Genomic DNA, 57671 nt, shown 5'->3' with positions numbered 1-57671 from the left:
AGCCCAAGTGCATGATCTTCTGGTCCAGGTGCAAGTACGGGTAGTTGCCATCCAGCGGCAGCGATGGCGCCAGCTTCACCACACCTACCAGCATCAGCGGCGCCACTTCACCGGCGGCGCGGGCCACGGCGAGGATCATGCCGGTCATCATCGCCGGGCTGGCCATCGGCAGCACGATCTTCCACAGCGTTTCCGCCTTGGTCGCGCCGAGTGCCAGGGAACCTTCGCGCACGGTGCGAGGAATCCGCGCCAGGCCTTCTTCGGTCGCCACAATCACCACTGGCACCGCCAGCAGCGCCAGGGTCAGCGAGGCCCACAGCAGGCCCGGCGTGCCGAACGTCGGTGCCGGCAGGGCTTCGGCGAAGAACAGGCGGTCAACCGAACCACCCAGTACATACACGAAGAAGCCCAGGCCGAACACGCCGTAGACAATGGCCGGTACGCCCGCCAGGTTGTTCACCGCGATGCGGATGATGCGCGTCAGGGCGTTCTGCTTGGCGTATTCACGCAGGTACACCGCCGCCAGCACGCCAAACGGCGTCACGATCATCGCCATGATCAGGGTCATCATCACGGTGCCGAAGATCGCCGGGAAAATCCCGCCTTCAGTGTTGGCTTCACGCGGGTCGTCGCTGAGGAATTCCCAGACCTTGCTGAAGTAGAAGCCGATCTTGGTCATCGTGCCCATGGCGTTCGGCTGGTAGGCGTGCACCACTTTGCCGATACCGATTTCGATTTCCTTGCCGTTGGCGTCGCGAGCGGTCAGGGCGTCTCGGTTGAACTGGGCGTGCAAGTCGGCCAGGCGCGCTTCGATGTCCTGGTAACGAGCATTCAGTTCGGCGCGGCCGCTGTCCATATCAGCTTGAGCAGTGGCGTCGAGCTTGCCTTCCAGCTCCAGCTTGCGACCGTGCAGGCGGATACGCTCAAGGCCGGCGTTGATCGCGCCGATATCGGTTTTTTCCAGGCTCTTGAGCTGGGCAGCCAGTTTGTTCACGCGGTCGACGCGGGCTTGCAGCTCCGGCCACGCGGCTTCGCCTTCGGCGATGACCTTGCCGTCCTGTTTGACGTTGACCAGAGTGCCGTAGAAATTGCCCCACTCACGCCGCTCGATGGCCATCAGGTTCGCAGGCTTGGTCTGGTCCTTGAGCCACTCGCCGACGATCCAGGTGAAGTCGTTGCCGTTCAGGTCGCGGTTGCCGACCTTGATCAGCTCCCGTGTCATGAATTCCGGGCCCTGGTCGGGCACCGGCAAGCCGGCGCTTTTCAGGCGCTCGCGCGGTACTTCTTCCTTCTGCACCACTTCGCCGACGACGATATGGTTTTCCTGGCCCGGCACGTTGTAGTTGGCCTGGATCAGGTCAGCCGGCCAGAAGTGGCCCAGACCACGCACGGCAATCACGGCCAGCAAACCAATGGTCATGATGACCGCGATGGACACCGCGCCACCGCTGATCCAGACGCCGGGGGCGCCGCTCTTGAACCATCCATTCAGGGAGTTCTGTTTCACAGACTTCTACCTTTCTTAAAGCGACGAGTATTTCTTGCGCAGACGCTGACGAATCAGCTCGGCGAGGGTGTTCATGATGAAGGTGAACAGCAGCAGCACCAGCGCCGAGAGGAACAGCACGCGGTAGTGGCTACCGCCGACTTCCGACTCGGGCATTTCCACCGCGACGTTGGCTGCCAGGGTGCGCAGGCCTTCGAACAGGTTCATCTCCATCACCGGGGTGTTACCGGTGGCCATCAACACGATCATGGTTTCGCCGACCGCGCGGCCCATGCCGATCATCAGCGCCGAGAAAATCCCCGGGCTGGCGGTCAGGATCACCACGCGGGTCATGGTCTGCCACGGTGTGGCGCCCAGGGCCAGCGAGCCCAGGGTCAGGCCGCGCGGCACGCTGAACACGGCGTCTTCGGCGATGGAGTAGATGTTCGGGATCACCGCGAAACCCATGGCCAGGCCGACTACCAGAGCGTTGCGCTGGTCATAGGTGATGCCCAGGTCGTGGGAGATCCACATGCGCATGTCGCCGCCGAAGAACCAGGTTTCCAGGTACGGGCTCATGTACAGCGAGAGCCAGCCCACAAACAGGATCACCGGGATCAGGATCGCGCTTTCCCAGCCATCGGGAACGCGCAGGCGGATCGACTCAGGCAAGCGGCTGAACACGAAGCCGGCGACCAGAATGCCAATCGGCAGCAGCATCAGCAGGCTGAAAATCCCCGGCAAATGCCCTTCTACATACGGCGCCAGGAACAGGCCGGCGAAGAAACCGAGGATCACCGTCGGCATCGCTTCCATCAACTCGATCACCGGCTTGACCTTGCGGCGCAGGCTCGGGGCCATGAAGTAAGCAGTGTAGATCGCGGCGGCAACTGCCAGCGGTGCGGCCAGCAGCATGGCGTAGAACGCAGCCTTCAATGTACCGAAGGTCAGCGGCGCCAGGCTCATCTTGGGTTCGAAGTCGGTGTTGGCGGCGGTCGATTGCCAGACGTATTTAGGCTCGTCGTAGTTTTCGTACCAGACCTTGCTCCACAACGCGCTCCACGAAACTTCCGGGTGCGGGTTGTCGAGCAACAGCGGTTGCAGCTTGCCACCGGCTTCGACGATCACGCGGTTGGCGCGTGGCGACATGCCGAAAATGCCAGTGCCATCAACTACCGGGTCCACCAGCAGCGTGCGGTGCGCGGTGCTGTGGAACACACCGAATTTGCCGGAAGCGTCGAGCGCGGTAAAGCCTTTGCGACGCTCTTCAGCAGTGATTTCCACGATAGGCGCAGTGCCCATCTGGAAGGTACGGATCTGTTTCAGACGCTGCTCGCCGTCCGGGTCGCGGGCCATGAACCATTGGGCCAGGCCGCCCTTGGAGTTACCGACGATCAGCGAGATACCGCCCACCAGTTGGGTGCTGGCAGTGATTTCGGCGTTGCCGTCTTCGAGCAGTTTGTAGCGACCGTTAAGGCTGTTGTCGCGCAGGCTGAACACATCCGCCAGGGCACGGCCGTTGATCACGTACAGCCATTGCTGGCGTGGGTCGATAAAGATCGCCTTCACCGGCTCGGTCATTTGCGGCAGCTCAATACGCTTCTGCTCGCTGGTGACCTCGCCGGTCATCATGTTTTCTTCTCGGCTCAGGGCCAGCACGTTCAAGTGCGAACCGGCCGAGCCTGCCACTACCAGCGACGAGTCGGTGGCATTGAGGGCGACGTGCTCCAACGGGCGACCGGCCTCATCCAGCACGATCGGCGTTTCACCGTAAGGGAATTCAACCGCTGGCGTAATGGTTTTCTTGCCGTCCGGGTAAGACACCTTATAGGTGTGGCGGAACACCAGGGACTGGCCGTTGGACAAGCCGAGAATCACCAGCGGGCTGCCCGGCTGGTCTTCACCGATGGACGCAACACTGGTACCGGCCGGCAGCGGCAGGTCGACACGCTTGAGCTCGGCACCGGTGTCCACATTGAAGAACAGCGCCTGGCCCTTGTCGGAAACCCGCATGGCAACCTGGTTCTGTTCTTCGAGGGAGATCATCAACGGCTTGCCGGCGTCCTGCATCCAGGCGGGCGTCAGCGCATCTTCCTTGGTCAGCGAGGCGCCCTGGAACAGTGGCGCGACGACGTAGGCAAGAAAGAAGAAAATCAGGGTGATGGCGCCGAGGACGGCGAGGCCGCCGACCAGCACGTACCAACGGGTCAGGCGATCTTTGAGCGCGCGGATGCGGCGCTTGCGTTGCAGCTCAGGCGTATTGAAATCAATGCGCTTGGGGGGAGAAGTCGTCGTCATGGTGGAATTGGCCAGATCATTCATGCGCACACCCTAGCGATCCTGTATGACAGAAAGATGACAATGCAGTGACGCAAGAAATCCGCCGCGGAGCAGGGCTGGCAGCGGATTAAAAAATTAGGGGTGTAGAGGGTTAGTGTGGGAGCGGGCTTGCCCGCGATGGCATCAATACGGTTTCAACTCTAAACCGTGTCGCCAGCATCGCGGGCAAGCCCGCTCCCACAGAAAAGCATGCATCTACACCCGGTATTACAGGCTTAGTTGCCTTCTTTCAGACCCAGGTCAGCCAGGGCCTTGGCGGCGACTTTGGCTGGCAGTGGGATGTAGCCGTCTTTGACGACCACTTCCTGGCCCTGCTTGGACAGGACCAGCTTCACGAACTCAGCTTCCAGCGGGGCCAGAGGCTTGTTCGGGGCCTTGTTGACGTACACGTAGAGGAAGCGCGACAGCGGGTATTTGCCGTTCAGGGCGTTTTCTTCGCTGTCTTCGATGAAGTCAGTGCTGCCTTTCTTGGCCAGGGCCACGGTCTTCACGCTAGCGGTTTTGTAGCCGATGCCCGAGTAACCGATGCCGTTCAGCGAAGAGCTGATCGACTGCACGACCGAAGCCGAGCCAGGTTGTTCGTTCACGTTTGGTTTGTAGTCGCCTTTGCACAGGGCTTCTTCTTTGAAGTAGCCGTAGGTGCCGGATACCGAGTTACGACCGAACAGTTGCACCGGCTTGTTGGCCAGGTCGCCGGTCACACCCAGGTCGCCCCAGGTTTTAACGTCGGCTTTAGCACCGCACAGGCGAGTCGAGGAGAAGATCGCGTCGACTTGTTCCATGGTCAGGTGCTGGATCGGGTTGTCCTTGTGCACAAACACCGCCAGGGCATCCACGGCAACCGGGATTGCGGTTGGCTTGTAGCCGTACTTCTGCTCGAAGGCCGCCAGTTCGGTGTCCTTCATTTTGCGGCTCATCGGGCCCAGGTTGGAGGTGCCTTCAGTCAGCGCAGGCGGTGCAGTGGCGGAGCCGGCAGCCTGAATCTGGATGTTGACGTTCGGGTATTCCTTTTTATAGGACTCAGCCCACAGGGTCATCAGGTTAGCCAGGGTGTCGGAACCAACGCTGGACAGGTTGCCCGATACACCGGTGGTCTTGGCGTAAGCCGGAATTGCCGGGTCAACACCAGCGGCTACCGCGTTAGCGGTGGCAACGCCAGCAGCGACAAAAGTCATTGCCGCCATCAAACGTTTCAGTTTCATGCCTTGCTCCTAGCAGATAGGGATAGTTGGATCGGGGCCAAGTATCGGTAGGCCGTGTGAACACTCTATGTCTGGAATATGACAATTAGATGAAAGGCCAGTATTTGTGAAAAACCTGACAGGAAGGGGAAAGATCAATAAATACGGGGCTTGCGAGGAGGTTGAGGCGCTTGAAGCGGTGTTTCAGAAATACTCTGTAATCTATGACCATTCCTACATCATCGTGTAGGACTGAGTGCAGGGACGCGGAGCGTCCCTGGCGGCGTTCCCACGCAGAGCGTGGGAACGATCACTTAGCGACCGCGCTTCCACAGGTACCCACCCACCAACGTCCCCATTACGCACAGCACGGCGACGTAGTAAGCAGGGCCCATCGGGCTTTCCTTCATCAGCAGCGACACCGCCAGCGGCGTCAAACCACCAAACACGGCATAGGCGACGTTATACGAAAACGACAACCCGCTGAAACGCACCACCGGCGGGAACGCCTTCACCATTACGTACGGCACCACACCGATCACACCCACAAACAGACCAGTCAGGGTGTACAGCGGAAAGAGCCAGTTCGGGTGATCAAGCAGGCTGTGATACAGCGTCCACGACGTCGCCAACAGCAGCAAGCAACCGATGACCAACACGCGGCCTGCGCCAAAACGGTCGGCCAAGGCGCCGGAGGCGATGCAGCCCAGGCTCAGCGTGACAATCGCCAGGCTGTTCGCCTGCAGCGCCACGGTCGGGCTGAAGTGGTAGACGGTTTGCAGCACGGTCGGGGTCATCAGGATGACCACCACGACACCGGCCGACAGCAGCCAGGTCAGCAGCATCGACAGCACGATGGCGCCACGGTGGTCGCGCAATACCGCGCGCAATGGCAGCTCGGCGGCCAAGGTTTTGCGCTGCTGCATTTCGGCGAAGATCGGCGTTTCGTGCAGCCAGCGGCGCAGGTACACCGAGAGCAGACCGAACACGCCGCCCAGCAGGAACGGGATTCGCCAGGCGTAATCCGACACCTGCTCCGGGCTGTAAAGGGTGTTGATGGCGGTGGCCACCAGCGAGCCGAGCAGGATGCCGGCGGTAAGGCCGCTGGTCAGGGTGCCGCAGGCGTAGCCGATGTGACGCGGCGGCACGTGTTCGGAGACGAACACCCAAGCGCCGGGTACTTCGCCGCCAATCGCCGCGCCCTGAATTACGCGCATCAACAGCAGCAGGAGCGGCGCCCACAGGCCGATCTGCGCGTAAGTCGGCAGCAAGCCCATGATCAAGGTCGGCACGGCCATCATGAAGATGCTCAAGGTGAACATCTTCTTGCGGCCCAGCAGGTCACCGAAGTGCGCCATGATGATGCCGCCCAGCGGGCGTGCCAGGTAACCGGCGGCGAAGATGCCGAAGGTCTGCATCATGCGCAGCCATTCCGGCATGTCGACGGGGAAGAACAGTTTCCCGACCACGGTGGCGAAAAACACGAAGATGATGAAGTCGTAGAACTCCAGCGCCCCGCCCAAGGCAGACAGCGACAGGGTTTTGTAGTCGTTGCGGGTCAGCGGGCGCGATGGTTGCGCACTGCTTGCGGGCACGGAGGACATGGCAAGGCTTCTCTTATAGTAATGACGGCAAGCCCGGGACTTGCGGCGGGTCTGGCAAGATAGCAAATCGCTTGAAAAAGCACAGCGTCCACCGAATAACACTTTGCAGGCGCGCGTTATTCCGCATTTTTTCCCTTTATTAGCCATCAGAAGCACAGTTGCAGGAAAAAGCCGCATTACAGCCGTGATTTGCCGACCAAATGAGCGCCGGGAGGTCGTCGCGGCGCCAGCGTCTCGATATACTCGGCCCGTGCAAGCGCCAAACCCGCTGTCTTGAGGGGCTGCTGTGCCAAACCGTCGTTGGGTGCCATCCAGCCGATTTGGCAGAGTTTCCCTTTAGTTCGCCTTACGAGAAACGCATCGAGCGGTGTATGTTGGTGCTGAAACGTTTTTCCAGAAGACGGCTATCCACTTGAAATACCCATGAAGCGTCACGGGTCAGAGGCACCCTCGGCATGATCGAACTCGAACAAGAAGATCCTATCCCGCAAGGCGATCTCGCCCTGCAAATTACCGCACTCCCGCGCGAAACCAACGGTTTTGGCGATATTTTCGGCGGCTGGCTGGTCGCGCAGATGGACCTGGCCGGCACGGCCATGGCGAGCAAAGTCGCGGGTGGGCGTGTCGCCACCGTGGCCATCGATCGCATGGCGTTCCTGGTGCCGGTCGCGGTCGGCGCACAGCTGTCCTTCTATACCCAGGCCCTGGAAATCGGCCGCAGCTCGATTCAGATGATGGTCGAAGTGTGGAGCGACGACCCGCTGTCCAGCGAATGGCGCAAGGTAACCGAGGCAGTATTTGTGTTCGTGGCCATCGATGGCAGCGGCCGTACGCGCTCGGTTCCATCGCGCGCGCGTTAAACATCGCCGGGTTTTGACGGTCAATTGCCCCATTGCCTGCCATTTGAGAGCACTGCTATGCCTACGCCCCACGTTGAAAGCATGAAAATCGACGAGCTGGACTGCTGGCGCTTCCGCCACAACGGCGCGCAAGTGCTGGTGGCCCAACAGGGCGCGCACATTTTCAGTTACCAGCGCCAGGGCGAGCAGCCGGTGATCTGGCAGAACCCTGAGGCCTTATTCAAACAGGGCAAAGGCATTCGGACCGGCGTGCCGGTGTGCTGGCCGTGGTTTGGCGTGTTCGACCGCAACCCGCAGAGCGTCAAGGCTATGCGCCAGAGCGATCAGCCTGCCGGTGCCCATGGTTTTGTGCGCACCGCACTGTGGGAACTGGCCGGGACCGAACTTGAAGGCGATGTATTGCGCGTCGACCTGGTACTGCCAGTGCCAGCGGGCGGCTTTCCCGGCTGGCCGCATCAGGTCGACCTGAAGCTGAGCCTGCTGCTGGACGATCAACTGCATATCCGCCTGACCAGCCATAACCGTGGCGACCATACCGTTACCCTGAGCCAGGCGCTGCACACTTATTTCGCCGTGAGCGATGTGCGCAACGTGCAGGTCGAAGGCCTGGACGGGCTGGCGTATGTCGACACGGCCGATGGCTGGAACAGCAAACAGCAAGCCGGGCTGTTGCACTTCACTGCCGAGACCGACCGTATTTACCTGGATACGCCGTCGCAGCTAAGCATTGTCGACAAAGACTGGCAGCGCCGCCTTCAGCTCACCAGCCAAGGCTCGAACTCCACGGTGATCTGGAACCCCTGGACCGAACGCGCCAAGGCGCTCGACGACATGGCCGATGATGGCTGGCAGGGCATGCTGTGTATCGAGACGGCGAATGTGCTGGATGATGTGGTGAGCTTGGCGCCCGGTGAAAGCCACACCTTGGGCGTAAGCATCACCAGTCTCGCCTTGTAAACCCAATCAAAAATGTGGGAGCTGGCTTGCCTGCGATAGCATCACCGCAGTGTGTCAGTAATACCGAGGCGCCTGCATCGCAGGCAAGCCAGCTCCCACATTGATTAGTGTTATGTCTTACAGGTCGGATTCTTTTACAACCCGCACCTTCCCCGCATCCAGCGCGTACGCCGCATCCGCCAAATCGTTATTAACCTTCTCCACCTTTAACGTGCCCGTGACCCACAGCGGCGTGTAGATATCGTCCAACTTCAGCCCCTTGGGATACCGTACCAGCACCAACTGGTTCGGCGGCGGTGGCGGCACGTGGATGCAGGCGCCTGGGTACGGCACCAGGAAGAACAGCGTACTGCGGCCCTTGGCGTCGGTTTCCAGCGGCACCGGGTAGCCGCCGATGCGGATGTTCTTGCCGTTCATGGCGGCCACGGTCTTGGTCGAATACATCACCGCCGGCAAGCCTTTGCTTTGCTTCAGGCCACCTTTGTCGGTGAACGTGCCTTGGGCTTCGGGGGAGTTGTGGTCGATCTCGGGCATGGCTTCGAGAGCTTTCTGGTCCGACAGCGGCATCAGGTCGAGCCAGTCGGTTTCCGGCAGTTCGCCGGCGTGCGCCAGGCCAGGGCCCAGCAAGAGGAGAGTCAACAGAAGACGGCGCATGGTGAGGCTCGGCAAGTACAGGTGGCGAGCATTCTAGCCCTCTGCGCCTGCGCAGCGCAGAGGGCTTTGTCGCTTAATTACTTTTTACGCAGCAGGCCGTAGATCACCAACAGCACGATGGCGCCGATCAGCGCACCGATAAAGCCCGCGCCCTGACCCGCCTGGTAGATGCCCAGGGCCTGACCACCGTATGTGGCGACCAGGGAACCTGCGATACCCAGCAGGATGGTCATGATCCAGCCCATGCTGTCGTCGCCAGGCTTGAGGAAACGCGCCAGCAGGCCGACGATCAAGCCGATAAAAATGGTTCCGATGATACCCATGGCATTTCCCTCTGATTGAATGTGAGTCATGACAAAGCCTAGTCAGGCTTTGCCATCCTGCAATCAGAGAGACGGCGGCAACAGATGGTTCCCGCCGACTCCAGGGTTATTGCTCGGCGATCAGCGCTTCGACCTTGAGGATCTGCGCTTGCAGCGTCGCACGGTCTTTGCAGCGCAGGTTGGCATGGCCCACCTTGCGCCCGGCCTTGAAGGCCTTGCCGTAGTGATGCAGGTGGCAATCATCAATCGCGATCACACGCTCAACCGGCGGCACCACACCGATGAAGTTAAGCATGGCGCTCTCGCCGACCTTGGCCGTGGAGCCCAACGGCAAGCCCGCCACCGCCCGCAGGTGGTTTTCGAACTGGCTGCACTCGGCGCCTTCGGTGGTCCAGTGCCCGGAGTTGTGCACACGCGGCGCGATTTCGTTGGCCTTGAGGCCACCGTCGACTTCAAAGAACTCGAACGCCATCACGCCGACGTAATCCAACTGCTTGAGCACACGGCTGGAATAGTCTTCGGCCAGGGCCTGCAGCGGGTGGTCGGTGCTGGCCACGGACAGCTTGAGGATGCCGCTGTCGTGGGTGTTGTGCACCAACGGGTAGAAGCGGGTTTCGCCATCGCGGGCACGCACGGCGATCAACGACACTTCACCGGTGAATGGCACGAAGCCTTCCAGCAGGCAGGCGACGCTGCCCAGCTCGGCGAAGGTGCCGACTACGTCAGCAGCGGTGCGCAGGACTTTCTGGCCCTTGCCGTCGTAACCCAGGGTACGGGTTTTCAGCACAGCCGGCAGGCCGATGCTGGCGACAGCAGCGTCCAGGTCTGCCTGGGACTGGATGTCGGCGAAAGCCGGCGTCGGGATGCCCAGGTCTTTGAACATGCTCTTTTCGAACCAGCGGTCGCGGGCGATGCGCAAGGCTTCGGCGCTCGGGTACACCGGCACGAACTGCGACAGGAAGGCCACGGTTTCGGCCGGGACGCTTTCGAACTCGAAGGTCACCAAGTCGACTTCATCGGCCAGTTGGCGCAGATGATCCGGGTCGCTGTAGTCAGCGCGCAAATGTTCACCCAGGGCTGCCGCGCAAGCGTCCGGCGCCGGGTCCAGGAAAGCGAAGTTCATCCCCAGCGGGGTTCCCGCCAGGGCCAGCATGCGGCCCAGCTGGCCGCCACCGATTACACCGATTTTCATCACTCAACAACCTCAGGCGATACGTGGGTCTGGATTGTCCAGCACGCTGTCTGTCTGCTCAGCACGGAATTTTTTCAGCACCGCGTGAAACTGCGGGTGCTTGGCGCCCAGGATGCTGGCGGACAGCAAGGCAGCGTTGATCGCACCGGCCTTGCCAATCGCCAGGGTGGCCACCGGGATACCGGCCGGCATCTGCACGATGGACAACAGCGAATCCACGCCCGAGAGCATCGACGACTGCACCGGTACGCCTAGCACTGGCAGGTGAGTCTTGGCTGCACACATGCCTGGCAGGTGCGCCGCACCGCCGGCACCGGCGATGATCACCTCGATGCCACGGGATTCTGCTTCATCGGCATACTGGAACAGCAAATCCGGAGTGCGGTGGGCGGAGACCACTTTCACTTCGTAGGGAATGCCGAGTTTTTCCAGCATATCGGCGGTGTGGCTAAGGGTGGACCAATCGGACTTGGAGCCCATGATCACGCCAACCAATGCACTCATCGTCGTGCCTCTTCTCTCTGGGCGCCCGCAGGCGCGTCAAAAAACAACAAGCCACGCGGGAAATCCGGCGTGGCTTGTTGTACGAAATTTGGCCGGTTGGACCGGCCGAAGGCCGCGCAGTATACCGTAATAATTGAGATAAACAGCCCCTGGAATGACCATCTGTCCAGTGGCGCAAACCAGCGGTTTTATTGACTTTCAGGTCAGCGAAAACACCGCAAAACTAATGTGGGAGCGGGCTTGCTCGCGAAGACGGTGTATCAGCCACAGATGGGTTGCCTGACACGACGCTTTCGCGAGCAAGCCCGCTCCCACATTTGATCCGTGTTAGCTCAGGTATTCTGCGCCGCCCCACCTTCCAACTTGCGCCACAACAACCGTACGTTGGCTTTGCGCACCAGGGCGCAGCGGTACAGGCGAATCTCCAGCGGCACATGCCACTGCGGGCCGCCGCACACCACCAGCTCACCCCGTGCCAACTCCGCCCGCACGCTCAAATGCGGCACCCAGGCAATGCCCAGGCCTTCCAGGGCCATGCTCTTGAGGCTGTCGGCCATGGCTGTTTCATAAATGGTGGTGAAACGCAGGGCGCGCTGACGCAGCAGCAGGTTCACCGAGCGCCCGAGAAAGGCGCCGGCGCTGTAGGCCAGCAACGGCACGCTGCCCTCACCCTCCAGGCCAAACAGCGGCTTGCCTTCGGCATCGGCTGCGCACACCGGGAGCATTTCGGTATTGCCCAGGTGCAGCGACGGGAAGATCTCCGGGTCCATCTGCATCGCCGCGTCCGGGTCGTAGAACGCAAGCATCAGGTCGCAACCGCCTTCGCGCAAAGCGTGCACGGCGTCACCGACGTTGGTGGCGACCAGCCGCGTGGCGATGTTCAGGCCCTCATTGCGCAGTTGCGCGATCCAGCGAGGGAAGAAGCCCAATGCCAGCGAGTGCGCCGCCGCCACTTGCATGACTTCGCCCTGACCGCCTTCCAGGTGATGCAAATGGCGCAAGACTTCACCAAGCTGCTCGACCACCGTGCGCGCAGTCACCAGGAACAACTGCCCCGCCGCCGTCAACTCAACCGGCGTGCGCGAGCGATTGACCAGCGTCAGGCCGAGCGCGGCTTCCAGGCTGCGGATACGACGGCTGAATGCCGGCTGGGTGACAAAGCGTCGCTCCGCCGCCTGGGAAAAACTGCGAGTTGCCGCCAAGGCGCTGAAGTCTTCCAGCCATTTGCTCTCTAGGTTCATCACTTCCTCCCACGGGTACGCACCATTTTGGCACACACGCCCGCCATGATAACCGGGTCACACCTACATTATGCCGTTTGTGCATAGGCCAGTGTTTAACAGCATTGGCCCAAAAACTCCTACAAGCCTAGCATTCGCAGCGTTCCGGCCAGTTCCGGGTCCATATCGAGATGATTTCCGTCATGTCCTCCGCTGCATCATTCCGCACAGAAAAAGACCTGCTTGGCGTACTCGAAGTACCTGCTCAAGCGTATTACGGCATCCAGACCCTGCGAGCGGTGAATAACTTCCGCCTCTCGGGCGTTCCGATTTCGCATTACCCGAAATTGGTGGTCGGCCTGGCAATGGTCAAGCAAGCGGCCGCTGACGCCAACCGCGAGTTGGGCCAGCTCAGCGAAGCCAAGCACGCTGCCATCAGCGAAGCCTGTGCCCGTCTGATCCGCGGCGATTTCCACGAAGAGTTCGTGGTGGACATGATTCAAGGCGGCGCCGGCACTTCAACCAACATGAATGCCAACGAAGTCATCGCCAACATCGCGTTGGAGGCCATGGGCCACAACAAGGGCGAGTATCAGTACCTGCACCCTAACAACGACGTGAACATGGCGCAGTCGACCAACGACGCCTACCCAACCGCGATCCGCCTGGGTCTGCTGCTGGGCCATGACGCGCTGCTGGCCAGCCTCGACAGCCTGATTCAGGCATTCGCCGCCAAAGGCGTCGAATTCAGCCACGTGCTGAAAATGGGCCGCACCCAATTGCAAGACGCTGTGCCGATGACCCTCGGCCAGGAATTCCGCGCTTTCGCCACCACCCTCGGTGAAGACCTGGCCCGCCTGAAAACCCTGGCGCCAGAGCTGTTGACCGAAGTGAACCTGGGCGGCACCGCCATCGGCACCGGCATCAACGCCGACCCGCGCTACCAGGCCCTGGCCGTTCAGCGCCTGGCGCTGATCAGCGGCCAGCCGCTGGTGCCGGCCGCTGACCTGATCGAAGCGACTTCCGACATGGGCGCCTTCGTGCTGTTCTCCGGCATGCTCAAGCGTACCGCGGTGAAGCTGTCGAAGATCTGCAACGACCTGCGCCTGCTGTCCAGCGGCCCACGTACCGGCATCAACGAGATCAACCTGCCGGCACGCCAGCCAGGCAGCTCGATCATGCCCGGCAAGGTCAACCCGGTGATCCCGGAAGCCGTGAACCAGGTTGCATTCCAGGTTATCGGCAACGATTTGGCCCTGACCATGGCAGCCGAAGGCGGCCAACTGCAGCTGAACGTGATGGAACCGCTGATCGCGTTCAAGATCTTCGACTCGATCCGCCTGCTGCAACGCGCCATGGACATGCTGCGCGAGCACTGCATCGTCGGCATCACCGCCAACGAAGCCCGTTGCCGCGAACTGGTGGAGCATTCCATCGGCCTGGTGACCGCGCTGAACCCGTACATCGGTTATGAAAACGCCACCCGCATTGCGCGTATCGCCCTTGAAAGCGGCCGCGGCGTGCTGGAACTGGTGCGCGAAGAAGGCTTGCTCGACGACGCCATGCTCGACGACATCCTGCGCCCCGAAAACATGATTGCCCCACGTTTGGTCCCGTTGAAGGCCTAACGTTTGTTGCACCGCTCACCAGGTTGAGGGACTAGACACCTCTCACCTTTTGAGGGCCTGAAGGCTCGTTCTTCAGGCCCTTTTTTTTGCCTCAAGGTTGTGAAATGAAGCCCATAAAAACTCCAATATCGCCCCACAAACCCTCCTTGCCTGCAACAGCTTGGCTGAAACCTTTAATCGCCCCGTGCAGACGGATCACGCTCGCCTAGGTATAGTGCCGCCCCTCTTCGCGTCTGCGGCCGTCGGTAACGAGGCCCGGATACAACGCGAAAGCGCATGAATAACAACACCCGCAAAAGGATTGGGGTCGAAGCGTCGTGCACTGCCTGGTGCTAGACGATGCGTCGGACCGTCCTGCGTTTGCCATTAGAAAAATCAGCGAGGAACACTCCATGCTCGAAGTCATCAACGACTTCCTCTCAGGGAAAGTACTGATCGTGCTCATTGTCGGGCTCGGCGGTTATTTCACGATCCGCTCGCGTTTCGTTCAACTGCGTCACTTTTTCCACATGTTCTCGGTGTTCAAAGACAGCCTGAAGAGCAGCTCCGGCCAGCTCAGCTCGTTCCAGGCGCTGATGCTCAGCCTGGCCGGCCGCGTGGGTGCCGGTAACATCGCCGGTGTCGGCATTGCTGTGACCCTGGGTGGCCCCGGTGCCGTGTTCTGGATGTGGGTCACCGCATTGGTGGGCATGTCTTCGAGCTTTATCGAGTGCTCCCTCGGCCAGCTGTACAAGCGCACCGACGCTGAAGGCACCTACCGCGGCGGCCCGGCCTACTACATTCAGCACGGCCTGCAGAAGCGCTGGCTGGGTATGGTCATGGCGTTCCTGTTGCTGGTGACCTTCGGTTTCGCCTTCAACGGCCTGCAAGCCCACGCGGTGACCCACTCGCTGAACAACGCGTTCGGCCTGGACACCACCTACACCGGCCTGGCGCTGGCGGTATTGCTGGGCCTGGTATTTATCGGCGGGATCAAGCGTATCGCCTCGATCGCCGACCTGCTGGTACCGGTCAAGACGCTGGTCTACATCGCCGTGACCCTCTACGTGATCGTGCTGCAATTCGACCACGTGCCGGCCATGCTCGCGACCATCGTCAAGAGTGCCTTCGGCCTCGACCAAGCCTTCGGTGGCCTGGTGGGCAGCGCGATCATCATGGGTGTGAAGCGCGGCGTGTTCGCCAACGAAGCCGGTTTGGGCAGTGCGCCTAACGTGGCGGCAGTGGCCTCGGTAGAACACCCGATCGCCCAAGGCGTGGTTCAGGCGTTCAGCGTGTTCCTCGACACCTTCGTGATCTGCACCTGCACCGCGTTGCTGATCCTGCTCTCCGGTTTCTACACCCCGGGCTTTGAAGGCGACGGCATTGCCCTGACCCAGAACTCCCTGGCGGCGGTAGTCGGCGACTGGGGCCGGATGTTCATCTCGGTGGCCCTGGCGTTGTTCGTGTTCACCTCGATCATGTACAACTACTACCTCGGCGAGAGCAACCTGCGCTTCATCGTGGGCGACAATCGCAAGGTGCTGATGGGCTACCGCGCGCTGGTGCTGGTGCTGATTTTCTGGGGTTCCATCGAGAACCTCGGCACCGTGTTCGCCTTCGCCGACATCACCATGACCCTGCTCGCGTTCGTCAACCTGTTCGCCCTGGCGTTCCTGTTCAAGATCGCCATGCGCATCCTGAACGACTACGACAACCAGCGCGCGGCGGGCATCAAGACGCCGGTGTTCGACTCCAGCCAGTTCCCTGACCTGGACCTGGATCGCAAGGCTTGGCCTGCGAACCCCGTGAAGTCTGAGCCAACCGCTCAAGCCACGTCTGATCTGAACGCTCAAGCGCAACGCTAAGCGTAGGCAGCCTAGATAGATGACACGCCGCCCGGCCTTGGGCATGCTCTGGGCCCGGCGGCGTTTTTCGTTCAGGAGATTTTATGCAACCCGCTAATAACGTAATGGTGCTCTACACCGGCGGCACTATCGGCATGCAGGCCAGTGCCAATGGCCTGGCGCCCGCTTCGGGTTTCGAAGCGCGCATGCGCGAACAGCTTGCCAACCAGCCAGTCCCCGCTTGGCGATTCCGGGAAATGGCGCCGCTGATCGACAGCGCCAACATGACCCCGGCCTACTGGCAGCGCCTGCGCGTCGCCGTGATCGAGGCGGTGGATGAAGGCTGCGATGCCGTGCTGATCCTGCATGGCACCGACACCCTGGCCTACAGCGCGGCGGCGATGAGCTTCCAACTGCTGGGCCTGCAGGCGCCGGTGCTGTTTACCGGTTCGATGTTGCCTGCCGGCGTGCCCGACAGCGATGCCTGGGAAAACGTCAGCGGCGCTCTGGCGGCGTTGGGCGAAGGCCTGGCACCGGGCGTGCAGTTGTTCTTCCACGGCGCGCTGATGGCCCCGACCCGTTGCGCGAAAATTCGCAGCTCTGGCCGCCATCCGTTCGCCGCACTGCAACGCAACGCCGACATGGCCAAGGCCCAGACACTGCCTGCCGCTCTGGATTACCGCCAGCCCAAAGCACTGGCCAACGTCGGCGTATTGCCGCTGGTGCCGGGCATCGCAGCCGGGCAACTGGAGGCGTTGATCGACAGCGGCATCCAGGCGCTGATCCTCGAGTGTTTTGGCAGTGGCACGGGCCCCAGCGACAACCCGGCGTTTCTCGAAGGCTTGCAGCGCGCGCGCGATAACGGGGTGGTGGTGGTGGCGATCACCCAATGCCATGAAGGCGGCGTCGAACTGGATGTGTACGAAGCCGGCAGCCGTTTGCGCGGCGTGGGCGTGCTGTCCGGTGGCGGCATGACCCGCGAAGCGGCGTTCGGCAAACTCCACGCCTTGATCGGGGCAGGCCTTGCCACTGACGAAATCCGCCGTCTGGTGGAGCTGGACCTGGGTACGGAACCCCGTCCTAGATAAGTACCCCCCTTCCTGACTTGCCGGTTTCTAGCATGGGAACCCCGAGCGTATGACTCGGGTTGTTCCCATCCATCGGCAAGACAGGGATGCACCATGACCACTCAAAGCTCTACCCCGCAGGATGCAACATCCGAAGCGCTCACGCTTAAACTGATCACCCAACTGTGCGTCGGCCCGTCGATAAGCGAAGCGGCTTGCGAACTGCTGCGCGAAGCGTTAGACGAACAGTATCCAGACCTGCATATCGACCCTCATACCACAATGATGGGCAGGCCGACCTGGGAGCTCGTCGGCGACACGATCACATCCAACCCCGCACGCTATTGGACCCTCAGCACCCTCTTGGCCAGGCAGGCCATCCTGAACGTGCCGACCTTGTGCATAGAGGGTGAACACTTTCTCACCCAGCTCCCCTTGGCTGAGCCTGCGGTTCACCTGCCGGTGCGTATTGTGCAAATCGCCAACACCATCAATATCCTGGCGCCAGTGCTGTTACAGGCATTCAAGGAACAGGTGGTGGATTTCTGGAACAGCAGCAAAGGTGACGGCCCGCAATGGCACGAACTGGCCAATACCCTGCGCAACGCCTGGAACGTGCAAGAGGTGGACGGCTGGACCGAGGACGACTGTAAGTTGGCCCGCAGCCTGTATCACTCGCCCGACCCGGCAGATCGCCAGAGCGGCGACACACTCCAGCGCCAGGCGTGCCTGATCGACGTCGACCTGGTCAGCAACGGCAAGGTCAGCCACACCCCCCAGATATTTATCGCCGTGCTGCTCGGGCAGTCCAAAGGCAAAACCGTCATCCTCAGCCACTCGCTCACAGGCTATAAAAAGTTCACCACCCAGGAACAGTTGGGTGAGTACCTGACGACCTTGTTGTACCGACCACCGCCCTATGAACGCTTGCAATGGCGCCTATATGAACCGGCCGGGAATTTTTTCCAGAACCTGGCCTGTACCCTGGTCACGCTGCAAATCGACGCCCTCACCCGCCTCACCCCTGGCATGCCCACCGCGCCGAGCGATACGCCCTTGAGCACATTGGCGGAGCAGGCCGGACTGGTGACCCCCAAGGGTCCTGATCTTGTGTGGTATCAGCAAGCATTGCCGGACTGGCTCGACCAAGCGTCTACCGCGGACCGGGCGTTTTATGCACGGCACCTCAAGGACCTGGCCGCATTGAACAGCCGCAACGCGGGCAAAACCTACCAGGACGATATCCCCTCGATCCGGCAGTACGCCCAGGACAGGCTCAAGACGCAGATCATCAAGGACCATCCCGACGCCGCAGAGCTGGCGTTGGACACCCTGACCATCGAGGTAAAAAAACAGGTTGTCTGGGGCACGTTCCCGTTGCCGGGGCAGGTCGAAAGCAGCACCTTCAGCCTGGCCGACCTGGCCCTGCAAAACCTGATCGCGCTGCCTGTCGGCAACCAGACCCTGCAGTTGCAGGCGCGCAAGGCCCTGCCCGCGTGGCTGACCGTCGACTACGTGAAAACGCTCATCACGCATGTCGATATCGGCACCACTTACCCGGCGCTCATTCGCAGCAAGTTGATCGACGACCGGGACGAGTCGTTGCGGCGCAGAACCTTGTACACCCAACACCTGCGTATCCAGCTGCCGTTGCTGGCGTTGCAGTGCAAGATGCGCAAAGAGGCCGGGATCGACGAACGCGGCTACCGCTATGTGGCGGCCGTGATGCAAGCCGAAATCAGTGACCGTTTTGTCGACGGCCAAGCCATTGTCATGAGGCATCTGGCTTTCGTGCCCAAGCGCCGGCAGTCCAACGGCCAGGACGTGGTGAGCAATATGTACGTCATCGGCCCGCAAAATGCCGAAGCCGGCCCTTGCCTGTTGTATCGCCCGCTGTTCGACCCGGTGCTGCTTCAGTACCCGTCACAGGCGAACCTGTTATATGCCATCGCGCAGTCCCACGCATTGCGTGATTCGGTGGTCGCCTGGCTGCCCGACTCGGTGCGCGGCGACTACACCAACTACGTTTTTCCCAGTGACCTGCCCTCACCCTGGACCGTGGCCGACTTTCTGGTGGAACCTGACAAACTCTGGACCTACAGCGGCCCCATGAGCCTTGGCCAGCAAGCGCTCAACGGCAACCTGTTTTCCACGTTGTTTGAAGCCAACGCCAAGGCGCTGGTCGAGCTGGCAGACCGCCAATCGGTCTCCAACGCCGAAAACCGCTGGGCCACGCTCAAGCAAGCCGGCTGGCTGATCTTCAATGCCGCCCTGCCCTTTATGGGCCGTATCGCCGGCAACGGGGCCTGGATCTGGCAGATCGTCGATCAAGTACAAACATGGGTCGAGGCACATGAGCACGGCGAGCAACAGGCGCAATGGTCGGCGCTCACCGATGTGCTGCTCAACCTGGGCATGGCTATCACCCTGCATGTCGCCACGCGCGCTCACCCCGACACATCCCCTTCAAAGGTCGAGCCTGAAACCCCACGCCTTCCCGCGAAAACGGCGGTGACCGTAGAGCAATTGCCGACGCGCACCACAGACTACGCGCCCACCGGGCACGACTTGCCACTGAACACCAGCGGCGCGATCACGCGCACCTCCGGCAGCCTGGCGACCCTGCTGGACAGTTTCGCCATCGAAAAGCCCACTGACCTTCCCGCGGTCATCACCGAGGAAGGCGTCTACCAACACCTGTACAAGCGCGAGCAGAATTACTACGCCCAAGTGGGCGCACGCTGGTTTGAAGTGACGCTGGAAGGCGACGAGACGTTCGTCATTGTCGACGCCAAACAACCCGACCGTAAGGGCCCGCCCCTGCTTCACAACGCCAGGGGCAACTGGTTTATCGACACCCGGCTGCGCCTGCACGGCGGCGGCCGCAAGGGCAAACAGAAAAGCGCCCTGGAGCAGGCGACGCTGAAGTCATCCGAACTGCGCGAGAAATTGGCGGCCTTCGAAAACGCCAAGAAAAATGTACAAAGCGACCTGCGACAGGCCCACCAGGCCATGACCGCAACGCCCGGCACTTCGACCCAGGCCAAGTTCAAACGCCAGGCTTACATGAACAAACTCGACAGCCATAGCTCGGACTACGAAGAGGCTCGACAACAGCTGATTGCCTTAAACGTCTTCACCCCCGTCACGGACTTTCAGCAAAAAGCGCTGAGCTATTTGAAGGCGCAACTGGAACTCAATGAGGCCGGTATCAGGGAGCTGCAAACCACGTTCAACCCCGCACTCAAAACAGTGCTCGAACAGCTCGAATCTCCCGCGACCTCAACCCCGGCGACCCGTGCCACAGACGCGCAGTCAGTGACTGACATGAGCAACGCCATGATCATGCGCCTGGATTACGCACAATCGCGCTTCACCGAGTTACGCGACCTTGCCCGGGAGGGCTTGCGCATGATCCAGCTCAACCAGCCTCGGCTGCCCGGCTATACCAGCGACGACCTGCGGGCCTTGCAAGTGACGCTGGCGCGACATCTATGCCTGGCGCCGCAATCCTTCGCGAGCGAGCCTGGCGCCTGGACCCTGATCAGCGAGATTGTCGACCGTGCAGACATTGCCGTGCAGACCCTGCGCGACACCCTTCAGGAGCGCAGCGAATCACGCTTGGATGAATGCATTGAAACCTTGAGCAGCCTGGTCGAGCAGTTTCAGTTCATTGATGAACGCCTGCAGGATTTCCCTCAGGACTACACCGAACACTCGCTCACCCCACCCATTGAGCGCCTGCGTGCATTGCTCCGTAAGTTCGCCGATCGGGCCAGCGCTGAACTGGCGCCGTTGCACAATGAGCAAGAACGCCGCCGCATCCGGCCCACACCGCCGCCGTCTCCACCACGGCCGGTGAGGAAGTTCATCCACACGCGCTTCAACGGTGTACTGATTGGCGAGCCGCGCTTGACCCCTGTGGGCCTCGAAACCGAGTTTGTCGACATCAAGTCACCGCTGACCCACAAAATCATCGCCACCTTTCATCAAAAATCCTCAGGTGTCTGGGCCGAACACATAAAGCCTGCCAGTACGCCGCCCTCACCGGTTGCTCCCAGCGTCGCCAGCAGCATGCTCAACGGCCAAGCGTTATTGGACCAACTGCCTGCCTTCCAGACGCGCGCCGAGGAGCAAATCAACAAAGCCTCGCGTACCCCCGTCGGCATCGAGTACATGCTTCACCAACATGCCCAGCTGCTGGAGCAGGCCAATAGGGCCATCGAAGAAGCACTGACCCAAGACAACGCCACGGAAAGCCGGCAACCCTCTGCGGTAGCGCTCGGCAAACAACTCGACGACGCCGCGCAAGCGCTTTACCTGCAGTCCAACCTGCAGGTGCAGAAGATGATCAAGCAACAGCCACCAATCATTTCCGGTGTTGAATGGCTCAAGAATCACAAACTCATCACCTTCAAAAAAACCGTCAAGCGACGCCGTCTCAAAGGCGAGATCAAGGACTATCTGGACGAGTACACCCTCACCGACGTGGCCACGCAAACGACGCTCTGGTATGCCCACTTCCATTACTCAACCGCAGACGCACCGGCCGATAGATTTCTGTCCGCGCGCTTGAAAACCCCGCAGGAGCACGCGCGCGGCAAAGCAGCGGACAGTGTGCGCGGGCTCACTGCACAGCAACGGGTGGCGTTCTATCGCAGTACCATCAGCCTGACGCAGGCCAAGCGCTTGTTTTTCCGCCCAGAGCGCGATTGACGGGCGTGCCCGGCAGCGGCACATAACTTGCTCCAGCCTGACAAACCCAGGCTGGAGCGACCATGCTGCATTCACACCTGACCACCCTCAACGCGGTCTCTCTGGTGCTCAGTACCTTCAAGGCCGAGGGCTTGCCGTTTGAGGCGCTGCTGGCCGGCAGCGGTATCTGTGCGGCAGACCTGAACCGCGCCGACACGCGCATCACCACCAATCAGGAAATGCGCGTGTGCGCCAACGCGGTGGCACTGCGCCGGGATGTCGGCCTGGAACTGGGCCGCCAGATGCACGTCTCGGCCTACGGCATGCTCGGTTACGCCCTGCTCACCAGTGCCACCTTCGGTGACGCTTTGCGCCTGGCGCTGCGGTATCCGGCGCTATTGGGAACACTCTTCGAACTGAGCCTTGAGGCGGACGGCGAGCGCATCTGGTTCACCGCGGGCGACTACCGGGAAAATGCGAGCCTGGAAGTATTCAACGTCGAACTGTGCCTGGCATCGCTGAAAGTGATCTGCGATGACCTGCTCGGCCAGCCCCTGCCACTGCTCGCGGCGCGCTTTGAACATGACGCACCGGATTACCTCGCGCGCTACACGGAACGCTTCCCCTGCCCGTTGCAGTTTCAGGCCACCGCCAATGCCTTCGCCTTCGACAAGCGCTGGCTCGACCAGCCGTTGCCCCTGGCCGACGCCATTACGCACCAAGCCATGGCCGAACGCTGCCGCAAACAGAACCTGGAGTTCACCGGGCGCCAGGCCTGGCTGGGCCGGATTCGCCAACTGCTCACCACCCAACTCAATGCCGCGCCCGGCCTGGACGGCTTGGCCGAGCAGATGAATTGCTCGGCGCGCACCCTGCGCCGCCACCTGCATGACCTCGGCAGCAGCTATCAGGAACTGCTGGACGAGCTGCGCTTCGAGCGTGCCAAGCAACTGCTGACACAAGAGCAGTGGCCGATTTACCAGATAGCCGAGGCGCTGGGGTTCAGCGAAACCGCCAGTTTCAGGCACGCGTTTGTGCGCTGGAGTGGCGTGGCACCGAGCCAATTTCGCCCGTGACGCCCCATTGAGGGGCGAATTTCGGACAGACAATTTGGCCATATTTATCCCCTTTTGGCCGCTCCTGCCGTTCTCATAAACACGGCCCGCCGCAAGACTGCATCCACTGATACAGCTTGCGGAGAACAACAAATGCTGACGATCTACTCGGACGATCACCACCTGCATCACGGCCGTTGCGAATTGATGGACGGACAACTGATGCCCTGCTTCGAAATGCCGTCGCGCGCCGACCATGTGCTGCAACGCGTCAAGGACCGCGAACTGGGGCCGGTGCAGGCGCCGCAGGACTTTGGCCTGGCGCCGCTGCAACGCATCCACAGCCACGACTACCTCGACTTCTTCAAAGGTGCCTGGGAGCGCTGGACCGAATTCGACCAGGATGGCGACCTGCTGCCTTACACCTGGCCCGCCCGAACCCTGCGCCGGGTCATCCCCACCAGCCTGCACGGCCAGTTGGGTTACTACAGCTTTGACGGCGGCGCACCGATTACCGCCGGCACCTGGCAAGCAGCGTATAGCGCGGCGCAAGTGGCGCTCACCGCACAGCAGGCCATCGCGCAAGGTGCCAACGCCGCCTTTGCCCTGTGTCGCCCGCCGGGGCATCACGCCGCCAGCGATTTGATGGGCGGTTATTGCTACCTCAACAACGCCGCGATTGCCGCCCAGGCGTTTCTCGACCAAGGCTATAAAAAGGTCGCGATCCTCGATGTGGATTACCACCACGGCAACGGCACTCAGTCGATTTTTTATGCGCGCAGCGACGTGCTGTTCACCTCGATCCATGGCCACCCGGAGGCGGAGTTCCCGTTCTTCCTCGGCTACGCCGATGAGCTGGGAGAAGGCGCAGGAACAGGTTTTAACTTCAATTATCCACTGCCGGCCGGCTCCGGCTGGGAGCCTTGGAGCGCAGCCCTGGAGCAAGCCTGCCGAGAGATCGAGCGCTACGACGCCGAGGTCATTGTGGTGTCGTTGGGCGTGGACACGTTCAAGGACGACCCTATTTCACAGTTCAAACTCGACAGCCCCGACTACCTGGCGATGGGTGCGCGCATCGCCCGCCTGGGCAAGCCCACGTTGTTCGTGATGGAAGGCGGCTACGCCGTGGAAGAAATCGGCATCAACGCCGTCAACGTGCTCGAAGGTTTTGAGGAGTCCGCCCAATGAACATGCTCAAGTCACTCGTCCTCTGTGCAGCCGTTCTCGGCGGCGCGGCTCATGCCGAAGAGAAACCATTGAAGGTCTACAACTGGTTCGACTACATCACGCCCAAGGCGCTTGAAGACTTCAAGGCCCAGAACCCGAAGATCAAATTGGTGTACGACATCTTCGACACCAACGAGGCCCTGGAAGCCAAGCTGCTCACCGGCAACTCCGGCTATGACGTGGTGGTGCCGTCCAATGTGTTCCTGGCCAAGCAGATCGAAGCCGGGGTATTCCAACCGCTGGACCGCAGCCAGTTGCCCAACTGGAACCACCTCGACCCCAAGCTGATGAAGCTGATCGAAGCCAACGACCCCGGCAATAAATTCGCCGTGCCCTACATGTACGGCACCATTCTCATCGGTTTCAACCCGGCCAAGGTCAAGGCGGCGCTGGGCGATAACGCGCCGGTGGACAGTTGGGACCTGATCTTCAAGGAAGAGAACATCAGCAAGCTCAAGCAATGCGGCGTGGCCCTGCTGGATTCACCCTCGGAGATCCTGCCGCTGGCCTTGCAACACCTGGGCCTGGACCCCAACAGCAGCAACCCCAAGGATTATGAAAAAGCCGAAGCGTTGCTGATGAAGATCCGCCCGTACATCACCTACTTCCACTCGTCCAAATACATGGCCGATATCGCCAACGGTGACATCTGCGTGGCCGTGGGTTATTCCGGCAGTTTCTCCCAGGCCGCCAACCGCGCCAAAGAGGCAAAAAACGGTGTGACCGTGGACATGCGCCTGCCCAAAGAAGGCGCGCCGATCTGGTTCGACATGCTCGCCATTCCCAAAGGCGCGCAAAACCCGCAGGACGCCTACACCTTCATCAACTACCTGCTGCAACCCCAGGTGATTGCGCCGATCAGTGACTTTGTCGGCTACCCCAACCCGAACAAGGACGCCACCGAACAGGTCGACCCGGCGATTCGCAATAACCCTAACCTGTACCCGACCGAAGCCGCCATGAACACGCTCTACACCCTCAAGCCACTGGGACGTGATGCCGAGCGGGCGCGGACGCGAGCGTGGACCAAGATCAAGTCGGGGACTTAACCCGGCAGGCGCCTTCACGCATGGCCAGCGCCCCATGCCTGGCGTAGCCGCGCCAGCGCCTGGGCGATGGCCGCTTCCGGCACAGCGGCGAAGCCCAGTACCAGGCCGGCGCGTTGGTCGGCGGGGGTTGCACAGCCAGGCAGCCAATAGCTGCTCAAGCCGTTCACCTCGACGCCGGCCGCGTGCGCCTGCGCCAGCAACTGTTGCTCGCGGGCCAGGTTTTCCACGCGCACGGTCAGGTGCAACCCGGCCGCCACGCTGGGCAGGGCGCCAACGCCAGGCAAGTCGTCAGGCCAACCCGCCAGCAGGGCGTTACGTCGGCTCAAGGCGGCGCGGCGCATGCGTCGGATGTGGCGCTGGAAATGCCCGGCCGCCATAAACTCGGCCATCACCGCCTGGGTGCTGACTTCGGAGTGGCGCATGTCCACGGCGCGGCGCCGGGTAAAGGCGTCCACCAAGCCCGGCGGCAATACCAGGTAACCCAGGCGCAGCGCCGGGAACGCCACCTTGCCGAAGGTGCCGACGTACAGCACTCGCCCGCTGCGGTCCAGCGCCGCCAAGGGCGACAGGGGCGCGCCGCTGTAGCGGTACTCGCCGTCGTAGTCGTCCTCGATGATCCAGCCGCCTGTGCGCTCGGCCCAGGCCAGTAACTCCAGACGCCGCGCCAGGCTCATCACCACACCGAGCGGGTACTGGTGAGAAGGCGTGACGTACGCTACCCGGCAATCACCCAGGGTATTGAGTACCTGGCAATCAATGCCTTCGGCATCCACCGGCACGCCCTGCAAGCGCCCGCCGGCCAGGGCAAACGCATGGCCCGCCGCGCGATAGCCGGGATTCTCCACCGCCACTGCGTCGCCGGGCTCCACCAGCAACTGTGCACAAAGGCTGATTGCCTGTTGCGCACCACTGGTGATCACTATTTGTTCAGCCGTGCACTGCATGCCACGCGAGCTGCGCAGGTAAGCGGCAATCAAACCGCGCAGGCGAGCATCGCCTGCCGGGTCGCCGTAACACAGCTGTTCCAGGACCGGTTTACGCCAGAATGCCCCATTCAGCTTGGCCCACACCTCAAAGGGAAAGAGATCGAACGCCGGCACACCCACACGAAACGCCCGTGGCGGCCCTGAGGGCGGCAGAGACAGGTGGTTGTTTTTTACCCGCTCCACGCCCGCGCTGTGGATAACTTCACTGTCCAGATCTTCCGGCAGTTTCTGCCATTTTGTGGATAAGGTTGGGGATAAGCCTGTTGAAAACCCTGTGGATACTTTTGTGGATAGTTTTTTTGGTGTGGGCAATTGGGCTACATAAGTGCCATCGCCGACCCGACTCTCGATAAACCCCTCCGCATACAGCTGATCGTAGGCGCGCACCACACTGTTACGCGAGATCGACAACGCCGCCGCCAAGTCACGGGTGGCGGGCAATCGCGTGCCGCTGACCAGTCGCCCATCCAGTACCCGCTGGCGCAGGGCCTCGTACAGTTGGCGTGTCAGCCCCTGGCGGCGATCCAGCTCAATACCAGCAGGGTTAAATGACAGCGGCGGCGAAATCGGCGGCATATTGGACCTATGAAATTGGTGTCAGATGGCTCTTACAACGAACCATTAGCCTGCCTAGGATGCAGGCATTCGCCAAGGAATATTTCCATGTACACACCCCGCGCCTTTGCCCTCGACGATTTGCCCGAACTGCAGCAACTGATCCAGCACACTCGCCTGGCGCAGTTGGTGACCTTTGGTGAGCAAGGCCTGCAAGCCAGCCACTTGCCACTGTTGCTCAACCCCGACGAAGGCCCGAACGGCACGCTTTACGGGCACCTGGCCAAAGCCAATCCGCAGTGGCGCGACCTGCAAAATGGCAGCGACGCGATGGTGATTTTTGCCGGTGCCGAGGCCTACGTCAGCCCGGCGTTTTACCCGGCAAAAGCCGAGCACGGCAAAGTGGTGCCGACCTGGAACTACATCGCGGTGCATGCCTACGGCAACGCCGAGGTATTTACCGACGCCGAGCGCCTGCTTGCTGTGGTCACGGCACTCACCGACCGCCACGAAGGCAACCGTGCCCAGCCGTGGAAAGTCAGCGACGCCCCAGCCGACTACATTGACGGCATGCTCAAGGCCATCGTCGGCTTTGCCCTGCCCATTGATCGCCTGATCGGCAAACGCAAACTCAGCCAGAACCGCAGCCAAGCCGACATCGCCGGCGTACGCGAAGGCCTGGCCGCCAGCATCGATGTGCGCGACCAGACCCTCGCGCGCTTTATTCCCCAAGGAGCTTCAGAATGAGCCCGATCGACATCCGCCCCGTCACCGCAGCCGACCACGCCGCCTGGCTGCCGCTGTGGCAGGCGTACTTGGCGTTCTACAACACCGAGTTGCCGGATGCCGTGAGCCAGAGCACCTGGCAACGCCTGATCGACGCCAATGAGCCGACCCACTCGGCGCTGGCCTGGCAGGACGGCAAAGCCGTGGGCATGGTCAACTTCATCTACCACCGCTCTAACTGGAGCATCGAAAACTCCTGCTACTTGCAGGACCTGCTGGTGGACCCGGCCCAGCGCGGCACCGGCGTGGGCCGCAAGCTGATCGAATTCGTCTACACCACCGCCAAGGCCGACGGTTGCTGCAAGGTGCATTGGTTGACCCACGAGACCAACGCCACCGCGATTCAACTCTATGAACGTATCGCCGAACGCCCTGGTTTCATTCAATTTCGCAAAGGTCTTTAAGGAGCGCAGCATGCCTATCTCACTCGCCGACTGGAAAGGCGTTCCGGCGCCCACCGTTGAACGGCTCGAAGGGCGCTTTATCCGCCTGGAAAAACTCGACCCGGCGCGCCATGGCGACGGCCTGTGGCAAGCCCTCGAAGGCCCCGGCGCCGACCCGAAGCTCTGGGACTATTTGCCCTACGGCCCATTTGCCGAACGCGCCGCGTTTGATGCCTGGCTCAACAACCATGCCCAGCACAGCGACCCGTATTTCTTCAGCGTGATCGACCGCCAAAGCGGCGACGTGCAGGGCATCCTCAGCCTGATGTCCATCGTCCCAGCCCAGGGCCGCATCGAAATCGGCCACGTCACCTTCGGCGCACCGATGCAGCGCTCACCGAAAAGCACCGAGGCCGTGTACCTGCTGGCCAAGTACGCGTTTGAGCAGGGCTACCGTCGCCTGGAATGGAAGTGCAATAACGGCAACGCCCGCTCCAAGTACGCGGCGGAGCGTTTGGGCTTCAGCTTTGAAGGCGTGTTCCGCCAGCACATGGTGGTCAAGGGGCAGAACCGCGATACCGCGTGGTACTCAATCCTGGACTCGGAATGGCCTACGGTTGGGGCAGGGTTTGAAGCGTGGCTGTCGGAGTCGAACCAGAGTGGTTCCGGTCAGCTGAAAACACTGGCCGAGTGCCGAGGCTGACTTTGCAAAACACACTGGATTAATGTGGGAGCCGGGCTTGCCCGCGATGGCGGCCGGTCAGTACTGCAGATGCTGGCTGACACACCGCCATCGCGGGCAAGCCCGCTCCCACATTAGATTTTCGGCGATTCCAAGCTGTGTACTCAGCCGCCTTTACCCACCTTCCAGCCCAACGCCTTCAAGGCATCGCACCCATCCTGCAACAACAGATGCGCCGCCGAAGCGACATGTTGCAAGTCAGCGCCTTCGGCCAATTCGGTACTTAAACAGGTGACGCTATTGAGCAGATCGCGGGCAGCCTGAATGCGCTGAGTGGCGGTTTCGAACAACTCACAGGCTTCGACGTCGTCATTGATGAAGAAAACGGGGTTGCAGCTGATATTGCTGTCTAGCGGGGTGTAGGTAGGCATAACGAAACACTCGTGATTGAAGTTAGAGGTTTCATTTTTTTCGACCGGCTAAGATCGGCCGCCGACACATCGGCAACCAGCGCAATGTAAACCAGCAGCTAAAACCGGAAGCACCTAATAAGTGCTCTAACGCCCTGAAATTGCCTATTCCTACAAACTTCTGCGAACCTTCACCACGCCCATTTTCAACCCAAACGGCCTGAACACTGCATTCAGCGATTTCAGCGTTTGATTTCCCTCGCCATGTTCAATATGCACCAAGGTGCGCACAGAGATTTTGCACATCTTGGCAAACTGGCTTTGATGCAGGCCCGTGACTTCGGTGCGTAAGCGGCGTACTGCTTCGGCGATTTCCAGCGTGCCATCGGCCAAGGCATCCTGAATGCTTTCAATCAGCAGGGTTCGTTCTTCAACAGTCAGGCTCATTTCAACCCCCACTCTTTCAGGCGCTGCGGCAGATTTTTCAAGGCAATGCCTGGATGGTTCATCGTCACGGCAGGCAGACCGCTGGCACTGAGGATGTCTGGCAATGCAGATAACTGTTGCGCTGCAGCTCTCAGGCCGTCGAATAGTTGCTGGCTGTCGACAAAGTCACCCAGCAAGTCACACACACCCCGCCAGTCCACCTCGCCTGCCCGTTCCAGTTCCCTTGGCCATTTGGTGGTGCGCGTGATGCCTTCGTCGTCCATCACCATCGGCGCCAAATCGTAAATGGGGGCAAGGCGCAAGGCGTTCGCTTCGCGAATGATCGAGGTGTTACGACCATGGTTGTCTGAGTTACCGAGAATTTTGTTCAACAGATCGCGCTTCAGGTACTCAGCGACCAATGCTGGCACTTCTTTGGATTGACCCGCCTCTCGCCACAAGCCGACCAGCAGTTCCACCACCTCGCGATGCGCCATGGCACTGCCGGGCTTAGTGACACCTGCCAGCGAGTAAATCGACTCTACGGCATAGCGCTCGACCCCCTGCGCAGTGACGCATCGATCAAAACGCTGCATCCACACACTGGGCTTTCTCGCCTCCTCCAGGGACAGCCCTGACTCAGCCACCGTATCAATACCCAAGGCGTGCAAGGCTTTGTAGTAGTGGTATTCGCTTCGCAGAATGTCCTGATCCATCTGCGTGCCGTTATTGCGCGCAAACTTCACAAACCAATGCTGCTTGACCTGCTCGTCATCGAGCACCGCATCCGGGAACAACAACCCGTCCTGGTTTTCCGTCAGCAACAGCTTCGGCGCCTCCCCGCCGGCGCCCGTGGCCCCGCCGATAGCCGCGCCTTGTTCATAGGCATATTCGAGGAAACGGTTATCTCGCTGGATGACTTCATAACGCTCAAACCCGATGGCGGGCCGACTGTCCAAGGCCTCAATCGACTCTTTGATCCGCATATGGCCAATCGGGGCGGGCGTACTTCGCATCAGTAGAAAAAGGTCTGCACCGAGGTCATCCGGTTTTTCCCGGCCAATACGCGCCATCAAAAAACGTTTAGCGGCACCGGCCGGTGCGATGTCGAGCACAAAAGCGGGAGCATTCTGGGTTCTGCCGCCCTCCCATTGCAGAGGAAACCGGCTGCTCACGGAAGTGGCGAAGGGAGTTGCCAACTCATTTAGGTGATCCACCAGATAGCGCTGTTCATAACCAAAACTGCACCGGCTTTCGAATCCCAGTTGCGGCTTATCAAAAGTCAGGAGCATGGCGTCCTGCCACTTCCCTTGGGTGTAGATTTGCAGCGTCAGGCTGACCATGGCTTCTACCTGCAATTTAATGCGTCTATCCAGCTAAAAAGCATTAACCGATTGCAATATAGTGCAGATTCAGTCACCGCGCATCCATTAAAACTGCAATAAAATGCATATAATGAACAACTCAGGAACTGTTTACGCAATAAAATGCAGACACAGTACATGTCACACTCCCGACACATTCCTGCAATCCCCCTCCGCTATACAGGTCGACTCGTTTTCATAACAAGGTCGTCCGCCATGCCCCCGTCGCCCCAACGCCTCGCACTCGCCATTACATTATTGGCCAGCGGTCTCGCTGAAGCGGCGCCTGCGCCCACCAAAACCGTGCAGATCGACACACCGACCACCACCGGGCAAACCCTGACCGGCAGTGATTCGTTGACCACCTCGGCGCCGGGCAGCATTACCACGCCCGGCGTGGCGGTGACGCTCAAGGACGGCACCAGCGGCGCGGGTGTGGTGATTACTAACGCGGGTAAGCTGATCTCCAGCGGCGGGCGCGGTATCGACAGCTCGGGGACGATCACCGGGGCGCGCAATTACAGCATCTACAACCACGCTGGCGGCGTGATTCAGGGCGCCAACGACGCGCTGCGCATCAACAGCAACTTTGCCAGCGGCAGCTTGTTGATCGACAACAGCGGCACCATTCGCTCGGCCACCGGCCAAGGCTTGGACCTGGATGCAATCCGCAGCAGCAACGTCACCACCACGATCATCAACCGCGCCGGTGGGTTGATTCGCGGCGACGCCAGCGACGGCATGAAGACCGGCGCCAACGCCAGCATCACCAACTATGGCGAGATTTCGACCGGCGACACCTTCTCGCGCGATGACAAATTCGACGGCGTCGATATCGACTCTGCCACCGGCGTGACGGTGACCAACTACGGCCTGATTTCCGGCGGGCGCCATGGCATCACCACCGACCTGGGCGCCACGCTGACCAACTACGGCACGGTGATCGGCCGCAATGGTTCGGGCTTTGGCTCTGACGGCGACGGCACCGTGATCAACCACGGCACCATCACCGGCGCCTTCTCCGGGCTGCAGCCGGATGGCGACGGCGACGGCGTGGACATCGACAAAATCGCGCATATCGAAAACTACGGGATCATCCAGGGCGTCGGCGCCGGTGGTGTCGACAAGAATGGCTTTGCCAATGGCAGTGAAGGCATCGCCTTGGGCGGCGGCTATGTGTACAACGCCCACGGCGCGCTGGTCAGCGGTGCCAACAACGCGATCCTGGTGGACGACGGCAGTGACGGCCCTGGCCTCGCGGCCACCACCCTGGAAAACCACGGCACCATCCAGGGCCTGAACGGCTTTGGGGTGAAGTTCGTCGGCAACTTCGCCGACACTGTCATCAACGGCGGCACCATCAGCGGCAGCAACGGCTTGGCCCTGGACTTGGGCGGCGGCGATGACACGCTGGTGTTGCTGGGCGGCAGCCGCTTTGTCGGCGTGGTGGACGGCGGCGCCGGCTATGACCGGCTGAGCATGGATGATGCCGCTGGCGGCAGTTTCGGTGACAGCCGCAACTTCGAATGGCTGGACGTGAAGCAAGGCACCTGGACCCTCACCGGCAACGGTGATTTCAGCGATGGCGGCGAGATTTTCAGCGGCGCCAAGCTGATCAACCAGGGCGGTATCGCCGGTAACCTGACCGTCGATGCAGGCGGTATCTACGCCGGTGGCGGATCGGTGGGCAGCCTGGTGGTCAACGGCACCCTGCAGACCAATACGGCCTTGGGCACTGCGACCATCACGCGCGACCTGACCATGGGCAGCGGCTCGACCCTGGCCTATGGCGTCAACGCCGATGGCAGCAGCGCCCCGATTAAAGTCGGCGGCACCGCCAATCTGAATGGCGCCACCCTGGCGATCAACCCCGGCGAAGGCACGTACCCGTGGCAAAGCCATTACACCGTGCTGCAAGCCGGCAGCATCAACGGCACCTTCGGCAAGGTCACCAGCGACTATGCATTCCTGACTCCAACCCTGGATTACAGCCCCACCCAAGTCGGCCTGACGTACACCCGCAATGACATCGCCTTCAACCAGTTCGCCAGCACCGGCAACGGCGCCAGTGCGGCCAACAGCCTGGCGGGCCTGGGCACAAACAACCCGCTGTATAACGCCTTGCTCAACACCACCAACGCCAGCGCGGGCGCGGCCATCGAGCAACTGGCCGGCAGCAGCACCGCCAACCTCACCGGCGCCACGCTGGGTGCCAGTGCGCAGGTGGGCAGCAGCATGCTCGCGGCGATGCATCAACTCGGTGGCGGTGCGGGCTTGCTGGTCGGGCTTGATCAACAAGACACGCCGGTACTCGCCGCCACCGGCGTGCCGGCGCAAGCGCGTAACCTCAACGACCCAAACGCCCGTGGCCGTCTGTGGCTGCAAGGCATCGGCAGCTACGGCAAGCTCGATGGCGAACACGGCAGCAATGGCCTGACCCAACGCACCAAAGGCAGCGTGCTGGGCGCCGATTGGGCACTCGACAGCGACTGGCGCGTGGGCGTGCTGGGCGGTTACTCGAAGACCGACCTGGACACCACCGGCGTCGACGGCAGCGTCGACAGCTGGCACGCCGGCGTGTACGCCATGCGCCAGAGCGGGCCACTGGCCGTGCGCCTGGGTGCGGCCTACAGCGGGCACCAGGGCGAGAGCAAACGCACGGTGGCCTTCAACGGTTTCAGCGACCGCCCCAAAGGCGACTATGACGCCAACAGCCAGCAAGCCTTCGCCGAACTGGGCTACGCCATGGGCAGTGGCCGCTTGAGTGCCGAGCCGTTCGCCAACCTGGGCTACCAGCGCTACCAGCGTGACAGCTACAACGAAAAAGGTGGCGCCGCCGCGCTGCATGTCGACGGCCAGACCCAAGACAACTTCAGCAGCACCTTCGGTTTGCGCCTGGCGCACCTGAGCCAACTGGACAACGGCATCAGCCTCACGCCACGGGTCAGCGCAGGCTGGAAGCACACCTACGGCGATGTCGACAGCAACACGCGCCAGGCTTTCCTGGCGGGCGGCACGGCCTTCAACGTCGAAGGCAGCGCACTGGACCGCAACAGCCTGCTACTCGAAGCCGGGCTGGATGTAGGCTTGTCGGCCCGCCACAGCCTGGGCCTGGGCTATACAGGTGAACTGGGCAGTAACAGCCGCAACCATGCGCTGACAGGGCAATGGCAGATGAGTTTTTAATCGCGCCGTACTAGAGACAACTCCCGCAAACCAGGGGTCGATGACCTGACAGTTATCACCCCGCCATCTCGCTAAATTCCCGGCCTCATTCACCAGAGGTTGGGATTACATGCCCTTTACACATCACAGACTTGCGCTTGTCATGGCCCTTGCGATCAGCGCCTTCAGCATTGAATGCGCGCAGGCGCGAGGTGATATTCCTATCACACCCTTTGTATTCGACCCCCTTCCCGAACTTAACGATGACTGGTCTTACCCCCCCCCAGAGCGCGCTCCCAGCCTTGACGGTTACCTCATCCGGCAGGCCACCACGCACAATGGGCGGCAGGTCGCCCACGTGCTTGAACCCGCGCTCAATCGCCTGCTGGAAACCGGTGCATTGACCGCAAGCGAGACCACGGAGCTGGAAAAATTCGGTGAAGACCTGGCCGACCGGCCCGGAGGGATAGGCGCAGCACTCGAACAATTGGCCGGCAGCCAAAATGCCAACTTGGCGAGTGCAACCTCCGCCGCCGCCGGGAAAGTCAGCCAGCAACTGCTCTCAACCCTGCGCACACTGCCGACCGATAACGATGGCCACGTCTGGGTGCAGGGCCTGGGCGACAACGGCAAGCTCGACAAGCAAGGCGGCAGCGACGGGCTGAAATATGGCACCAAAGGCCTGATGCTGGGCGCCGACTGGTCACTGGATCACGCCTGGCGTATCGGTGTGATGGGCGCAAAATCCACCAGCCAATTTGATGCCCAACGCTTCTCAGCCGAACTCGACAGCTGGCACCTGGGCGGTTACGCCGTGCGCCAGGACGGCCCGCTGGCCCTGCGTATGGGGGCGACTTACAGCAGCCATGCCGGGCAGAACAAGCGCAGCGTCAACCTGCTTGAGTACAGGGAGCAGCTCAAGGGCAGTTACAACGCTCAAAGCCAAGCCGTGTTTTCCGAGCTGGGTTATCAATTGGGTAGCGAGGATGTGCAGGTAGAACCCTTTGCCGGCCTCGGCTTTCAGCGTTATCACCGCGACAGTTTCAAGGAAACAGGTGGCGTGGCCGCGTTGAACGTCGGCTCACAAACCCAACAAAACCTGAGCAGCACCGTTGGCCTGCGCCTGGCCTCTGTGTACCGGCTCGACAACCGAATGAGCCTCACCCCCCATGTGAGCACGAGCTGGAAACACCTCTACGGTGAGGTCGGCAGCCAAGTCCGCCAATCCTATCGCGCGGCGCCGGGGTACATTGAAGGCTTCACCATCACCGGCACCTCGCTGGACCGTAATAGTCTCGACGTGCAAGGCGGTCTGGACCTCGCCTTGTCTACTGAGCATACCGTCGGCCTGACCTACAGTGCCCAAGTCGGCACGCATAGCCGCAACCAGGGTTTGATGGGCCAGTGGCGGATGAGTTTTTAACCCGGCCAAATGGAAAAACGCAGGCGAAAAAAAAGGGGGGCACCTGCCCCCCCCGAGGATTAAGCGGTTGTGTCGAAGGCTGTATCAGCCTTCGATTTCAATCAGGATTTCGCCAGGGTTGACCCGGTCGCCCTTGGCCACGTGAACAGCGGTTACCTTGCCGGCAATGGACGCCTGCACTTCGGTTTCCATCTTCATCGCTTCGGTAATCAGCACGGCTTGGCCGGCCTTGACCACGTCGCCTTCCTTGACCAGCACGTCGACGATATTGCCCGGCATCGCCGTGCTGACATGGCCCGGCTCGGTCGCATGCTTGCGCTTGCTGCCGCCGCTGCTGACAAACTCGTTGAGCGGTTCGAACACCACTTCTTCGGGCATGCCGTCGATAGACAGGTAGAAGTGACGCTTGCCTTCGGCCTTGACGCCGACACCGGTGATGTCGACGCGGTAGCTTTCGCCGTGCACGTCGATGACGAACTCGGTCGGCACGCCTTCACCACCGGCACGCGCCACGCCGCCTGCTTCAGGGATTGGCAACAGCACTTCCGGCGCCAGGGTGCCGGCGTCACGTTCTTCGAGGAACTTACGGCCGATGTCCGGGAACATGGCGTAAGTCAGCACGTCTTCTTCGGACTTGGCCAACGCGCCGATTTCACCGCGCAGCTTGGTCATTTCCGGCTTGAGCAAGTCGGCCGGACGATGGTCGATCACCTCTTCGCTGCCGATGGCCTGGCGGCGCAGTTTCTCGTTCACGGTGCCCGGTGCCTTGCCGTAGCCGCCTTGCAGGTAGAGCTTCACTTCGTTGGTGATGGTTTTGTAGCGCTCGCCGGCCAGCACATTGAAGAAAGCCTGGGTGCCGACGATCTGCGAAGTCGGGGTAACCAGCGGCGGGAAGCCTAGGTCTTCACGCACGCGCGGGATCTCTGCCAGCACTTCGCCCATGCGGTTGAGTGCGCCCTGCTCTTTCAACTGGTTGGCCAGGTTGGAAATCATCCCGCCCGGCACCTGGTTGACTTGTACGCGGGTGTCGACGGCGGTGAATTCGCTTTCGAACTGGTGGTACTTCTTGCGCACGGCGTAGAAGTACAGGCCGATTTCCTGCAGCAATTCCAGGCTGAGGCCAGTGTCGAATTCGCTGCCTTTAAGGGCCGCGACCATCGACTCGGTGCCTGGGTGGCTGGTGCCCCAGGCGAAGCTGGAGATCGCGGTGTCGATGTGGTCGGCACCGTTTTCGATGGCTTTGAGTTGGCACATGGCGGCCAAGCCGGCGGTGTCATGCGAGTGAATAAAGATCGGCAGGCTTTGCTCGGCTTTGAGCGCCTTGACCAGTTCGCCCGTGGCGTACGGCGTCAGCAGGCCGGCCATGTCTTTGATGGCGACCGAGTCGCAACCCATGGCTTCCATTTGCTTGGCCTGGGCCACGAATGCCTCGATGGTGTGCACCGGGCTGGTGGTGTAGGCGATGGTGCCCTGGGCATGTTTGCCGGCCGCTTTCACCGCTTCGATGGCCACGCGCAGGTTACGCACGTCGTTCATCGCGTCGAAGATGCGGAACACGTCGATACCATTCACGGCAGCCTTGGCGACGAAGGCTTTGACCACGTCGTCGCTGTAGTGGCGGTAGCCCAGCAGGTTCTGGCCGCGCAGCAGCATTTGCAGGCGCGTGTTAGGCAATGCGGCGCGCAGTTTGCGCAGGCGCTCCCACGGGTCTTCTTTAAGGAAGCGTACGCAGGCGTCGAAGGTCGCGCCGCCCCAGACTTCCAGGGACCAGTAGCCGACTTTGTCGAGCTTGTCGCAGATCGGCAGCATGTCGTCGGTGCGCATGCGGGTCGCCAGCAACGATTGGTGGGCGTCGCGCAGGATGGTGTCGGTGACAAAGATTTTCTTGGACATTGTTGTATTCCTCACAGGCCTGCGTGGGCGGCGATGGCGGCGGCGATGGCCAGGGCCAGCTCTTCGGGTTTGCGCTTGATCGAGTAGTTGGTCAGCTCAGGGTGGCTTTCCACGAAACTGGTGTTGAACTGGCCGCTGCGGAATTCCGGGTTGCGCAGGATTTCCTGGTAATAGGCGGCAGTGGTCTTCACGCCTTGCAGGCGCATGTCGTCCAGGGCACGCAGGCCGCGGTCCATGGCTTCTTCCCAGGTCAACGCCCACACCACCAGCTTCAGGCACATGGAGTCGTAGAACGGCGGGATGGTGTAGCCGGTGTAGATCGCCGTGTCGGTGCGCACGCCGGGGCCGCCGGGCGCGTAGTAACGGGTGATCTTGCCGAAACTTGGGAGGAAGTTGTTTTTCGGATCTTCGGCGTTGATCCGGAACTGCAACGCGAAACCACGGTGCTGAATGTCTTCCTGTTTCACCGACAGCGGCAGGCCCGACGCGATGCGGATCTGCTCACGCACGATGTCGATGCCGGTGATTTCTTCGGTGATGGTGTGTTCCACCTGCACCCGGGTGTTCATTTCCATGAAGTACACCTCGCCCTCGGCGAGCAGGAACTCCACGGTGCCGGCGTTCTCGTAGCCGACGGCCTTGGCCGCGCGCACCGACAGGTCGCCGATGTAGGCGCGCTGTTCAGGCGTCAGCTGCGGGCTTGGTGCGATTTCGATGAGCTTCTGGTTACGCCGCTGGATCGAGCAGTCGCGCTCGAACAGGTGCACCACGTTGCCAAAGCTATCACCAAGGATCTGCGCCTCGATGTGCTTGGGATTGACGATGCATTTTTCCAGGAACACTTCCGCCGAACCGAAGGCCTTGGTGGCCTCGGAAATCACACGGGGGAAGGCTTGTTCGAGTTCTTCACGGCTGTTGCAACGGCGGATACCGCGACCGCCACCACCGGAGGTGGCCTTGAGCATCACCGGGTAACCAATGCGGTCGCCTTCGGTGAGGGCTTCGGCGATGTCGGCAACGTTGCCTTCGGTGCCCGGCGTGACCGGCACACCGGCCTTGATCATGCTGCGGCGCGCTTCGGTCTTGTCGCCCATGCGGCGAATGACTTCTGCCGAGGGGCCGATGAATTTGATCCCACGTTCAGCGCAGATGTCTGCCAGCTCGGCGTTTTCCGAGAGGAAACCGTAACCGGGGTGCAGCGCATCACAGCCGGTTTCCACGGCCAGGTTCACCAGCTTGCGCGGGTTCAGGTAGCCGGCCAGGGGTTCGGCGCCAATGCTGTGGGCTTCGTCGGCACGTTTGACGTGCAACGCGTGGCGGTCGGCGTCCGAGTAAACCGCGACCGAGCGAATGCCCATCTCGGCGCAGGCACGCACGATTCGTACGGCAATTTCACCACGGTTGGCGATCAGGATCTTTTTTATCACTTGGAAATTCCCTTGAGCCGATTACTGCGTTCTACGACCCATTGGAACTGGGTCGGCGCGTGACCAAATGTTTCATGACAGTCGCGAGACACACACTATGCGCACCGGAGGATTAACAAAAATCAATAATTATTGGGTTGTGTATAAGTAAAGACTTATAGTTTGCGTCACGGTGGCGGGAATAAGGCCTTAAATAATGCGTAAGTCATTGATGCGTATGACATTGCGTCAGTTGCAGATTTTCAATGAAGTCTGTGATTTGCGTTCCTACAGCCGCGCCGCTGAGGAAATGTCCCTCACGCAACCAGCGGTTAGCCTACAAATTCGTCAGTTGGAAGAGCTGATCGGCCAGCCGCTTTTCGATTACGTCGGCAAAAAGCTCTACATGACCGAAGCGGCCGAAGCCTTGCAGCGCGCCAGCCGCGACATTTTCGGGCGTCTTGAAAACCTCGATATGCAGCTGTCGGACATGCAGGGCTCGCTGCAGGGCCAACTGAAGCTGGCCATCGAATCCAGCGCCAAGTACTTCGTGCCGCACCTGTTCGCCGCGTTCAAGCGCCAGCACCCCGAAGTGCAATTGCACCTGACAGTGGTCAACCGCGCCCAGGTGATTCGAAGGCTTTCGGACAACCGCGATGACCTGGTGATCATGTCGATGGTGCCGCAGGACATGGGCCTGGAATTCCTGCCGTTTCTGAACAACCCAATTGTTGCCGTGGCGCCGCTCGATCATCCCCTGAGCCTGCAAGGCCCGCTGCGCCTGCAGGACCTGGAACCTTACACGCTGCTGCTGCGCGAACCGGGTTCCGGCACGCGGCTGGCCTGCGAGGAGTACTTCAAGGAGAAGCGCGTGCACTTCACCCAGACGGTGGAAGTGGCCTCGGCCGAGGCGCAGCGCGAGTGTGTGAGCGCGGGGTTGGGCGTGGCCTTGCTGACGCGCCACGCGGTCAACCTGGAACTGGCCACCGGCGGGCTCAAGGAGCTGCCGGTGGACGAGCTGCCGCTGTACCGCAGTTGGTGCCTGGTGCAGGCCAAGGCCAAGCGCCTGTCACCGGTGGCCCATGCCTTCCTGGGCTTTATCCGCAGTGAGCGGGTGCAGATCAGCGCGTTGGCTGAGCGTTTCGCTGGGCAGCCAAGGGTGCCTGCCAGTGGAGTTCCGGGTAGTCCGTGATGCTCTGGAGCAATAGGCGCTCCTCACAGCGATCTTCGATTGCGCGACGGAAGGCCATGCGGCGCTGGTCTTCTTGCTGACGACGGGTTTTGACGCTGCTGCTGTCTTCGTATTGCCGGGCCATGTTGAGTCTCCCAATGCGAGTACGGGGAGTTCAGGATGGGCGCGGGACATGACGGTTTGGCGGCGCGAGGGTTACAGGACGATGAATATTGATCGTTCCCACGCTCTGCGTGGGAACGCAACTTAGGACGCTCTGCGTCCCGCGACGCAGAGCGTCGCAAGAGACACTCCCACGCGGAGCGTGGGAGCGATCAACCTTGAATCAGTCGTCGAGGGCTTTGACCGATTTTGGCGACAACCGCAGGCTGCGCAAGCTGCGCTTCACGCTCTTGAGGTGGTTGACCAGGCTCGGCCCGCGCGCCATGGCCACGCCCATCGCCAGCACATCGATCACCACCAGGTGGGCGATACGTGAGGTCAGCGGCGTGTAGATTTCGGTGTCTTCGTGCACGTCGATCGCCAGGTTGACCGTGGACAGTTCCGCCAATGGCGTCTGGCTTGGGCACAGGGTAATCAGCGTCGCGCCGCTTTCACGCACCAGGTTGGCGGTGATCAGCAGGTCTTTGGAGCGGCCGGACTGGGAAATGCAGATCGCCACGTCCGTCGGCTTCAACGTCACCGCCGACATCGCCTGCATGTGCGGGTCGCTGTACGCCGCTGCGGTGAGCAGCAGGCGGAAGAACTTGTGCTGGGCGTCGGCGGCCACGGCGCCCGAAGCACCGAAGCCGTAAAACTCCACACGCTGGGCCTGGGACATGGCGGTCACAGCCTTTTGCAACTCGACCGGGTCGAGTTTCTCGCGCACTTCCATGAGGGTGTGCAAGGTGGTGTCGAAGATTTTCAGGCTGTAGTCGGCGACGGAGTCGTCTTCGTGAATCGCAAACTGGCCGAAGCTCGCACCCGCAGCCAGGCTCTGGGCCAGCTTGAGTTTCAAGTCCTGGAACCCGGAGCAACCGATGGCGCGGCAGAAGCGCACGATGGTCGGCTCACTGATGCCCACGCTGTGGGCCAGGTCGGCCATGGAACTGTGCATCACGGCCGCAGGGTCAAGCAGCACGTGATCGGCAACCTTGAGTTCCGATTTGCGTAACAGGTGGCGCGACTGGGCGATATGTTGCAACAGGTTCAAAGGGCAGGACTCTTGTTATTGGCAGGCGCCAGGGATGTAGCAAGTTTGTAGTTATACTACAAGAATTGCCGTTTTGCCCGTCCGATGCATCACTAAATCGCCCTGATGCCCTTTGAATAAGCGGGCGGCCGCCATGTAGCCACACGGGCGGCCTGGCTGTCTTTAAGGAAAGTCTGCATTTTTGCGTAACAATTCTGCCAGCCCTTCGGCCTCCATCGGCCGGCTGATCAGGTAGCCCTGCACCTCATCGCAGCGTTCGGCGCGCAGGAAATCCAGTTGCTGCTGATCTTCCACGCCTTCGGCCACCACCTTGAGCGCCAGCCCATGGGCCATGGCGATAATGGCCCGGGTAATGGCCGCGTCCTCGCGACCCTGGCCCAGGCCGCGAATAAACGTCTGATCGATTTTCACGTAGTCCACGGGAATGCGCTTGAGATAGCTCAGCGACGAGTAGCCCGTGCCAAAGTCGTCGATGGCCAGCTTCACGCCCAGGTCGCGCAGTTGCTGGAAGGTGGCGATGATGTGTTCGACGCTGTCGAGCAGTTGGCTTTCCGTCAGTTCCAGTTCGAGGTATTGCGGATCGAGACCGGTTTCTTCGAGCACCTGGCGCACCAGGCTGACCAACTTGCCCTGGCGCAACTGATGCACCGACAGGTTCACCGACACCCGAATCGGCGCCAGCCCTTGGCGCTGCCATTCGCACGCCTGCCAGCAGGCTTGGCGCAGCACAAATTCACCCAACGGCACGATCAAGCCGGTTTCTTCGGCCAGGCCGATAAAGTCGCCCGGCGGCACCATGCCCCACTGCGGGTGTTCCCAGCGAATCAGTGCCTCGGCGGCGTTCAGCTTGCCGGTGGCCAGGCACAGCTTCGGTTGGTAGAACACCGCCAGCTGGCGCTCGTCGATGGCCTTGCGCAGGTGGTTCTCCAGCTGCAACCGCTCAAGCGTACTGGCTTGCAGGCTGTCGGTGTAGAACTGGAAATTATTTCCGCCCAAGTGCTTGGCGTGTTGCATGGCCATGTTCGATTGACTGACCAGCGCGGAAATTTCCCGCGCATTGTCCGGCAGCAGGCTGACACCCATTGAAGCGCTGACCACCAGTTCATGCCCTTCCACCGTCACCGGCACGCGCAGCTTGGCGAGCAGCCGCGTGGCCACACGCGCCAGGCTCGACAGGTTGCCGTAGGCGTCGAACAGCACGGCGAACTCATCCCCGGACAAGCGCGCAATCGTATCGGCCTCGGGCAACGCGTTGATCAACCGGCGCGACATTTTCTGCAACAGCTGGTCGGCCACTTCATGGCCCAGGCTGTCATTGAGCAATTTGAAGCGGTCCAGGTTGATATGCAGCAGCGCCAGGCTGCGCCCGCCCTGGCGCACGCGTGCATGGGCTTCGCGCAGGCGTTCGCGGAACAGTGAGCGGTTGGCAAGGCCAGTCAATTCGTCATAGTGAGTGAGGTAGCGCATGCGCTCTTCGGATTCACGCCGTGCCGAAAGATCGGCGAAGAAGCCGACGATATGACTGACATTTCCCCGAGCATCACGCACTACGTTCAGTTGCAGCCATTGCGGGTACAGCTCGCCGTTCTTGCGCGTCTCCACTAACTCACCCTGCCAGGTGCCGTGGGTCAGCAGCGCTTGGCGGATCACCGGGAAATGGCGGCGGGCGTCGCGGCTGCTGGGCAATTCGACGACATTGCGGCCGAGCATGTCGTCGATTTCAAAGCCGGTGACGCGGCTGAAGGCCTGGTTGACGGCGATCAGCGCGTAGTTCGGATCAAGAATGACGATGCCTTCACTGGCGGCCTCAAAGACGGTCGACGCCAGGCGCTGTTGTTCTTCCAGGGCCTTGCTGGCGCTGATATCGCGGCGGGTGCCGAGCATGCGCGTGACGCGACCGTTGGGCGTACGTTCCACGGCGCGGCCACGGTCTTCGATCCAGACCCAATGGCCGTCGCCGTGGCGCACGCGGTATTCAACCTGGTAGTCCTCGCTGCGGCCTTTGAGGTGCTCCACCAGCGCGCGCTTGAGCAGCGGCAAGTCGTCGGGGTGCAGGCGCGGCTTGAGGTGGCTGAGCATCGCCGTGACGTATTCGGGCTCGAGGCCGAACAGTTCTTTAAGCTGGGTGTGATGGACTTCATCGGTTTGCAGGTTCCAGTCCCACAACCCCAATTCGCTGGCTTGCAGGGCCATGGCCAGGCGCGCTTCGCTTTTATTCAGGGCCTGGCTGGCCGCGTCCAGTTCCTGGCTGCGTTGCGCCACGCGATCCTGCAGGCCGATCTGGGCTTCGCGCAGTTCCTGTTCGATCTGGCGGCGCTGCTCGACTTCGCGGACCAACTCCTGATTCAGCTGTTCGCTGCGCTGTTGCGCCTGCTGCAGATGCTCGATCAGCGCCTGGTTCTGAAAGCGCCGCAACAGCCCGCGCTGGATCAGGCGGTTGACCTGCCACGCCACCAGGCTCAACGAGGCCAGCAGGATCAAGCCAAGCACGCCCCAACCTTGTTGCTGCGCGGTGCCGTTCCAAAACAGATAGAGGATCGCCGGCACCAGGCAGGGCACGGCAAAGGACAGAAAGGCGGGCAGGCTCACCGCATAGGCGACGCTGGCCGACAGCGTTGCGGCGCCGATCAGGCCGAACACCCAGGCTTGCTGCATGAAGCTGTCCGCCGGCACCAAGGCGATGGCGGCGGTGGCCAGGGTCAGGCCGCTGACCGCCGAACCGAGCATGAACATGCGCCGCCAGATCGGCTGGGCCTGGCGGCTGGGCATGGCCGAATCAAAGGCCGCCACTTGGATCACACGCAGCGCCACCAGGGCCAGCAGCCAGACCAGCCAGATGCTGTCCAACACATATTGCTTGGGGTTCCACAACAACCAGGCGCAGACCAGGCCGTTAACCAGCATCAATAACGTCGGCAGCAATGAACCTTGATACAGCAGACGCGTGCGTTCGACCGCCATCTCGGTTGCGTAATATTTACGGATGACTTGTGCGGGCGCCGCCGAGGGGCCGAACAGGTCGGGACTGAGGGTCATAGGCAGTGTTCTTATAATGGTGAGCCCGAAACGTGGACGGAGCATACACAAGCAAGCGCGTGGGCCAAACTGCTCCACGTCATAAAAACCGCGCCAAAATCAGCCGCAAACCTCGGGGCCAGACAGCTTGAGTGAGACGCTGCGCGGGCTGCGAGGCATGACCAACCGGTCATCACTCACAACAGAATGTTTCCAAGGTCCGAAGCGCAGTCACTGTTTTGCGGCGACCACCCGGCATTGGGATTTGCCCCACTCTGCCGCGCACCCTAGAATGCGCCGATGCGCGATGATCTCTCCCTTTTGCTGAACTCCCTCAACGATGCCCAACGCCAGGCCGTAGCAGCCCCCGTTGGCCGTCAGTTGGTCCTGGCCGGTGCTGGCTCCGGTAAAACCCGAGTGCTGGTGCACCGTATCGCCTGGTTGATCCAGGTTGAAAACGCGTCCCCGCATTCCATCCTGTCGGTGACCTTCACCAACAAGGCCGCTGCCGAGATGCGCCACCGCATCGAGCAGTTGATGGGCATCAGCCCGGCCGGCATGTGGGTGGGCACCTTCCACGGCCTGGCGCACCGCCTGTTGCGGGCGCACTGGCAGGAAGCGGGGCTGAGCCAGACGTTCCAGATCCTCGACAGCGATGACCAGCAACGCCTGGTCAAGCGGGTGATCCGCGAGCTGGGCCTGGATGAACAGCGCTGGCCTGCCCGCCAGGCGCAATGGTTTATCAACGGCCAGAAAGACGAAGGCCTGCGCCCGCAGCATATTCAGGCCAGCGGCGATTTGTTCCTGGCCACCATGCGCAGCATCTATGAAGCCTACGAGGCCGCGTGCGTGCGCGCCGGGGTCATCGACTTCTCCGAGCTGCTGCTGCGTGCCCTCGACCTGTGGCGTGACAACCCAGGCTTGCTGGCCCATTACCAGAAGCGCTTCCGGCACATCCTGGTGGATGAGTTCCAGGACACCAACGCCGTGCAATACGCCTGGCTGCGTTTGCTGGCCAAGGGCGGCGACAGCCTGATGGTGGTGGGCGACGACGACCAGTCGATCTACGGCTGGCGTGGCGCGAAAATCGAGAACATTTACCAGTATTCCGACGACTTCCCGGACGCGATCACCATCCGCCTGGAGCAGAACTACCGCTCCACCGCCGGCATCCTCAAGGCCGCCAACGCCTTGATCGCCAATAACACCGGGCGCATGGGCAAAGAGCTGTGGACCGACGGCGGCGAAGGCGAAGCGATCAACCTGTACGCCGCGTTCAACGAGCACGATGAAGCGCGCTACGTGGTGGAAACCATCGAAAGCGCGTTGAAAACCGGCCTGGCTCGCAGCGATATCGCGATTCTGTACCGTTCCAACGCCCAATCGCGGGTGCTGGAAGAAGCCTTGCTGCGCGAGCGCATTCCGTACCGCATTTATGGCGGCCAGCGCTTCTTCGAGCGTGCCGAAATCAAGAACGCCATGGCTTACCTGCGCTTGCTGGAAGGCCGTGGCAACGACGCAGCGCTGGAGCGGGTGATCAATATTCCGGCGCGCGGCATCGGCGAGAAAACCGTCGAAGCCATCCGCGACCATGCGCGTCACGCCGATGTGTCGATGTGGGAAGCCATGCGCTTGCTGATCGCCAATAAAGGCCTGACCGGTCGCGCGGCCGGTGCGCTGGGTGTGTTTGTCGAGCTGATCGAGAACCTCGCGGCCAAGTGCGCGGAAATGCCTCTGCACTTGATGACCCAGACCGTGATCGAACAGTCGGGCTTGATTGCCTATCACGAAGCGGAAAAAGGCGAGAAAGGCCAGGCCCGGGTAGAAAACCTTGAGGAACTGGTCAGCGCCGCCCGCGCGTTCGAAAACACCGAAGAAGATGAAGAGCTGACGCCGCTCGCCGCCTTCCTCGGCCACGCCTCGCTGGAAGCCGGCGATACCCAGGCCGATGAGCATGAAGACAGCATCCAGCTGATGACCTTGCACAGCGCCAAGGGCCTGGAATTTCCTTATGTGTTCCTGGTGGGCATGGAAGAAGGCCTGTTCCCGCACAAGATGAGCCTGGAAGAACCCGGCCGCCTTGAAGAAGAACGCCGCCTGGCCTACGTGGGCATCACCCGCGCCATGCAGAACCTGGTGATGACCTACGCCGAGACCCGACGCCTGTACGGCAGCGAGACCTACAACAAGGTGTCGCGCTTCGTACGTGAAGTGCCGAAGGGGCTGATCCAGGAAGTGCGCCTGTCCAACAGCGTCAGCCGCCCGTTCGGCGGCGGCCAGCAGCAGAGCGCCAGCAATTTGTTTGCCGGTTCCGAGATTCCGGAAACCCAGTTCAGCCTTGGCCAGCAGGTCCGGCATTCGGTGTTCGGCGAAGGCGTGATCCTCAACTTCGAAGGTGCCGGTGCCCAGGCGCGGGTGCAGGTGAATTTCGCCGAAGGCAGCAAGTGGCTGATGATGGGTTACGCGAAGCTCGAAGCTATCTGATCTGATCGTTCCCACGCTCCGCGTGGGAACGCCGCCCAGGACGCTCTGCGTCCCGCTTTTTCGATGCTCACGCCCTTGTATTTCACCGAGTGCGGGCCAATATCTGTAATTAGTCCTACAGACCATTCGGAATCGGTCTTACGCAAAAGCCCGAAACACTCTGCCGCTAGCCAGTGTCACGACACCTGTGCAACATGGCGCGCGTGCAATCCACAAATGGGAATTCCCTTTATGAAACGTTTTCTTAGCATCGCCATGGCGTTGTGCATCGGCCTGACGATGAGCCTCGACGCCAACGCCAAGCGCTTTGGTGGCGGCAAAAGCATGGGCTCGGCTCCGACTCACCAGACCAGCCAAATGGCTCCATCCGCCGGTGCCGGCGGTGCAGCGGCTACCGCAGGCGCAGCCGGTGCGGCTGGCGCTGCTGCCAAAGCTGGCGGTGCTTCGCGCTGGTTGGGCCCTCTGGCCGGTATCGCCGCCGGTGGCCTGCTCGCTTCCATGTTCATGGGCGGCGGCTTCCAGGGCATGCAGATCTTCGACATCCTGATCATGGCGGTCATCGCCTTCCTGATCTTCCGCTTTATCGCCGCCCGTCGCCGCAAGCAGCAGGAGCACATGGCCCCAGCCGGCGCGCCGATGCAGCGTGAAGTGTTCGAGCAGAAACCAGCCATGGGTTCGATCTTCGGGGGTTCGGCTGCACCTGCCGCCGCTCGTCCGGTGATCAACGCACCGGCCTGGTTCAACGAAGAGCGTTTCGTCGAAGCGGCCCGCAGCCATTTCCAGTCCCTGCAGCAGCACTGGGACGCCAACGAAATGGACAAGATCGCCGAGTTCGTGACCCCGCAACTGCTGGACTTCCTCAAGCGCGAACGCGCCGATCTGGGCGACGGCTTCCAGTCGACCTACATCGACGACCTGCGCGTACAGCTGGAAGGTGTGGATGATCGCGCCGACAAGACCATCGCCACCCTGACCTTCAGCGGCGTGTCGAAGACCTCGCGTTTCGACCAGGGCGAAGTGTTCAGCGAAAGCTGGAACATGGAGCGCGCCCAAGGCGACAACCAGCCTTGGCTGGTCGCCGGTATCCGCCAGAACGGCTGATAACCGCACGCTTGAGCACTTGGTAATAAAAACCCCGGACATGTTCCGGGGTTTTCTATTTCACGGTTGCACTTATAGCGAGCTACTGTATAAAACGCCCTATTAACCGCGCCAACTAGCAAGAGGATCCCGGCCGTGGAAGAAATCATCGAACAATTGCGTGAAGCCAACGAACCGGTCCCGGTTCCTCTGGAACTGCCTGACGAAGACCAGATCGTGGAAATCGAGGAACAACTGTTCATCGACATTCCGTTTGTCTTCCGCGAATTCCTGCTGACCGTCAGCGACGTGGTGTATGGCAGCCTGGAGCCGGTGACCGTCACCGACCCGCAGTCCCACACCTACCTGCCGGACGTGGCCGCCAACGCCTGGGACGCCGGTGTTGACCGCAGCATGATCCCGATCTGCCAGGACGGCGACGACTACTACTGCGTCGAAGAAGACGGCACCGTGGTGCTGTGGTCCGGCGAAGAAGAACTGGTCACCGAAGAAACCTGGGAATCGGTGTGGCACTGGGCGCGGGACGTCTGGCTGGAAAGCTGAGCCCCGCCCCTCGCCTTTAGTGTTCTGGCGTGTCTTTATGGTTATCCAGGGTCTCCAGCAAGGCGACCTGCATCCGCGTATGCACGCGGATGAACCACCGCCAGAGCACGGCCGCTACGGCCGCTGCCACCACGGCAATCAATACCAGCAACTTGTTGGTCGGCAGAATACTGGCCGACAAGGCTGCCAGTAGCAGGAAGATCACCAGCAGCGACAGAATGGGGATCAACTCCGCAATCACGCGCCGCACGCGCTGGGTATGCCGCCCGGCCATTTCCGGCTTCACGCTCATCTCCGCCAGCAACATCGACAGCGCCTTGAGCTTGCGGTACGCCGCAATCAGAAACGGCAGCGACAACAGCAACGCCCCGCCCCAGATCAACGCCTTCTGCCAGCTTGGGTCACTGATCCAACCTTCCAGATACCCGCCGATGCGCGCCGCGAAGAAGCTGCCGGCAAAGAAGATCGCCACCACCAAGGCCAGGTTTACGCCCACTTGCAGGATGATCTTGCGAATCATCGACGCCAGCATTGCGCCCTCACCTTGCGGCTGAATACTGCGTAGCCACTCGCCATACATGCCGAACACCCGGCTCATGCGCTTGGGCATCACTGCCGCAATCTTCAACGACAACGGGTCAGCGCCACGAATCAGGTACGGCGTGAGCAACGTGGTGATCGCCGACACCGCCACGGCCACCGGGTAGAGGAAGTCGCTGGTCACCTGCAAAGTCATGCCCAATGCGGCGATGATGAAGGAAAATTCGCCAATCTGTGACAGCCCCATGCCCACGCGCAGCGAGGTGCGGCCATCGTTGCCGGCAATGAATGCACCCAGACCGCAGGACAACATCTTGCCCAGCACCACTGCCACGGTAATCACCGCAATCGGCCAGGCGTACTGCAGCAGGATTTGGGGGTCGATCATCAGGCCAATCGCCACAAAGAAGATCGCGCTGAACATGTCGCGAACGGGTTCGATCAGGCGCTCGATCTTAATCAACTGACGGGACTCGGCCATGATCGCGCCGATCAGGAACGCGCCCAGCACCATGCTGTACTCCAGCTTGACCACCAGCAGGCAGAAGCCGAAACACAGGCCCAATACGGTGATCAGCAGCATTTCATTGCTTTCGAACTTGGCCACATAGGCCAACAGGCGCGGCACCAGCAAAATGCCGATGACCAGCGCGACAATCATGAACAGCGAGAGCTTGCCAACGGTGGAGAACACCTCGCCGGAGCTGACCGTGCCGCTGACGGCAATGCTCGACAGCAAGGCGATGATACCAATACCGAGGATGTCCTCGACGATCAGCACGCCGAAGATCAGCTGGGCAAAGCGCTGGTTTTTCATCTTCAGGTCGTTGAGCGCCTTGACGATGATGGTGGTCGAGGAGATCGCCAGGATTGCACCGAGGAACAGCGAGTCCATGGTATTCCAGTCGAACCAGCGGCCGATTTCGTAGCCGATCCAGATCATCAGGATGATTTCCAGGAACGCTGCGATAAACGCTGTGGCGCCGACCTTAAACAGCTTACGCAGGCTGAATTCCAGGCCCAGGCAGAACATCAGGAAGATCACCCCCAGCTCGGCGAGGGTTTTGATGGTGTCTTCGTCGTGGATCAGGCCGAACGGTGGGGTGTGGGGGCCGATGATGAAGCCGGCGACGATGTACCCCAGCACCACCGGCTGCTTGAGGCGGTGAAACAGGATGGTGACAACCCCTGCCACCAACATGATCACGGCCAAGTCCTGGATAAAGCTGATGGCGTGCATGGCGAGGGGCTCCTTGAGGGTACTGGCGCTTTTCCCACTTCCACTCGCACCCGTGAACGGTCGCAATAAGCGGAAGGAAAAGTCGGCCTTGATCGTAAGAAATGCCCTGAGATGGGCTTTTGAAGGTTAACACCGCGACTTCCGGCAGAAAGCCGGTGCAATATATGGAAACAGATCGGTGCAGGCGTGACGGCAAGCCGCCCACCGGCGTCCCGTTAGGGAGAGCGCTGTAAAGATTCCAGCACCCGCAGAGGTGCCTCCCCAACCGATGCCTACAACCCGTGAGTGTGCTATGGAACCCGGAAACGCCCAGCTGTCGATGACGGTATTGATGACCCCTGACATGGCCAACTTCTCAGGCAATGTCCACGGCGGCACCCTGCTCAAGTACCTCGACGAAGTGGCCTACGCCTGTGCGAGCCGTTATGCCGGTCGCTATGTGGTGACGCTGTCGGTCGACCAGGTGATTTTCCGCGAGCCGATCCATGTCGGCGAGCTGGTGACCTTCCTCGCTTCGGTCAACTACACCGGCAACACCTCGATGGAAGTGGGCATCAAGGTGGTGACCGAGAACATCCGCGAGCGCTCGGTGCGCCATACCAACAGCTGCTTCTTCACCATGGTGGCCGTGGACGACCAGCGCAAACCCGCCGCCGTCCCGCCGCTGCAGCCGCAGAACAGCGAAGACAAGCGCCGGTTTGTACAGGCGCAGCAGCGTCGGCAGATTCGCCAGGAGCTGGAAAAGCGCTACCAGGAAATCAAGGCAGACGGGCCGTAAACCCCAAGCTGTAAACCCAATCGAATGTGGGAGCTGGCTTGCCTGCGATAGCGGTGTGTCAGGCGACAGAGATGTCGACTGTCAGGCCCTCATCGCAGGCAAGCCAGCTCCCACATTGGGTTTTGTAGGCTTATAGTTCGATCGGCGTGGCTTCAAAACGCACGCGCGGATGGGCGATACGATCCTGAGCCCGCACCAGCTCCAGCTCGTAACTGGCGCAGGCCTGGGTCTCCAGCAGCACTTCATGCACCGCCGCCGCCGTAAATTCGAACGCCGCCACCAGGCTGTCGCCCAACAGCACCCGCGCCAGGAACAGCCCCGAGGTCAGGTCGCCCACGCCCACCGGCTGACGCGGGAACGCCAGCAGCGGGCGGCGCAGGTGCCAGCTGCCTTCAGCGGTGACCAGCAACATCTCGAAGCCATCCGGCAGCTTGCCGGGATAATCCAGGTGCTTGACCAAAACCGCCTTCGGCCCACGGGCCAGCAGCGCCTTGGCCATGCCCAGGCAATCGAACAGCGACTGCGGCTTGCGCCCGGCAAAGCTGTCCAGCTCCAGTTGGTTGGGGCAGAGGAAATCCGCCATCGCCGCCGCCTCATCCAGCAGGAAATCGCTGACTTCCTGGGGCACGATGCAGCCTTTTTCCGGGTGGCCCATCACCGGGTCGCACAGGTACAGGGCCTTGGGGTTGATCGCCTTGATCCGCGCCACGCCGGTCAGAATCGCACGGCCCTGGTCGGCACTGCCGAGGTAGCCGGACAGCACCGCATCGCAGTTGCCCAGCTCACCAATCGCGGCAATGCCTTCCACCAGCGCCGGAATTTGCTGCGGCGCCAACACTTCGCCCGCCCACTGGCCATACTGAGTGTGGTTGGAAAACTGCACCGTATTCAGCGGCCAGACGTTCACCCCGACCCGCTGCATGGGGAACACAGCGGCGCTGTTTCCGGCGTGGCCAAAGACCACATGAGACTGGATCGCAAGCAGATGAGGTGTGCGTTTCATGCAGGAGATTTCCGTAAAGCCGTTGAAATTCTGGCCGCGCAGTATGCGACTAAACACAGCCTATACGACAGACCGGCGACACAGTTAAGCTGCTCTCACTTTGTTGGAGTTCATCGCATGCTGACCCTGGGAAACATCTTCGTGTTGATGCTGCTGGCGACCGGCGCCGCCTGGGTGTGGCACAACCACGGCCTGCGCGAGCGGGCGCTGGAGCGGGTCAAGCAGCATTGCGCCAAGCTTGATATCGAACTGCTCGATGGCGCGGTGGCGTTGAAGCGCATCGGTTTTGTGAGGGATGCCAATGGCCGGCGGCGCCTGGCGCGCATCTATAACTTTGAATTCACCGTGACCGGCGAAGCCCGCCATCCGGGGACCATCACCCAGTTTGGCGCCCACAGCGCGCAAATCGAGCTGGCGCCCTACCCGTTCGAGATCAAGACGCCGCTGCCCAGCGCTGAGGTGATCGAGCTAAGCCAGTGGCGCCAGGACCACGCGAGCAAGAACCGTCACTGACGACAGGCGGCGAGTGCGCTCTGCAATTCAGCCACGTCCTGTGGCTGGCTGAAGATCAATTCAATACGTGAATCGCGGCGCCATTCGCTGGGTTGCCAGGCGAGCGGGCTGTTATCCACAGCGTTGGCGCTGACCCAGCCTGCGGTGCTGTGGATAACCAGTTTGGCGCGGCGCCACTCAAGGTGTGTCAGCCAGTTTTGCAGGCGCGGTGTATCGAATTGCTGGCTTGGGTGCCAGCGCCAGCCGATGCTCCAGCCACCTTCTTGAGCCTGGCTGAGGCAGATTGGCACGGCCGGATCGGTCCAGATTGCCGGCATCTGCGCCACGCCTTTGGGCACATCGAAGTTATCCACAGCAGCACGGCCTCGCGCATTCAGGCCGGGCAACCGGTCGAGCGGCAGCTTCGCCTGGCGCGTCCAGTAGAGCGGGCTGTCGGGTAACTGCTGTTCGATAGCCTGGCGTTGCGCGGCATCCAGCGACTCCTCCTTGTTCAATACCAGCAGCCCGGCGCTGGCCAGGGTTTCACGTTGCGCCTCTGGCAAGGGTTTACCCGCTGCCAGCGCCTGGGCGTCGAGCACCAGCACGCACGGCTGAACCGCCAGCACGTCTTGCCACGGCGCCTGCCGCAGTTGCTTGAGCAATTGCGCCGGGTGGCCCAGGCCTGATGGCTCGATAAACAGCCGGTCCGGCTTGGCCTTACGCAACAAGCGGCCGAGGCCTACCTGGAACGGTGCGCCATTCACACAGCACAAACAGCCGCCGGCTACCTCGCCCAGGGCAATGCCGTCGTCATCCCGGGTGAGCAAGGCCGCGTCCAGGCCGATCTGCCCGAACTCGTTGATCAACACCGCCCAACGCTCGTTGGCCGGGCGTTGAGCGAGCAGGTGTTTGATCAGGCTGGTCTTGCCGGCGCCCAAAGGCCCGGCAATCACGTGAGTGGGAATGTTCTGCAGCATCGGGGGCATCATTCAGACCGTGTAGAGCGCTAGATCCTACTCGGTTATGCCAGCCAATCCAGCGTCAGGATCAAGCGCCGCTCATCAGCCTCGAGCGCGGGCGAGCGGTGAATCAGGCCGTGGGCTTCGTTGCCATGCCATTTGGAGCCTTTGAGCATGGCCACTTCGCCGCAGAGGATTTGCTCGATGCGCTCGATTGGCTCAGCGTCCGGCTGGCCGAGCGTGCGGCGGTCCATCACGCCTTCGCGCAACCACTGGCTGCCGATGCCGGCGTAGGTGGTGATCAGCCTTACCGGCACGTGGTCGACGTGAAAACGCGGGCACATGGCCTTGTCCAGCAGCCGCAAGCGCACACCAATGCGCTTCGCACCGAGCAAACAGGCAAACGCGCTGACCAGCCACGACACATCGGCGACAAAGCCGTCGTAGCCTTCAAGATCGCGGCAACTGGATGCCAAACCCTGCAAGTTCGGTGTTGCGTCCTCGCTGTTGAGTTCAATCACCATGGAGTCGGCCAGCGGCTCGTCAAGCGCCACCAGCAAGGCACCAAATTCGGCGATGTGCAGCGGCAGTTGGCGCTGCCAGACCGACAGGTTCACACCGTCTTCTAGGATGTCAGCCAGCGCCAGCGGGGTTTCGCCGCGAGTCTGGCGAATCACGGGAAGCAACGAGATAACCGGGGCCAGCATCAGGCTACCTGCTCGAACCAAGGGCCAAACGGGTCAGCCAACTGGCGCCAACCTTCGACGCCCAGGGCCATTTCTTCGTCGGTGAGCAAGCAGGCGTCCAGCTCGGCGCGCATCTGGCTGAAGTCGATATTTTGCCCGATAAACACCAGTTCCTGGCGGCAGTCACCGGTGCTCAGCTGCCAGTTGCCCATGATCGCCGCCACGCTTTCTTCATCCTGCGGCCACTGGCTTTTCGGCACAAAACGCCACCAGCGCCCGGCAAAACCATGGCGCATCAGCCCGCCCGCCTGGGACCAACTGCCCGCATCCTGGTGCTTGCTGGCCAGCCAGAAAAAGCCTTTGGAGCGCAGCAGTTTGCCGTTTACCCACGGGCGGTCGATGAAGTCGAAAAAACGCTGTGGATGAAACGGGCGGCGCGCGCGGTAAGCCGTGGAGGCGATACCGTATTCTTCGGTCTCCGGCACATGTTCTCCGCGCAGTTCCTGCAACCAGCCCGGCGCCTGGGCCGCGCGTTCGAAGTCGAAGCGGCCGGTGTTGAGGATCTTGTTCAGCGGCACTTCGCCCATGACCATAGGGATGATTTCTGCCTGGGCGTTGAGGCGTTCGAGGATCGCCATCAGTTCCTCGCGCTCGCGGCTGCTGATCAGGTCGATTTTGCTGATCAGGATCACGTCGGCAAACTCGATCTGCTCGATCAGCAAGTCGGTGATCGAGCGTTCGTCCTCTTCGCCCAGGGTCTCGCCGCGTGAGGCCAGGCTTTCGGCGGCCTGGTAGTCGAGCAGGAAATTCATGCCGTCGACCACGGTGACCATGGTGTCCAGGCGCGCAATGTCCGCCAGGCTTTGCTCGTTTTCATCGCGAAAGGTGAAGGTTTCGGCCACGGGCAATGGCTCGGAAATGCCAGTGGATTCGATCAACAGGTAATCGAACCGACCTTCCTTGGCGAGTTTTCCGACTTCTTCCAGCAAGTCTTCACGCAAGGTGCAGCAGATGCAGCCGTTGCTCATCTCCACCAGTTTTTCTTCGGAGCGGTTGAGGGTGACGTCGCGCTGCACCTCGCTGCCGTCGATGTTGATTTCGCTCATGTCATTGACGATCACCGCCACCCGCAGGTTGTCGCGGTTGCGCAGGACGTAGTTGAGCAGCGTACTTTTGCCGGCGCCGAGAAAGCCGGACAACACGGTAACGGGGAGACGATTGGGCATCAGGTATTCCTCATCAGGGGTGGCCGGTCAAATCGCCCGTTTATGGCGTTCGCGCAGCTCTTCACGTTCTTTGGCTTCGATACTCAGGGTCGCGGTGGGGCGCAGCAGCAGGCGTTTCAGGCCAATTGGGTCGCCGGTTTCACGGCACCAGCCGTATTCGCCGCGGGCCAGCAACTCAAGGGCGTCGTCGATCTTGTCCAACAGCTTCTTTTCGCGCTCCAGCAGGCGCAGTTGCCATTGGCGCTGTTCTTCGGCGCTGCCGACATCGGCGGGGTCGCTGTTGGTTTCCTGCTCACGCAACACCAGGAATTCGGCTTCAATGCGGCCCTGCAGTTCATAGCGCTGGGTCAGCAGCAGCGCGCGGAAGAAACCTTGCTGGGCTTCATTCATGTAATCGGCGGGCGGTTGGGCCAGGAGGTCTTGTTCAGTCATGGAGAGCAGTTCACGGGTCAGGCTGTGCTTTTATGTTATAGTATAACAATACAAATAAGCCAATCCCCTTGCTCGCCACGACGAAGGGCGCAATGCTTCAACACGTCCCTATCCCGAGAAGCACTATGAAATACCTGGTGTGCGCCCTGTTATTGGCAGCGGCAGGACCGGCCTGCGCGCAAACGCCGAGCCTGTTGGCGAACTGCACGCGCAGCGCCAACCTGCTTGCTTGCGTGGACCCGTTGGGCAATGCCTACAGCGTGGCGACGGTGGGAAGTACCACCTACTTGCGCGGTTTTGAGGTGATCGGCAAACGCTACTGGGCACAGACCAACAGCCGGTATGGGCAGCTGACGTTCTTTACCGGGTTGGCGTCCGATGGTGAGGCGTGGGTCGGCTACACGCGCCGCGTGGGCTGGACCACCATCAACCGGTTTTCCAGTTCAGGTGGCGCCAGCGCCAAGTTCACGTGCAGCCGTGTTACCGGCTGTTAAACCTGGCCGCTCTTCTGCTCTTGAACCCAGGCCATGTAGCTGTTCATGGGCGGGTTCTTCTCGAAATATTTTTTCAGACCGTCGAACAGGCCATCCGCCACTGCCTGTTGATGCCGCGCCGTCACCAGCCGTTGGGCGTCCTGGGTATTGGAAATAAACCCGGTCTCGACCAGGATCGACGGCACGCCCGGTGACTTGAGCACCGCAAAACCCGCTTGCTCTACCCGCTTCTGGTGCAGCGTGGTGATGCTTTGCAGGCTGCCCAGTACCGAGCTGCCCAGCTGCAGGCTGGAGGCGATGGTGGCGTTCATCGACATGTCCAGAATCACCCCGGCCAACATCGGGTCCTTGTCCTTGAGATTGAGCAAGGTGGTGGCGCCCAACAGGTCGGCGCCGTTTTCGCGCTGCGCCATGAAACGCGCGGTGGCGGACGTCGCGCCGCCTTCCGACAGCGCGTATACCGAGGCGCCCGACGCCGTGAGCCGGGGCGCGGCATCGGCGTGCACCGAGATAAACATGTCGGCCTTGTGCTGACGGGCAATGTCCACGCGCTTGCGCAGCGGCACGAAGAAATCGTCGTTGCGCACCAGTTTCACGTCGAAGCCCTTCTCGCGCTTCAAACGTTTGGCCAACAGTTGGGCGATGGACAACACCACGTCTTTCTCGCGCTGGCCCTTGGAGCCGATAGCACCTGGGTCTTTGCCGCCATGGCCGGGGTCGACCACCACAATGATGTCGCGCTTGGGATGCGCCTTGTCCACCGGCGCCACCAAGGGCGGCGGCTCAGCGGCGATTTGGCGCGGCGCGCGGGTGGCGCTGCTCAGGTCGAGTACCAAGCGATGGCCCTGGCCATCCTGCGGCGGCAACAAAAAGCTGTTGAGCTGCATCGGCGCAGTCAGGTCCAGCACGATACGCGTATCACTTTTACCGAAATGCCCGGAGCGAATCGAGGTAATGCCGCTGTTCTTCAACGCCAATTGGGAAAAGTCACCCGTGAGCCCGGCGCCGCTCAAATCGATGATCAAGCGATCCGGCGAGGTCAGGGAAAAGGTCTTGTACTGCACCGGGCCGCTGAGATCGAACACCAGCCGCAGTTTGTCATCGGAGCGCCACAGGCGCGCATTGCGAATTTGTGTGGCGAACGCCCCCAATGGAAAGGTGAACAGAGGGCTGACCAGCAGCAGGTTGAGTAGCTGACGTCTGTGCATGACATATACCGCAAATAGAGGAGCGTCCCTGCTCGACATGACTGAAGAAAGGCTGGAGCAGAAAAATCATCGTCGACTCAATAGTTATAATATAACATGTCTTTTTATTTCCAACGATGGACCTGCTCATGAATGCGCTGACTCTGCCGGATATCGCCGCGCAGGCTTCACGCCAAGCCTTGCCCCTCGACTGGGTAGGCATGTGCGGTATCGCCTTGCCGATCCTCATCGACGGCCAACGCCTGACCGCCACCGCCGATGCGGGCGTCAGCCTGGACGACGGCGAGGCGCGTGGCATTCATATGTCACGCCTGTACCTGGCCCTGGAAATGCTCGACCAACAGCCGCTGACGCCTGCGCTTCTGCGTACTCTACTTGAGCGCTTTCTTGAGAGTCATGAAGGTTTATCTAAGAACGCCTACTTGCGAATCCACACTGATTTGCTGCTAAAACGCCCGGCGTTGGTCAGCCCATTGGCCGGCTGGAAGGGCTACCCGGTGTGCATCGAAGCGCGCTTGGAAAATCAGATGTTCCACGTGGAACTAAAAATTGACGTTACGTATTCCTCAACCTGCCCCTGCTCCGCTGCGCTCGCCAGGCAATTGATTCAGCAGCAATTTCTCGAAGATTTCGCCAACACGCCGTTGCAGCATGAAGACGTGCTGACTTGGCTCGGCAGCCCCAACGGCATCGTCGCCACGCCCCACAGCCAACGCAGCAGCGCACAGCTCTGCATCCAGCT

General features: G+C 61.2%; 47 protein-coding genes (2 of these 47 only partly in view). 22 read left to right on the top strand and 25 right to left on the bottom strand.

From position 1 onward, the window contains the following. The 4 genes from pstA to L8I05_RS14210 all read right to left on the bottom strand — a co-directional run. On the bottom strand, nt 1-1507 hold the 5' portion of the coding sequence (gene pstA, locus L8I05_RS14225; RefSeq protein ID WP_242169668.1) for a phosphate ABC transporter permease PstA. 164 nt of this gene lie to the left of the window's left edge; only the first 1507 of its 1671 coding nucleotides appear in the window; its start codon is at nt 1505-1507; its stop codon lies beyond the left edge, outside the window. Nucleotides 1508-1522: 15 nt separating this feature from the next. After that, entirely contained in the window at nt 1523-3556 is a 2034-nt protein-coding gene (locus L8I05_RS14220) for an ABC transporter permease subunit (RefSeq protein ID WP_242170031.1), read from the bottom strand. A gap of 485 nt (nt 3557-4041) precedes the next feature. After that, nucleotides 4042-5028 (bottom strand): phosphate ABC transporter substrate-binding protein PstS, encoded by a 987-nt coding sequence (locus tag L8I05_RS14215; RefSeq protein WP_106575903.1) that lies wholly within the window; start codon nt 5026-5028, stop codon nt 4042-4044. A 293-nt stretch (nt 5029-5321) separates the two neighbouring features. Further along, nucleotides 5322-6611 carry an MFS transporter gene (locus tag L8I05_RS14210; RefSeq protein ID WP_159961121.1) on the bottom strand — a complete coding sequence of 430 codons (1290 nt, stop codon included), beginning with the start codon at nt 6609-6611 and terminating at the stop codon, nt 5322-5324. Between the two features lie 455 nt (nt 6612-7066). On the opposite strand from L8I05_RS14210, the gene L8I05_RS14205 reads away from it, so the two are divergent. Beyond that, nucleotides 7067-7471 (top strand): acyl-CoA thioesterase, encoded by a 405-nt coding sequence (locus L8I05_RS14205; protein ID WP_003176975.1) that lies wholly within the window; start codon nt 7067-7069, stop codon nt 7469-7471. Nucleotides 7472-7528: 57 nt separating this feature from the next. Continuing rightward, complete coding sequence (locus L8I05_RS14200) at nt 7529-8428, top strand: D-hexose-6-phosphate mutarotase (RefSeq protein ID WP_242169666.1); 900 nt, start codon at nt 7529-7531, stop codon at nt 8426-8428. A 117-nt stretch (nt 8429-8545) separates the two neighbouring features. Here the strand turns inward: L8I05_RS14200 and L8I05_RS14195 are convergent, their stop codons facing one another. The 5 genes from L8I05_RS14195 to L8I05_RS14175 form a co-directional block, all read right to left on the bottom strand. Further along, nucleotides 8546-9082, bottom strand: coding sequence for a DUF3299 domain-containing protein (locus L8I05_RS14195; protein ID WP_010207590.1), 537 nt, complete (start codon nt 9080-9082; stop codon nt 8546-8548). 77 nt (nt 9083-9159) lie between these two features. After that, nucleotides 9160-9405, bottom strand: a complete 246-nt coding sequence (locus L8I05_RS14190; RefSeq protein WP_010168336.1) for a GlsB/YeaQ/YmgE family stress response membrane protein — start codon at nt 9403-9405, stop codon at nt 9160-9162. Between the two features lie 106 nt (nt 9406-9511). After that, entirely contained in the window at nt 9512-10597 is a 1086-nt protein-coding gene (locus L8I05_RS14185) for a 5-(carboxyamino)imidazole ribonucleotide synthase (RefSeq protein ID WP_083356067.1), read from the bottom strand. A 12-nt stretch (nt 10598-10609) separates the two neighbouring features. Continuing rightward, nucleotides 10610-11101: a 5-(carboxyamino)imidazole ribonucleotide mutase gene (purE, locus tag L8I05_RS14180; RefSeq protein ID WP_003195648.1), complete on the bottom strand. Its 492-nt coding sequence runs from the start codon at nt 11099-11101 to the stop codon at nt 10610-10612. Nucleotides 11102-11433: 332 nt separating this feature from the next. Then, nucleotides 11434-12342 carry a LysR substrate-binding domain-containing protein gene (locus L8I05_RS14175; protein WP_177016720.1) on the bottom strand — a complete coding sequence of 303 codons (909 nt, stop codon included), beginning with the start codon at nt 12340-12342 and terminating at the stop codon, nt 11434-11436. A gap of 182 nt (nt 12343-12524) precedes the next feature. Between L8I05_RS14175 and aspA the strand changes: the two genes are divergently transcribed. From aspA to L8I05_RS14140, 7 genes are all read left to right on the top strand, one after another. Further along, nucleotides 12525-13949 (top strand): aspartate ammonia-lyase, encoded by a 1425-nt coding sequence (gene aspA / locus L8I05_RS14170; protein ID WP_053258714.1) that lies wholly within the window; start codon nt 12525-12527, stop codon nt 13947-13949. A gap of 392 nt (nt 13950-14341) precedes the next feature. Beyond that, nucleotides 14342-15793 carry an alanine/glycine:cation symporter family protein gene (locus tag L8I05_RS14165; protein WP_242169664.1) on the top strand — a complete coding sequence of 484 codons (1452 nt, stop codon included), beginning with the start codon at nt 14342-14344 and terminating at the stop codon, nt 15791-15793. 83 nt (nt 15794-15876) lie between these two features. Beyond that, nucleotides 15877-16860 (top strand): asparaginase, encoded by a 984-nt coding sequence (locus L8I05_RS14160; protein ID WP_242169662.1) that lies wholly within the window; start codon nt 15877-15879, stop codon nt 16858-16860. A 93-nt stretch (nt 16861-16953) separates the two neighbouring features. After that, entirely contained in the window at nt 16954-21555 is a 4602-nt protein-coding gene (locus L8I05_RS14155) for a DUF6543 domain-containing protein (protein ID WP_242169660.1), read from the top strand. A gap of 62 nt (nt 21556-21617) precedes the next feature. Beyond that, nucleotides 21618-22610: an AraC family transcriptional regulator gene (locus tag L8I05_RS14150; RefSeq protein WP_242169658.1), complete on the top strand. Its 993-nt coding sequence runs from the start codon at nt 21618-21620 to the stop codon at nt 22608-22610. Between the two features lie 132 nt (nt 22611-22742). After that, complete coding sequence (locus L8I05_RS14145) at nt 22743-23777, top strand: histone deacetylase family protein (protein ID WP_242169656.1); 1035 nt, start codon at nt 22743-22745, stop codon at nt 23775-23777. Further along, nucleotides 23774-24865 (top strand): polyamine ABC transporter substrate-binding protein, encoded by a 1092-nt coding sequence (locus tag L8I05_RS14140; protein ID WP_159961135.1) that lies wholly within the window; start codon nt 23774-23776, stop codon nt 24863-24865. The genes L8I05_RS14145 and L8I05_RS14140 overlap by 4 nt, the downstream gene beginning before the upstream one ends. Before the next feature lie 14 nt (nt 24866-24879). On the opposite strand, the gene L8I05_RS14135 is transcribed toward L8I05_RS14140, so the two are convergent. Next, on the bottom strand, nt 24880-26427 hold the full coding sequence (locus L8I05_RS14135) for a PLP-dependent aminotransferase family protein (protein WP_242169654.1): 1548 nt from the start codon (nt 26425-26427) through the stop codon (nt 24880-24882). 87 nt (nt 26428-26514) lie between these two features. On the opposite strand from L8I05_RS14135, the gene L8I05_RS14130 reads away from it, so the two are divergent. Genes L8I05_RS14130 through L8I05_RS14120 form a run of 3 tightly spaced genes read left to right on the top strand, consistent with a single transcriptional unit; the run spans nt 26515 to nt 28278 of the window. Continuing rightward, nucleotides 26515-27153 (top strand): FMN-binding negative transcriptional regulator, encoded by a 639-nt coding sequence (locus tag L8I05_RS14130; RefSeq protein WP_242169652.1) that lies wholly within the window; start codon nt 26515-26517, stop codon nt 27151-27153. Next, a complete protein-coding gene (locus L8I05_RS14125; RefSeq protein ID WP_242169651.1) occupies nt 27150-27596 on the top strand; it encodes a GNAT family N-acetyltransferase in 447 nt (148 codons plus the stop codon). Before L8I05_RS14130 ends, L8I05_RS14125 begins: the two co-directional genes overlap by 4 nt. 10 nt (nt 27597-27606) lie before the next feature. Beyond that, a complete protein-coding gene (locus tag L8I05_RS14120) occupies nt 27607-28278 on the top strand; it encodes a GNAT family protein (RefSeq protein ID WP_159961143.1) in 672 nt (223 codons plus the stop codon). Nucleotides 28279-28421: 143 nt separating this feature from the next. Here L8I05_RS14120 and L8I05_RS14115 read toward each other — a convergent pair whose 3' ends face one another. From L8I05_RS14115 to L8I05_RS14105, 3 genes are all read right to left on the bottom strand, one after another. After that, entirely contained in the window at nt 28422-28688 is a 267-nt protein-coding gene (locus L8I05_RS14115; RefSeq protein WP_177016730.1) for a hypothetical protein, read from the bottom strand. 150 nt (nt 28689-28838) lie between these two features. Beyond that, nucleotides 28839-29114, bottom strand: coding sequence for a helix-turn-helix transcriptional regulator (locus L8I05_RS14110; protein WP_242169649.1), 276 nt, complete (start codon nt 29112-29114; stop codon nt 28839-28841). After that, nucleotides 29111-30436: a HipA domain-containing protein gene (locus L8I05_RS14105; RefSeq protein WP_242169647.1), complete on the bottom strand. Its 1326-nt coding sequence runs from the start codon at nt 30434-30436 to the stop codon at nt 29111-29113. Before L8I05_RS14105 ends, L8I05_RS14110 begins: the two co-directional genes overlap by 4 nt. 237 nt (nt 30437-30673) lie before the next feature. Between L8I05_RS14105 and L8I05_RS14100 the strand changes: the two genes are divergently transcribed. After that, a complete protein-coding gene (locus L8I05_RS14100; RefSeq protein WP_242169645.1) occupies nt 30674-33643 on the top strand; it encodes an autotransporter outer membrane beta-barrel domain-containing protein in 2970 nt (989 codons plus the stop codon). A 109-nt stretch (nt 33644-33752) separates the two neighbouring features. Next, nucleotides 33753-35045, top strand: coding sequence for an autotransporter outer membrane beta-barrel domain-containing protein (locus tag L8I05_RS14095; RefSeq protein ID WP_242169643.1), 1293 nt, complete (start codon nt 33753-33755; stop codon nt 35043-35045). A gap of 84 nt (nt 35046-35129) precedes the next feature. Here the strand turns inward: L8I05_RS14095 and oadA are convergent, their stop codons facing one another. Together oadA and L8I05_RS14085 are read right to left on the bottom strand one after the other, a co-directional pair. Next, nucleotides 35130-36938: a sodium-extruding oxaloacetate decarboxylase subunit alpha gene (gene oadA, locus L8I05_RS14090; RefSeq protein ID WP_242169642.1), complete on the bottom strand. Its 1809-nt coding sequence runs from the start codon at nt 36936-36938 to the stop codon at nt 35130-35132. An 11-nt stretch (nt 36939-36949) separates the two neighbouring features. Beyond that, nucleotides 36950-38365, bottom strand: coding sequence for an acetyl-CoA carboxylase biotin carboxylase subunit (locus tag L8I05_RS14085; protein WP_003213442.1), 1416 nt, complete (start codon nt 38363-38365; stop codon nt 36950-36952). A 196-nt stretch (nt 38366-38561) separates the two neighbouring features. On the opposite strand from L8I05_RS14085, the gene L8I05_RS14080 reads away from it, so the two are divergent. Next, nucleotides 38562-39536: a LysR family transcriptional regulator gene (locus L8I05_RS14080; RefSeq protein WP_159961151.1), complete on the top strand. Its 975-nt coding sequence runs from the start codon at nt 38562-38564 to the stop codon at nt 39534-39536. Here L8I05_RS14080 and L8I05_RS14075 read toward each other — a convergent pair. The 3 genes from L8I05_RS14075 to L8I05_RS14065 all read right to left on the bottom strand — a co-directional run bounded on the left by L8I05_RS14075 (nt 39466) and on the right by L8I05_RS14065 (nt 43764). Then, nucleotides 39466-39660, bottom strand: a complete 195-nt coding sequence (locus L8I05_RS14075; protein ID WP_242169640.1) for a hypothetical protein — start codon at nt 39658-39660, stop codon at nt 39466-39468. The genes L8I05_RS14080 and L8I05_RS14075 overlap by 71 nt on opposite strands. Nucleotides 39661-39861: 201 nt before the next feature. Continuing rightward, nucleotides 39862-40728: a transcriptional regulator HexR gene (gene hexR / locus L8I05_RS14070; RefSeq protein ID WP_010168370.1), complete on the bottom strand. Its 867-nt coding sequence runs from the start codon at nt 40726-40728 to the stop codon at nt 39862-39864. Between the two features lie 162 nt (nt 40729-40890). Next, on the bottom strand, nt 40891-43764 hold the full coding sequence (locus L8I05_RS14065) for a GGDEF domain-containing phosphodiesterase (protein WP_242169639.1): 2874 nt from the start codon (nt 43762-43764) through the stop codon (nt 40891-40893). Nucleotides 43765-44043: 279 nt separating this feature from the next. Between L8I05_RS14065 and uvrD the strand changes: the two genes are divergently transcribed. The 3 genes from uvrD (at nt 44044) to L8I05_RS14050 (ending at nt 47871) form a co-directional block, all read left to right on the top strand. Then, complete coding sequence (gene uvrD / locus L8I05_RS14060; RefSeq protein WP_159961155.1) at nt 44044-46227, top strand: DNA helicase II; 2184 nt, start codon at nt 44044-44046, stop codon at nt 46225-46227. Nucleotides 46228-46458: 231 nt separating this feature from the next. After that, a complete protein-coding gene (locus L8I05_RS14055) occupies nt 46459-47328 on the top strand; it encodes a Tim44 domain-containing protein (protein ID WP_177016738.1) in 870 nt (289 codons plus the stop codon). 135 nt (nt 47329-47463) lie between these two features. Next, nucleotides 47464-47871, top strand: a complete 408-nt coding sequence (locus tag L8I05_RS14050; protein WP_017135771.1) for an SMI1/KNR4 family protein — start codon at nt 47464-47466, stop codon at nt 47869-47871. A 16-nt stretch (nt 47872-47887) separates the two neighbouring features. On the opposite strand, the gene L8I05_RS14045 is transcribed toward L8I05_RS14050, so the two are convergent. Then, nucleotides 47888-49651, bottom strand: coding sequence for a cation:proton antiporter (locus L8I05_RS14045; protein WP_177016739.1), 1764 nt, complete (start codon nt 49649-49651; stop codon nt 47888-47890). A gap of 292 nt (nt 49652-49943) precedes the next feature. On the opposite strand from L8I05_RS14045, the gene L8I05_RS14040 reads away from it, so the two are divergent. Next, nucleotides 49944-50429, top strand: coding sequence for an acyl-CoA thioesterase (locus L8I05_RS14040; RefSeq protein WP_003213461.1), 486 nt, complete (start codon nt 49944-49946; stop codon nt 50427-50429). A 130-nt stretch (nt 50430-50559) separates the two neighbouring features. Here L8I05_RS14040 and pdxY read toward each other — a convergent pair whose 3' ends face one another. After that, the gene (gene pdxY, locus L8I05_RS14035) at nt 50560-51432 is read right to left on the bottom strand and encodes a pyridoxal kinase PdxY (protein ID WP_159961161.1); all 873 of its coding nucleotides are present in this window, start codon (nt 51430-51432) and stop codon (nt 50560-50562) included. A 117-nt stretch (nt 51433-51549) separates the two neighbouring features. On the opposite strand from pdxY, the gene L8I05_RS14030 reads away from it, so the two are divergent. Then, nucleotides 51550-51945, top strand: a complete 396-nt coding sequence (locus L8I05_RS14030; RefSeq protein ID WP_242169637.1) for a DUF3301 domain-containing protein — start codon at nt 51550-51552, stop codon at nt 51943-51945. On the opposite strand, the gene L8I05_RS14025 is transcribed toward L8I05_RS14030, so the two are convergent. From L8I05_RS14025 to dksA, 4 genes are read right to left on the bottom strand one after another with little or no spacing between them, the layout of a single operon-like run. Next, on the bottom strand, nt 51939-52901 hold the full coding sequence (locus L8I05_RS14025; RefSeq protein WP_242169635.1) for a CobW family GTP-binding protein: 963 nt from the start codon (nt 52899-52901) through the stop codon (nt 51939-51941). The two genes, L8I05_RS14030 and L8I05_RS14025, sit on opposite strands and share 7 nt — an antisense overlap. A gap of 44 nt (nt 52902-52945) precedes the next feature. Next, a complete protein-coding gene (locus L8I05_RS14020; RefSeq protein ID WP_242169633.1) occupies nt 52946-53590 on the bottom strand; it encodes a DUF1826 domain-containing protein in 645 nt (214 codons plus the stop codon). Continuing rightward, nucleotides 53590-54795, bottom strand: a complete 1206-nt coding sequence (gene zigA / locus L8I05_RS14015; RefSeq protein ID WP_242169630.1) for a zinc metallochaperone GTPase ZigA — start codon at nt 54793-54795, stop codon at nt 53590-53592. Before zigA ends, L8I05_RS14020 begins: the two co-directional genes overlap by 1 nt. Nucleotides 54796-54822: 27 nt before the next feature. Beyond that, the gene (gene dksA / locus L8I05_RS14010; protein WP_159961168.1) at nt 54823-55227 is read right to left on the bottom strand and encodes an RNA polymerase-binding protein DksA; all 405 of its coding nucleotides are present in this window, start codon (nt 55225-55227) and stop codon (nt 54823-54825) included. 125 nt (nt 55228-55352) lie between these two features. Between dksA and L8I05_RS14005 the strand changes: the two genes are divergently transcribed. Then, the gene (locus tag L8I05_RS14005) at nt 55353-55721 is read left to right on the top strand and encodes a glutamine synthetase (RefSeq protein ID WP_159961170.1); all 369 of its coding nucleotides are present in this window, start codon (nt 55353-55355) and stop codon (nt 55719-55721) included. Here L8I05_RS14005 and L8I05_RS14000 read toward each other — a convergent pair. Further along, nucleotides 55718-56929 carry an N-acetylmuramoyl-L-alanine amidase gene (locus tag L8I05_RS14000; RefSeq protein ID WP_242169628.1) on the bottom strand — a complete coding sequence of 404 codons (1212 nt, stop codon included), beginning with the start codon at nt 56927-56929 and terminating at the stop codon, nt 55718-55720. The genes L8I05_RS14005 and L8I05_RS14000 overlap by 4 nt on opposite strands. 128 nt (nt 56930-57057) lie before the next feature. Here L8I05_RS14000 and folE2 point away from each other — a divergent pair, with 128 nt between their 5' ends. Then, nucleotides 57058-57671, top strand: partial view of a GTP cyclohydrolase FolE2 gene (gene folE2, locus L8I05_RS13995; protein WP_242169626.1) — the 5' portion only. Its footprint extends 283 nt past the window's final position; only the first 614 of its 897 coding nucleotides appear in the window; the start codon lies at nt 57058-57060; its stop codon lies beyond the right edge, outside the window.

This window comes from Pseudomonas sp. MONT-RG-20F-20-E-7-02 (genome assembly GCF_022662395.1).
Taxonomy (GTDB): domain Bacteria; phylum Pseudomonadota; class Gammaproteobacteria; order Pseudomonadales; family Pseudomonadaceae; genus Aquipseudomonas.
Note: the sequence above shows the minus strand (reverse complement) of the source record. Positions and strands in the feature narration are given on the sequence as shown.

What these genes read in the sequence shown, in the direction of transcription:
- L8I05_RS14115 (WP_177016730.1), bottom strand. Translation starts at nt 28,688, where the DNA reads ATGCCTACCTACACCCCGCTAGACAGCAATATCAGCTGCAACCCCGTT.
- L8I05_RS14195 (WP_010207590.1), bottom strand. Translation starts at nt 9,082, where the DNA reads ATGCGCCGTCTTCTGTTGACTCTCCTCTTGCTGGGCCCTGGCCTGGCG.
- L8I05_RS14175 (WP_177016720.1), bottom strand. Translation starts at nt 12,342, where the DNA reads ATGAACCTAGAGAGCAAATGGCTGGAAGACTTCAGCGCCTTGGCGGCA.
- L8I05_RS14220 (WP_242170031.1), bottom strand. Translation starts at nt 3,556, where the DNA reads ATGCAGGACGCCGGCAAGCCGTTGATGATCTCCCTCGAAGAACAGAAC.
- L8I05_RS14040 (WP_003213461.1), top strand. Translation starts at nt 49,944, where the DNA reads ATGGAACCCGGAAACGCCCAGCTGTCGATGACGGTATTGATGACCCCT.
- L8I05_RS14205 (WP_003176975.1), top strand. Translation starts at nt 7,067, where the DNA reads ATGATCGAACTCGAACAAGAAGATCCTATCCCGCAAGGCGATCTCGCC.
- L8I05_RS14185 (WP_083356067.1), bottom strand. Translation starts at nt 10,597, where the DNA reads ATGAAAATCGGTGTAATCGGTGGCGGCCAGCTGGGCCGCATGCTGGCC.
- uvrD (WP_159961155.1), top strand. Translation starts at nt 44,044, where the DNA reads ATGCGCGATGATCTCTCCCTTTTGCTGAACTCCCTCAACGATGCCCAA.
- L8I05_RS14080 (WP_159961151.1), top strand. Translation starts at nt 38,562, where the DNA reads ATGCGTAAGTCATTGATGCGTATGACATTGCGTCAGTTGCAGATTTTC.
- L8I05_RS14105 (WP_242169647.1), bottom strand. Translation starts at nt 30,436, where the DNA reads ATGGTCAGCCTGACGCTGCAAATCTACACCCAAGGGAAGTGGCAGGAC.
- L8I05_RS14190 (WP_010168336.1), bottom strand. Translation starts at nt 9,405, where the DNA reads ATGGGTATCATCGGAACCATTTTTATCGGCTTGATCGTCGGCCTGCTG.
- L8I05_RS14155 (WP_242169660.1), top strand. Translation starts at nt 16,954, where the DNA reads ATGACCACTCAAAGCTCTACCCCGCAGGATGCAACATCCGAAGCGCTC.
- aspA (WP_053258714.1), top strand. Translation starts at nt 12,525, where the DNA reads ATGTCCTCCGCTGCATCATTCCGCACAGAAAAAGACCTGCTTGGCGTA.
- L8I05_RS14200 (WP_242169666.1), top strand. Translation starts at nt 7,529, where the DNA reads ATGCCTACGCCCCACGTTGAAAGCATGAAAATCGACGAGCTGGACTGC.
- L8I05_RS14110 (WP_242169649.1), bottom strand. Translation starts at nt 29,114, where the DNA reads ATGAGCCTGACTGTTGAAGAACGAACCCTGCTGATTGAAAGCATTCAG.
- L8I05_RS14215 (WP_106575903.1), bottom strand. Translation starts at nt 5,028, where the DNA reads ATGAAACTGAAACGTTTGATGGCGGCAATGACTTTTGTCGCTGCTGGC.
- L8I05_RS14025 (WP_242169635.1), bottom strand. Translation starts at nt 52,901, where the DNA reads ATGCTGCAGAACATTCCCACTCACGTGATTGCCGGGCCTTTGGGCGCC.
- L8I05_RS14135 (WP_242169654.1), bottom strand. Translation starts at nt 26,427, where the DNA reads ATGCCGCCGATTTCGCCGCCGCTGTCATTTAACCCTGCTGGTATTGAG.
- pdxY (WP_159961161.1), bottom strand. Translation starts at nt 51,432, where the DNA reads ATGAAACGCACACCTCATCTGCTTGCGATCCAGTCTCATGTGGTCTTT.
- L8I05_RS14165 (WP_242169664.1), top strand. Translation starts at nt 14,342, where the DNA reads ATGCTCGAAGTCATCAACGACTTCCTCTCAGGGAAAGTACTGATCGTG.
- zigA (WP_242169630.1), bottom strand. Translation starts at nt 54,795, where the DNA reads ATGCCCAATCGTCTCCCCGTTACCGTGTTGTCCGGCTTTCTCGGCGCC.
- purE (WP_003195648.1), bottom strand. Translation starts at nt 11,101, where the DNA reads ATGAGTGCATTGGTTGGCGTGATCATGGGCTCCAAGTCCGATTGGTCC.
- L8I05_RS14130 (WP_242169652.1), top strand. Translation starts at nt 26,515, where the DNA reads ATGTACACACCCCGCGCCTTTGCCCTCGACGATTTGCCCGAACTGCAG.
- L8I05_RS14075 (WP_242169640.1), bottom strand. Translation starts at nt 39,660, where the DNA reads ATGGCCCGGCAATACGAAGACAGCAGCAGCGTCAAAACCCGTCGTCAG.
- L8I05_RS14030 (WP_242169637.1), top strand. Translation starts at nt 51,550, where the DNA reads ATGCTGACCCTGGGAAACATCTTCGTGTTGATGCTGCTGGCGACCGGC.
- L8I05_RS14065 (WP_242169639.1), bottom strand. Translation starts at nt 43,764, where the DNA reads ATGACCCTCAGTCCCGACCTGTTCGGCCCCTCGGCGGCGCCCGCACAA.
- L8I05_RS14150 (WP_242169658.1), top strand. Translation starts at nt 21,618, where the DNA reads ATGCTGCATTCACACCTGACCACCCTCAACGCGGTCTCTCTGGTGCTC.
- L8I05_RS14005 (WP_159961170.1), top strand. Translation starts at nt 55,353, where the DNA reads ATGAAATACCTGGTGTGCGCCCTGTTATTGGCAGCGGCAGGACCGGCC.
- L8I05_RS14055 (WP_177016738.1), top strand. Translation starts at nt 46,459, where the DNA reads ATGAAACGTTTTCTTAGCATCGCCATGGCGTTGTGCATCGGCCTGACG.
- L8I05_RS14125 (WP_242169651.1), top strand. Translation starts at nt 27,150, where the DNA reads ATGAGCCCGATCGACATCCGCCCCGTCACCGCAGCCGACCACGCCGCC.
- oadA (WP_242169642.1), bottom strand. Translation starts at nt 36,938, where the DNA reads ATGTCCAAGAAAATCTTTGTCACCGACACCATCCTGCGCGACGCCCAC.
- L8I05_RS14160 (WP_242169662.1), top strand. Translation starts at nt 15,877, where the DNA reads ATGCAACCCGCTAATAACGTAATGGTGCTCTACACCGGCGGCACTATC.
- L8I05_RS14020 (WP_242169633.1), bottom strand. Translation starts at nt 53,590, where the DNA reads ATGCTGGCCCCGGTTATCTCGTTGCTTCCCGTGATTCGCCAGACTCGC.
- L8I05_RS14120 (WP_159961143.1), top strand. Translation starts at nt 27,607, where the DNA reads ATGCCTATCTCACTCGCCGACTGGAAAGGCGTTCCGGCGCCCACCGTT.
- L8I05_RS14045 (WP_177016739.1), bottom strand. Translation starts at nt 49,651, where the DNA reads ATGCACGCCATCAGCTTTATCCAGGACTTGGCCGTGATCATGTTGGTG.
- L8I05_RS14100 (WP_242169645.1), top strand. Translation starts at nt 30,674, where the DNA reads ATGCCCCCGTCGCCCCAACGCCTCGCACTCGCCATTACATTATTGGCC.
- L8I05_RS14000 (WP_242169628.1), bottom strand. Translation starts at nt 56,929, where the DNA reads ATGCACAGACGTCAGCTACTCAACCTGCTGCTGGTCAGCCCTCTGTTC.
- L8I05_RS14210 (WP_159961121.1), bottom strand. Translation starts at nt 6,611, where the DNA reads ATGTCCTCCGTGCCCGCAAGCAGTGCGCAACCATCGCGCCCGCTGACC.
- dksA (WP_159961168.1), bottom strand. Translation starts at nt 55,227, where the DNA reads ATGACTGAACAAGACCTCCTGGCCCAACCGCCCGCCGATTACATGAAT.
- L8I05_RS14095 (WP_242169643.1), top strand. Translation starts at nt 33,753, where the DNA reads ATGCCCTTTACACATCACAGACTTGCGCTTGTCATGGCCCTTGCGATC.
- L8I05_RS14145 (WP_242169656.1), top strand. Translation starts at nt 22,743, where the DNA reads ATGCTGACGATCTACTCGGACGATCACCACCTGCATCACGGCCGTTGC.
- L8I05_RS14140 (WP_159961135.1), top strand. Translation starts at nt 23,774, where the DNA reads ATGAACATGCTCAAGTCACTCGTCCTCTGTGCAGCCGTTCTCGGCGGC.